The sequence below is a fragment of the Viridibacterium curvum genome (assembly GCF_039544165.1).
In the GTDB taxonomy this organism is placed as follows: domain Bacteria; phylum Pseudomonadota; class Gammaproteobacteria; order Burkholderiales; family Rhodocyclaceae; genus Viridibacterium; species Viridibacterium curvum.
In genome coordinates, this window is sequence record NZ_BAABLD010000005.1 from 1 (window position 1) to 57,671 (window position 57,671).

Annotated in this window: 49 protein-coding genes and 1 pseudogene (1 of these 50 running past the window's edge); 30 read left to right on the plus strand and 20 right to left on the minus strand. The window is 62.4% G+C overall.

Annotated elements, in window-relative coordinates; genetic code table 11:
• The 5 genes from ABEA02_RS04220 to ABEA02_RS04240 all read right to left on the minus strand — a co-directional run.
• Positions 1-2,151 (minus strand): DUF4347 domain-containing protein (locus ABEA02_RS04220; RefSeq protein WP_345531602.1); only part of this gene is annotated, 2,151 nt, incomplete at its 3' end.
• A gap of 18 nt (positions 2,152-2,169) precedes the next feature.
• Positions 2,170-3,054 carry an efflux RND transporter periplasmic adaptor subunit gene (locus ABEA02_RS04225; protein WP_345531603.1) on the minus strand — a complete coding sequence of 295 codons (885 nt, stop codon included), beginning with the start codon at positions 3,052-3,054 and terminating at the stop codon, positions 2,170-2,172.
• 20 nt (positions 3,055-3,074) lie between these two features.
• Positions 3,075-5,039 (minus strand): preprotein translocase subunit SecA, encoded by a 1,965-nt coding sequence (locus ABEA02_RS04230; protein WP_345531604.1) that lies wholly within the window; start codon positions 5,037-5,039, stop codon positions 3,075-3,077.
• A gap of 2 nt (positions 5,040-5,041) precedes the next feature.
• The gene (locus tag ABEA02_RS04235; protein WP_345531605.1) at positions 5,042-7,219 is read right to left on the minus strand and encodes an efflux RND transporter periplasmic adaptor subunit; all 2,178 of its coding nucleotides are present in this window, start codon (positions 7,217-7,219) and stop codon (positions 5,042-5,044) included.
• A 12-nt stretch (positions 7,220-7,231) separates the two neighbouring features.
• Positions 7,232-8,656 (minus strand): GAF domain-containing protein, encoded by a 1,425-nt coding sequence (locus ABEA02_RS04240; RefSeq protein ID WP_345531606.1) that lies wholly within the window; start codon positions 8,654-8,656, stop codon positions 7,232-7,234.
• Between the two features lie 351 nt (positions 8,657-9,007).
• Here ABEA02_RS04240 and ABEA02_RS04245 point away from each other — a divergent pair, with 351 nt between their 5' ends.
• The 4 genes from ABEA02_RS04245 to ABEA02_RS04260 are packed head-to-tail and all read left to right on the plus strand — an operon-like array spanning position 9,008 to position 14,047.
• Positions 9,008-9,946: a sugar kinase gene (locus ABEA02_RS04245; protein ID WP_345531607.1), complete on the plus strand. Its 939-nt coding sequence runs from the start codon at positions 9,008-9,010 to the stop codon at positions 9,944-9,946.
• Between the two features lie 59 nt (positions 9,947-10,005).
• Complete coding sequence (locus ABEA02_RS04250; protein ID WP_345531608.1) at positions 10,006-10,974, plus strand: hypothetical protein; 969 nt, start codon at positions 10,006-10,008, stop codon at positions 10,972-10,974.
• Positions 10,975-10,998: 24 nt separating this feature from the next.
• Complete coding sequence (locus ABEA02_RS04255; protein WP_345531609.1) at positions 10,999-12,495, plus strand: tagaturonate reductase; 1,497 nt, start codon at positions 10,999-11,001, stop codon at positions 12,493-12,495.
• Positions 12,496-12,532: 37 nt separating this feature from the next.
• Complete coding sequence (locus ABEA02_RS04260) at positions 12,533-14,047, plus strand: UxaA family hydrolase (protein ID WP_345531610.1); 1,515 nt, start codon at positions 12,533-12,535, stop codon at positions 14,045-14,047.
• Positions 14,048-14,083: 36 nt separating this feature from the next.
• Here the strand turns inward: ABEA02_RS04260 and ABEA02_RS04265 are convergent, their stop codons facing one another.
• The 3 genes from ABEA02_RS04265 to ABEA02_RS04275 all read right to left on the minus strand — a co-directional run bounded on the left by ABEA02_RS04265 (position 14,084) and on the right by ABEA02_RS04275 (position 17,146).
• Positions 14,084-14,437: a hypothetical protein gene (locus ABEA02_RS04265; protein WP_345531611.1), complete on the minus strand. Its 354-nt coding sequence runs from the start codon at positions 14,435-14,437 to the stop codon at positions 14,084-14,086.
• Positions 14,438-14,746: 309 nt separating this feature from the next.
• Entirely contained in the window at positions 14,747-16,390 is a 1,644-nt protein-coding gene (locus ABEA02_RS04270) for an electron transfer flavoprotein-ubiquinone oxidoreductase (RefSeq protein WP_345531612.1), read from the minus strand.
• Positions 16,391-16,504: 114 nt separating this feature from the next.
• Positions 16,505-17,146, minus strand: a complete 642-nt coding sequence (locus tag ABEA02_RS04275) for an arylesterase (protein WP_425584662.1) — start codon at positions 17,144-17,146, stop codon at positions 16,505-16,507.
• Between ABEA02_RS04275 and ABEA02_RS04280 the strand changes: the two genes are divergently transcribed.
• Entirely contained in the window at positions 17,145-17,828 is a 684-nt protein-coding gene (locus ABEA02_RS04280; protein ID WP_345531613.1) for an ABC transporter ATP-binding protein, read from the plus strand. The two genes, ABEA02_RS04275 and ABEA02_RS04280, sit on opposite strands and share 2 nt — an antisense overlap.
• On the opposite strand, the gene ABEA02_RS04285 is transcribed toward ABEA02_RS04280, so the two are convergent.
• The 4 genes from ABEA02_RS04285 to ABEA02_RS04300 form a co-directional block, all read right to left on the minus strand.
• Positions 17,825-18,520 carry a fumarylacetoacetate hydrolase family protein gene (locus ABEA02_RS04285; RefSeq protein WP_345531614.1) on the minus strand — a complete coding sequence of 232 codons (696 nt, stop codon included), beginning with the start codon at positions 18,518-18,520 and terminating at the stop codon, positions 17,825-17,827. The genes ABEA02_RS04280 and ABEA02_RS04285 overlap by 4 nt on opposite strands.
• Before the next feature lie 11 nt (positions 18,521-18,531).
• Entirely contained in the window at positions 18,532-19,458 is a 927-nt protein-coding gene (locus tag ABEA02_RS04290) for a hypothetical protein (RefSeq protein ID WP_345531615.1), read from the minus strand.
• Positions 19,459-19,481: 23 nt separating this feature from the next.
• Complete coding sequence (locus ABEA02_RS04295) at positions 19,482-20,057, minus strand: LemA family protein (protein ID WP_345531616.1); 576 nt, start codon at positions 20,055-20,057, stop codon at positions 19,482-19,484.
• Positions 20,058-20,156: 99 nt separating this feature from the next.
• Positions 20,157-21,077: an HDOD domain-containing protein gene (locus ABEA02_RS04300; RefSeq protein ID WP_345531617.1), complete on the minus strand. Its 921-nt coding sequence runs from the start codon at positions 21,075-21,077 to the stop codon at positions 20,157-20,159.
• A gap of 247 nt (positions 21,078-21,324) precedes the next feature.
• On the opposite strand from ABEA02_RS04300, the gene ABEA02_RS04305 reads away from it, so the two are divergent.
• Both ABEA02_RS04305 and ABEA02_RS04310 read left to right on the plus strand, forming a co-directional pair.
• On the plus strand, positions 21,325-22,314 hold the full coding sequence (locus tag ABEA02_RS04305; RefSeq protein ID WP_345531618.1) for an oxidoreductase: 990 nt from the start codon (positions 21,325-21,327) through the stop codon (positions 22,312-22,314).
• Positions 22,315-22,355: 41 nt separating this feature from the next.
• Entirely contained in the window at positions 22,356-23,492 is a 1,137-nt protein-coding gene (locus ABEA02_RS04310) for a diguanylate cyclase (RefSeq protein ID WP_345531619.1), read from the plus strand.
• A 95-nt stretch (positions 23,493-23,587) separates the two neighbouring features.
• Here the strand turns inward: ABEA02_RS04310 and ABEA02_RS04315 are convergent, their stop codons facing one another.
• From ABEA02_RS04315 to ABEA02_RS20150, 3 genes and pseudogenes are all read right to left on the minus strand, one after another.
• A complete protein-coding gene (locus ABEA02_RS04315) occupies positions 23,588-24,268 on the minus strand; it encodes a PEP-CTERM sorting domain-containing protein (protein ID WP_345531620.1) in 681 nt (226 codons plus the stop codon).
• Positions 24,269-24,533: 265 nt separating this feature from the next.
• A complete protein-coding gene (locus ABEA02_RS04320; protein WP_345531621.1) occupies positions 24,534-25,286 on the minus strand; it encodes an RCC1 domain-containing protein in 753 nt (250 codons plus the stop codon).
• 180 nt (positions 25,287-25,466) lie between these two features.
• A pseudogene (locus ABEA02_RS20150) lies at positions 25,467-25,634 on the minus strand (hypothetical protein); the annotation flags it as partial.
• Between the two features lie 85 nt (positions 25,635-25,719).
• Between ABEA02_RS20150 and ABEA02_RS04325 the strand changes: the two are divergent.
• The 20 genes from ABEA02_RS04325 (at position 25,720) to ABEA02_RS04420 (ending at position 50,008) form a co-directional block, all read left to right on the plus strand.
• Complete coding sequence (locus tag ABEA02_RS04325) at positions 25,720-26,166, plus strand: hypothetical protein (protein ID WP_345531622.1); 447 nt, start codon at positions 25,720-25,722, stop codon at positions 26,164-26,166.
• Between the two features lie 311 nt (positions 26,167-26,477).
• On the plus strand, positions 26,478-27,095 hold the full coding sequence (locus ABEA02_RS04330) for an XrtA/PEP-CTERM system exopolysaccharide export protein (RefSeq protein WP_345531623.1): 618 nt from the start codon (positions 26,478-26,480) through the stop codon (positions 27,093-27,095).
• A 42-nt stretch (positions 27,096-27,137) separates the two neighbouring features.
• A complete protein-coding gene (locus ABEA02_RS04335; RefSeq protein ID WP_345531624.1) occupies positions 27,138-28,676 on the plus strand; it encodes an XrtA system polysaccharide chain length determinant in 1,539 nt (512 codons plus the stop codon).
• Positions 28,677-28,685: 9 nt separating this feature from the next.
• Complete coding sequence (locus tag ABEA02_RS04340) at positions 28,686-29,648, plus strand: XrtA-associated tyrosine autokinase (RefSeq protein WP_345531625.1); 963 nt, start codon at positions 28,686-28,688, stop codon at positions 29,646-29,648.
• Positions 29,638-31,194 carry a TIGR03016 family PEP-CTERM system-associated outer membrane protein gene (locus ABEA02_RS04345; RefSeq protein ID WP_345531626.1) on the plus strand — a complete coding sequence of 519 codons (1,557 nt, stop codon included), beginning with the start codon at positions 29,638-29,640 and terminating at the stop codon, positions 31,192-31,194. Before ABEA02_RS04340 ends, ABEA02_RS04345 begins: the two co-directional genes overlap by 11 nt.
• 53 nt (positions 31,195-31,247) lie before the next feature.
• On the plus strand, positions 31,248-32,384 hold the full coding sequence (locus ABEA02_RS04350; protein WP_345531627.1) for an XrtA/PEP-CTERM system-associated ATPase: 1,137 nt from the start codon (positions 31,248-31,250) through the stop codon (positions 32,382-32,384).
• A gap of 6 nt (positions 32,385-32,390) precedes the next feature.
• Positions 32,391-33,254, plus strand: a complete 864-nt coding sequence (locus ABEA02_RS04355; protein ID WP_345531628.1) for an XrtA system polysaccharide deacetylase — start codon at positions 32,391-32,393, stop codon at positions 33,252-33,254.
• A gap of 11 nt (positions 33,255-33,265) precedes the next feature.
• On the plus strand, positions 33,266-34,315 hold the full coding sequence (locus tag ABEA02_RS04360) for a FemAB family XrtA/PEP-CTERM system-associated protein (protein WP_345531629.1): 1,050 nt from the start codon (positions 33,266-33,268) through the stop codon (positions 34,313-34,315).
• 3 nt (positions 34,316-34,318) lie between these two features.
• Complete coding sequence (locus ABEA02_RS04365; protein WP_345531630.1) at positions 34,319-35,545, plus strand: TIGR03087 family PEP-CTERM/XrtA system glycosyltransferase; 1,227 nt, start codon at positions 34,319-34,321, stop codon at positions 35,543-35,545.
• Complete coding sequence (xrtA, locus tag ABEA02_RS04370) at positions 35,542-37,074, plus strand: exosortase A (protein WP_345531631.1); 1,533 nt, start codon at positions 35,542-35,544, stop codon at positions 37,072-37,074. Before ABEA02_RS04365 ends, xrtA begins: the two co-directional genes overlap by 4 nt.
• Positions 37,075-37,085: 11 nt before the next feature.
• Positions 37,086-38,972, plus strand: a complete 1,887-nt coding sequence (locus ABEA02_RS04375; RefSeq protein ID WP_345531632.1) for an XrtA/PEP-CTERM system amidotransferase — start codon at positions 37,086-37,088, stop codon at positions 38,970-38,972.
• Positions 38,969-40,111 (plus strand): TIGR03088 family PEP-CTERM/XrtA system glycosyltransferase, encoded by a 1,143-nt coding sequence (locus ABEA02_RS04380; RefSeq protein ID WP_345531633.1) that lies wholly within the window; start codon positions 38,969-38,971, stop codon positions 40,109-40,111. The genes ABEA02_RS04375 and ABEA02_RS04380 overlap by 4 nt, the downstream gene beginning before the upstream one ends.
• Before the next feature lie 30 nt (positions 40,112-40,141).
• Positions 40,142-41,827, plus strand: a complete 1,686-nt coding sequence (locus ABEA02_RS04385; RefSeq protein WP_345531634.1) for a hypothetical protein — start codon at positions 40,142-40,144, stop codon at positions 41,825-41,827.
• Between the two features lie 20 nt (positions 41,828-41,847).
• Positions 41,848-43,164: a nucleotide sugar dehydrogenase gene (locus tag ABEA02_RS04390; protein ID WP_345531635.1), complete on the plus strand. Its 1,317-nt coding sequence runs from the start codon at positions 41,848-41,850 to the stop codon at positions 43,162-43,164.
• Positions 43,161-44,387 (plus strand): glycosyltransferase, encoded by a 1,227-nt coding sequence (locus ABEA02_RS04395; RefSeq protein ID WP_345531636.1) that lies wholly within the window; start codon positions 43,161-43,163, stop codon positions 44,385-44,387. Before ABEA02_RS04390 ends, ABEA02_RS04395 begins: the two co-directional genes overlap by 4 nt.
• Before the next feature lie 5 nt (positions 44,388-44,392).
• Positions 44,393-45,577, plus strand: coding sequence for a glycosyltransferase family 4 protein (locus ABEA02_RS04400; RefSeq protein ID WP_345531637.1), 1,185 nt, complete (start codon positions 44,393-44,395; stop codon positions 45,575-45,577).
• A gap of 19 nt (positions 45,578-45,596) precedes the next feature.
• Positions 45,597-45,755, plus strand: a complete 159-nt coding sequence (locus ABEA02_RS04405; protein ID WP_345531638.1) for a hypothetical protein — start codon at positions 45,597-45,599, stop codon at positions 45,753-45,755.
• Complete coding sequence (locus ABEA02_RS04410; RefSeq protein ID WP_345531639.1) at positions 45,748-47,052, plus strand: putative O-glycosylation ligase, exosortase A system-associated; 1,305 nt, start codon at positions 45,748-45,750, stop codon at positions 47,050-47,052. The genes ABEA02_RS04405 and ABEA02_RS04410 overlap by 8 nt, the downstream gene beginning before the upstream one ends.
• Complete coding sequence (locus tag ABEA02_RS04415; protein WP_345531640.1) at positions 47,049-49,058, plus strand: glycosyltransferase; 2,010 nt, start codon at positions 47,049-47,051, stop codon at positions 49,056-49,058. The genes ABEA02_RS04410 and ABEA02_RS04415 overlap by 4 nt, the downstream gene beginning before the upstream one ends.
• Entirely contained in the window at positions 49,055-50,008 is a 954-nt protein-coding gene (locus ABEA02_RS04420; RefSeq protein WP_345531641.1) for a polysaccharide deacetylase family protein, read from the plus strand. The genes ABEA02_RS04415 and ABEA02_RS04420 overlap by 4 nt, the downstream gene beginning before the upstream one ends.
• 3 nt (positions 50,009-50,011) lie before the next feature.
• On the opposite strand, the gene ABEA02_RS04425 is transcribed toward ABEA02_RS04420, so the two are convergent.
• From ABEA02_RS04425 to ABEA02_RS04445, 5 genes are all read right to left on the minus strand, one after another.
• The gene (locus ABEA02_RS04425; RefSeq protein WP_345531642.1) at positions 50,012-51,064 is read right to left on the minus strand and encodes a GNAT family N-acetyltransferase; all 1,053 of its coding nucleotides are present in this window, start codon (positions 51,062-51,064) and stop codon (positions 50,012-50,014) included.
• A complete protein-coding gene (locus ABEA02_RS04430) occupies positions 51,061-52,494 on the minus strand; it encodes an oligosaccharide flippase family protein (RefSeq protein ID WP_345531643.1) in 1,434 nt (477 codons plus the stop codon). Before ABEA02_RS04430 ends, ABEA02_RS04425 begins: the two co-directional genes overlap by 4 nt.
• Before the next feature lie 67 nt (positions 52,495-52,561).
• The gene (locus ABEA02_RS04435; RefSeq protein ID WP_345531645.1) at positions 52,562-53,797 is read right to left on the minus strand and encodes a pyridoxal-dependent decarboxylase, exosortase A system-associated; all 1,236 of its coding nucleotides are present in this window, start codon (positions 53,795-53,797) and stop codon (positions 52,562-52,564) included.
• Positions 53,794-55,356: an acyl-CoA ligase (AMP-forming), exosortase A system-associated gene (locus ABEA02_RS04440; protein WP_345531646.1), complete on the minus strand. Its 1,563-nt coding sequence runs from the start codon at positions 55,354-55,356 to the stop codon at positions 53,794-53,796. The genes ABEA02_RS04435 and ABEA02_RS04440 overlap by 4 nt, the downstream gene beginning before the upstream one ends.
• Positions 55,353-56,324 (minus strand): GNAT family N-acetyltransferase, encoded by a 972-nt coding sequence (locus ABEA02_RS04445; RefSeq protein WP_345531647.1) that lies wholly within the window; start codon positions 56,322-56,324, stop codon positions 55,353-55,355. The genes ABEA02_RS04440 and ABEA02_RS04445 overlap by 4 nt, the downstream gene beginning before the upstream one ends.
• Positions 56,325-56,455: 131 nt before the next feature.
• Between ABEA02_RS04445 and ABEA02_RS04450 the strand changes: the two genes are divergently transcribed.
• The 3 genes in view from ABEA02_RS04450 to ABEA02_RS04460 are tightly spaced (at most 9 nt apart) and all read left to right on the plus strand, a layout consistent with a single transcriptional unit that may run on beyond the window.
• Positions 56,456-56,704, plus strand: coding sequence for an acyl carrier protein (locus tag ABEA02_RS04450; RefSeq protein WP_345531648.1), 249 nt, complete (start codon positions 56,456-56,458; stop codon positions 56,702-56,704).
• A gap of 9 nt (positions 56,705-56,713) precedes the next feature.
• Entirely contained in the window at positions 56,714-57,553 is an 840-nt protein-coding gene (locus tag ABEA02_RS04455; RefSeq protein WP_345531649.1) for an alpha/beta hydrolase family protein, read from the plus strand.
• Positions 57,550-57,671 carry the 5' portion of a hydrolase 1, exosortase A system-associated gene (locus ABEA02_RS04460; RefSeq protein WP_345531650.1) on the plus strand. It continues 718 nt past the right edge of the window, so 122 of the gene's 840 nt are visible here — the first part of the coding sequence; the start codon lies at positions 57,550-57,552; its stop codon lies beyond the right edge, outside the window. Before ABEA02_RS04455 ends, ABEA02_RS04460 begins: the two co-directional genes overlap by 4 nt.

The window sequence follows — 57,671 nt, forward strand, 5'->3', positions numbered from 1 at the left end:
GATGTTGCGTGTGTTGCTGCCCGTCGTCGAACCATCATTGACCGTGAAGGTGACGGTGCGTGTGCTGGTGCTCGGGTTGTCCGAGGTGTTCTGGTAGGTGATGGAGCGCAGCGCGGTCTGGTAGTTGGCGACGGTCGTTGTGCCGCTGAGTGTCAGTACGCCGGTGGTGGCGTTCCACGAACCCGTGATGCCCAGCTGGTTGGTGAAGGCCAGCACGTCCTGCGATGAGCTGTAGTTGCTGCTGATCGTGATCGTCGCGCCGGTCATGTTGGTGGTGTCGGCGTCGGTGATCGTTAGCGCGCTGTCGATGACTGTCGCTGCGGCGTTCTCGGTGTAGCTCAGCGTGGTGCCAGTCGTCGTGACGACCGGCGCGTCGTTGACGGCAGCGACACTGATGTTGCGTGTCGCGGTGTCTGTGGCGGTACCGTCACTGACCGTGAAGGTGACGGTGCGCGTGCTGGTGCTGGGGTTGTCCGAGGTGTTCTGATAGGTGACAGAGCGCAAAGCCGTCTGATAGTTGGCGACAGTGGCTGAGCCGCTCAGCGTGAGCGTGCCGGTCCCCGAGTTCCATGAGCCGGTAATGCCGTTCTGGTTGGTAAAGGCCAGCACATCCTGCGCGGAGCTGTAGTTGCCGGATATCTGGATCGTGGCACTGCTCAGCGTGGTGTTGTCGGCGTCGGTGACGGTCAGGCCGGTGTCAATCGCGGTGGCCGCAGCGTTTTCGGTATAGCTGAGCGTCGTGCCGGTCGTGGTCAGGACCGGCGCCACATTGGGCGCCGCCTTGAGCGACACGCCAGTTGCAGCCCATTCGCTGCTGGTAATGGTCCAGCTCATGGTGACCGAGGCCGCGCCGGCTTCGGTGCTGCTGCCACCCCATGCGTCCGCCGATGCCGTGCCGTTGCGTAGTGACCACAGTTGAGTCTGCCCGGCGCCGACGGTTGACGTCGTGTTCTGGCGCGATGCGACAACGTCGATGACCAGTTCGCCGGTCGCGGATGACACGGCGAGGCTGGCCGTGCCGCTGCTGCCATCAGCGGTGGCCACGGTGCCGAAGGTGGTGGTCTGGTTTACGTTGAAGAAGCTCGATGCACCGGCGACGAATTCGTGCGTTGTGGGCAGGGTGACGACAACGTTGGCCGTGCCCGCCGTGGGGCTTTTCAGGTACCACAGCTCCGCCGTCACAACGCCAAGGGCATCAGTGACCGAGCTGAGCTTGGTGAGCGCGACACCACCATAGGTGACTGACGAGGCGCCTGCGTTGTAGCGCAGCGAGACTTCGACGATGAGGATGCCGTTGGAACCGCTGCCTACAGTGTGTGCGAAGCTCAGGCTCGTGGAGCCAAGCGTGGAAGTAGCGGCCGAGCTGACGGCGTCTTGCACGATGGCGAGTGTACCGTTCCAGTTTTGCTGGGTCGCTGCATCGACAACGACAGCCGTTTCGATGGCGCCGTGACGGTATTCCAGGGTCCAGTCACCGCCTTGTGTCGCGTTGCCGGTGAGGTCGTCACTGGCGGCGATATCGGCACCGGTCAGTGCGGCAAGCTGGTCGGCGAGCGCGACGCCAGCGTCGTTGGCGGTGAGGTTACAGCCGTACAGCAGGATATCGGCCTCGCTGTTGAGGGCGTTGCTCCAGCCGCTGATTTCTGCCGAGCGCGCCTGCAGGCTGGCGGCGTCGAGACGGGTGCTGCCGAGCTGTAGCGCCCCGGCCGTGCCGTGGGTGATGAAGTGCAGGGCGGAGAGATCGGTGCGGCCCTGTAGCGCGGCGCTGACGCGCGCGATGCCGTCTTCGCCCGGGTTGAGCGTAACGACTTCTATGTCGGGGCGAGTTTCCTGCAGGTTGCCCAGCAGTTGCTGCCAGTTTTCGACCGAGGTGTCGACGAAGACGATCTCTGCGATGCGGTTCTGTTGCTGCGTGGTATCGGCGGTGGCTGCGGCATGGTTGTCGACAATGCGGACTTCGGCACTATCGGTTTCGAGCAGGCCTGGTGCGATGTCGGCAGAGTAAAGAAGACGGGCTTCAACCTCCTGAATGACGGCGCGGCGGACAATGGGGGAGGCGGGGTTGAGAGGGACGGCCGGGCGCGCAGGCTGGGGGCTCAGGAGCTTCCCGACAGCCTGTTTGAAGCGCGTACCGAAATCCCGATATCCCATTCCTCTTCCGTCATGCGATCAGTTGAATGCCACCTTGCAGCGCAGCCCTGACGGCACATTGCCCGGGTTGGGCATTTCGAGCCGGACGCGGAAGGTGTTGCTCGCTGCGTCGATGACCGGATCGACAAGCACTACCGCGGCCGGGCTTTCCTTCAGGCCGGCCAGTTCCGGCAGCACCTTGACCAACTGGCCGGGGCGAATGCTGTTGAACCGGTTGGCCGGTGCAACGACTTCCACGCGCAGCGGGTCGATCTGCACGATCTTGAGTATGGGCTTCTGTTCGACACGTTCGCCTGCCGACAGGTAACGATCCACCACGACGCCGTTGATGGGCGAGGAAATAGTGCGCAGTCCGAGCTGGGCTCTGGCCACTTCGACGTCCTGTTTGGCCGTAATGCGCATCTCCTGCGCCTGGGCGTACTTCATGGCCGCGACTTTGGCTTCGGATTCCGCCTGGTCGAGCGCCTGTGGTGAGATGAATTGCTTTTCGTAGAGCTCGCGCGCGCGCTCGGCCTTCTTCTGGGCGAACTCGTAAGCGGATTTCGCTGCAGCGACTTCAGCACGGTTTTCGTAGCGCTGCGAGGCTGCAGCGAGGGAGGCACGCTCGACCTCATCGGTCAGCTGGGCGACAGCCTGGCCTTTCTTGACGCGGTCACCGCGTTCCACCAGCACCTTGCCCAGCACGCCGGTGACCGGCGTACCGACTTCGGCTTCGGCCGAGGGCATGAGCAGGCAGCCCAGCAGATCCTCGCGCGCAGGGCGGCTGGCTGGGCGTTCCGCAGCGGGGGCGCTGGCGGCCTGGACGGGAGTGGCCTGTACGGTGAACAACGTAAGGGATGCAATGAGGGAGGGCAGGGGGCTCAGGCGCAAGGTTCGGTGCAGGGCTCGGTGCAGTGTGGTCATCATCAGGCTCATTGAGAACGCTATTCCGCAGGGCGGCCGAACAGCAGCTGCTGGCGTGCTGTTTCGTCCTGGCTGCGCAAGCGACGACGCGCCTTGCGGGCGCGTGCGTCTTCACGGGATTGCGTCAACCCGGCAAGGGCTCTCGCAACGGGTAACGGCAGTTGGCCGCGGGAATTGAGGATTGCGCCGAGAAGCCGACGGACGGCAGCAGGAATGGTTCTGCCCAGCAGCCCTTCATCGAGTGACAGGCAGGTCTCCGCACTGCCGCGTTGCCCCTGGCGGCCGGCGCGGCCATGCAGCTGGCGGTCGATGCGGCGCGAGCTGTTGTGCTGGCAGGAAATGACGTGCAGACCGCCCAGCGCGGCGACGGCGGTGTCGATGTGGATGTCGGTGCCGCGGCCGGCCATGTTGGTGGTGACGGTGATTGCGCCAGCGTGGCCGGCGCGCGAGACGAGTTCGGCTTCTTCGCGATCCTGGCGGGCGTTGAGCACGCGGTGCGGCAAGCCCCGGGCGGCCAGCAGACGGCTCAGCAGCTCCGAATCGCGGACCGAGTCGGTGCCGATCAGTACCGGTTGGCCCGTTGCGTGATGTTCAATGATTGCGTCAATGACATGCTGCCAGCGCGCTTCACGTCGGGCATAGATGACAGGTGGCGTGACGCGCAGCTGGGTGGGCTTGTGCGGGGGGATGACCACCACGGACAGGCCGTAGACCTCCAGCAATTCGCGACGCGCTTCACGCAGCGTGCCGCTGAGGCCGCCGATGCGGTGGTAGCGCGGGAAGAAGCGCTGGAAAGTGATCTGCGACAGCACGCGGGTAGCGGGTGTCGGCTTGCAGCCTTCAAGAATTTCCACCATCTGCTGCAGGCCCTTCGACCACGCGCGACCTTCGGCAACGCGACCACTATTGGGGTCGACGATGTGTACCTTGTCGTCGCGCACGATGTAGTGTTCATCGCGACGGTAGCGGTGCAGGGCGGTGAGGGCCAGCGTGACAAGCTCGCGGCGGTACATGGGGACGGACCACAGGGCGGCGTCATTGGCATCCGCCATGGTGTCGACGATGGCTTCACCGGCAGGCAGCAGCTGACAGCCGTGCGCCGCGGAAGCGAAGTGCTGTCCAGTTTGCAGCTCGCGTGCGATCTGCAGTGCCAGCTGGCACAGGGCGATCTGCTGCGGGTCGGCACAGGACTCCGAGAGGATGAAGGGCGTCATGGCCTCATCGATCAGCACGCTGTCGGCTTCGTCGATGACGGCCATGCACAGGCCGCGCAGGACACGTGTCGAGGTTCCCGCGTCAGTCTCTGCCGTGGTTGGCGATGGCGACAAGCGATCACGCAGGTAGTCGAAGACCAGTTCCTTGGCACTGCAGTACGTGACATTCGCGGCGTAGGCTTCGATGCGTTCATCGCGCTTGTGGGTGGCGCCAACCGATGACACGCGCAGCCCCAGCAGGCGATAGAGCGGACGTAGCTGGTCTGCGTCGCGTGCGGCGAGGTAGTCGTTCGAGGTGATGACATGCACCGGCACGCCGGCCAGCGCAGCCGTGGCCGCTGCCAGCGCCGTCGCGAGCGTCTTGCCCTCGCCGGTGGGCATCTCTGCCAGCTGGCCACGCAGCACGGCGAGTGCGGCCATGATCTGGTTGTCGCGCAAGTTGTGGCCGGTCACGGCACGCACGCAGACCAGCACGCCGGCCATGCAGCGCAGGGCGGCATCGGATTCGAGGCCGTCACGCCCCAGTTCCGCACGCGCGATGTTGATGGCCTGCCGCAATTGCATGCCTGGCATGGGGGGCATCGCGGCGAGGTGTTTGCGCACGCGGGCAAGGTCGCGTGCCAGCGTACGTTGGCGACTGTGTAGCGACAGTGCCGTGTTTTCGAAACGCGCCCGCAGTGAGGCCAGCAGCGGTGGCAACGCAGGGGATGACGTGCTCTCAGGGTAAGGACCGAACAGCGGGCCGGGGAGAGCGAGGACAGGCTGGCGCATGATCAGGGCAGGCTGCCTGGAAGCGATGCGGGCATGTCACCCGGGTGAGCGCCGAGCTGTTTGACGAACAGCTGGCGGAAACGCCGCGAGAACTGCATGGCGATGGTTTCGGGCGGATGGTCGAAACGCACCCAGGCGCGACTGCCGATGCGCTGCAGGTGCTCGCCGGGAACTTCGACGTCGACGAGGAAGAAGGATTCGAGCGTGCGCAGGCCTTCCTGGTCGGCCGGGTCGGTCACCATGCGGCCGCCCCCACGGTCGCCGAGCACGATGCTGGGCAGCTGGAAGCTTGCCGCCGGCGTGTGCTTGACCAGACGTGCGGTGAGCTCCTTGTCGCGTGCTTCGGCCATGCGCACTTCGACGCCGCGCACGTCTTGTCGCAGCTGCTCGATCTCGGTCTGCTCAAGTGCGGTGCGGATCACCACGCGATCTGGCGAGACGACGTGTGCGACCTGCGCGCCCCGGGCCAGGAAGCGGCCCGGCAGGTCTTCCGGGCGCAGAATGGCGAGACGGCCGTCTGCCGGGCTGCGGACGACGAGCCGCTCGATGCGCTCGTCAAGCTCCTGCAGGCGCTCGTCCAGTTTGCCGAGTTCTTCGCGCAAGGCGACTGCGGTGCCGGGTTCGTTGATGAGGGCGCCACTGAAGGCGATCTGCAGGCTGTTGCGACGCGTCTCCATCTGGATGCGCTCGGCCTCCAGCTCGCGATTGCTGAGGCGCAGGAGTGCCTGCCCCGTCTTGACGGTATCGCCTTCGCGCACCATCACTTCGTCGACGAAGCCTTCGGTGTCGGCACGCACGACAGCGTCATCCGGCACCCACACGACACCTTCAGCATGGGTACGCGATGGCAGGGGCAGAACGCCGATTACGCCGATGAGGGCCACCAGCATTGCGGCGAAACCGAGCAGGGCGCGTGGCCGGTGCGCTTCGATGCGCGGATTGGAAAGCACCAGTTGCGTGAGGCCGACCAGTGGCCGGATCAGGTAGCGCCACAGCAGCCAGGCGGCCATTGCACAGCCCAGCAGCAATTGCTTGCTGAGCAGCCAGAAAAGCATGCCCGCGTACAGAACGATGCGCCAGATGAAGGCGGCGATGCCATAGCTCACCAGCAGGCCACGTTGCGTGTCGGTGCCCGGAGGCCTGCCCAGCCCTGTGTTGCCGAGAATCCAGCGTTCGCCGAGATAGCGTAGCCAGGCATCGGAGCGGGCCGCGAGTCCCGGTACTTCGAGCCAGTCAGTGAGCACGTAGTAGCCGTCGTAACGCATCAGCGGATTGGCATTGACCAGCACGGTCGACAGGCCCCCTATGGCCATGCAGGCAAACGCAATGTCGCGCACCCAGCCGTCGGCAACCAGCAGCCAGACGCACAGTGCGAGAAAGGCGATGCTGGTCTCGGCAATCACACCCATGGCGCTGACCAGCATGCGCTGGTACTTGTCGGGGAAGGCCGAGGCCGCCGAGGCATCGACGTAGGGTACGGGCGTCAGCAGAAACAGCGTGGCGCCAACTTCATGCACCTCGCCTTGCCAGTGCCGGATGGCGAGTGCGTGCGCCAGCTCGTGGATGAACTTGATGACGGGATAGAGCAGCCAGACAAGCAGCAGGTTGCGGGGTGACAAGCCGTTCACGCTGGCGAAGTTGCTCAGGTCTGCAGCGTTGACGCTGGCGAGCGTAATGCCGATCAGCATGGCAAGAGCCCACAGCCACAGCATGTAGCGATGGAACAGGCTTTTGATCAACGGCATCAATGCGTCCAGCAGTGGGGTGGGGTCAAACAAGGCGACGCGCAGCGCCATGGGGTTGAGCGGATTGCTGGCGCGACGACGACGGTCAGCGACGTCGAAGATTCCGCCGAGGTCGGGCGAGTACTCACTCTGGATCATGCCTGCCGAACTGAGCTCGGACAGGATGGCGAGCACCTCGGTCTGGGAGGGGGCCTCGGTACCCATCTGGCGGACGAGGCCGTCCCAGATCTGTTGCACGGACTGACGTCCGTCGAGGCGTCCGACGACCTGGTAGCCCAGCGAATTGACGCGGAACTGGCGCGCGCCGGTGCTGCTGGTGACGACGTACCATTGCTCGCCGCGGAACACCTGCCGGCGGACCTGCGCGGTGCTGACCAGGCGCGGGTGCAGCTGCGCAGCGCGGTACCAGTAGGGGCTGAAAAGGGATTCGGCCATCGGCGTGCTCCCTCAGCCGGCGATCCGCCACAGCTGGAAGCGCAGCCACTCAAGCAGGCGTCCGCCGAGCTGCTGCGCCAATGGCTGCGGCTTGAGGTCAATACGCACCACCCCCTCCAGGCCGGGGCGAAGTCCGGGCATTCCGTTCTCAAGCAAAGCCTGGACTTCGAAAACGTTGTGCCCTTCGACGAAGCGCGCCAGCGGTGTAATGCGTTCGATCTTCACGTTGAGCTTTTCGTAGGGCATTGCCGACAGCGTCAGGCGTCCGCGCATGCCGGATTGAATGGCCTGGATATCCCGGTCCTCGATCTGCAGCACGATGCGGAAACCATCATTGGGGGCCAGCGTCATTAGCGTATCGCCGCGCTTGATGGGGGCTCCGATCTGCTGCTGCAAATCGCCCTGGATGACCAGGCCATCGAAGGGCGCTGTGATCTGCGTGCGCGACAGCTGTTCTTCTATGAGATCGAGCTGGGCGCTGGTTTCGTCAACACGCGCCTGGGCCACGACCATGCGGGCGCGGTCCTGGCGTGCGAAAGCGTCCGCATGTTCGCTGCGGAAGCGGGCAAGTTCGCTCTCCAGCTTGCGTTGCTGGGTGCGCAATTCCTGGTCGGCAAGCTGGAGCAGGGGCTGGCCCATGGTCACCGAGTCGCCAGGGCGCACGAAGACTTCCTTGATGAAGCTGTCGATCGGTACGGTGACGCTGCGCTGGATCAGGCCTTCGAGTCGCGCAGGGGCCGTAACGTTGGCGGGCACTGGAACCAGGCTGAGACTACCGAGGGTCAACAGCAGGGTGAAAGCGATGGCCTTGGTCTTATAGTGGCCGCGCGAGACGAGGTTGCGCAGCGTGCCGAACAGGTCCCGCTTCAAGCGTGCCCAGGCCGAATCCTGGCTGCGCTGTTTGAGAAACAGCACCGCGCCAACGCTGATGGCCAGGGTCTCGAGGGACTGGATGTCAGTGTTCGGCCAGAGGCGTTTGTGCTCGCGGATCAGGGTCAGGGCGCCGACCACCCGTTGTTCGGCAATCAGGGGCAAGGTCAGCACCGACTCACCGATACCTGCGCTGGCCAGATCGGCGTGCATCAGCGTAATGCGGGGCGGATCGTCTTCTTCGGGCGGAAAGCGCAAGGTAGCGGCCTGGTCTACGGTTTCGTCCATGGCCGCAGCGACCAGGCGTGACAGGCGCAACTCGCTGCGCAGATCGGCTACGCCGGACCAGGCAGCCAGACGGCAGCTGCTGCCGTGCAGCATGCCGATGATCACGTGATCGCATTCGTAGCTGCGCGCGATTTCACTGGCAACAGCCGTCGCCGCCACTGCGAAGCTTTGCTGCGCCAGCGCCAGACGAACGAAATCCAGCGTCGGCGGACGCTCAGGCTTGCGCTGTGGCGGTTCACTGCTGACGATGGAAAGGCTGCTTACAGGGTTCGGCTTCATCCGCGTTTCGACAATTCATGTTCTTGTGCAGGGTGCCGCAGCACGAGTCGCCATTCCGCTGTCCCGGACGGATGCCCGGGAAGTCTCCGGGCGAGCGACACGTATCACTTTCGTGCTAGACCATTCTACACTTCGGCAATCGAATCAACGGCACACGCATGTGTTTGATTTAGAGTGATTTTCGAATAAATACGATAGATGTGACAAAATTGTTGGCGCATACCGGCAAGGCACACATTTTTGCGGACTGACGCGCTTACGCGAGTCGGTAATTTGCCCAAACCGGGGTTGCGCGACCGCCCTCAGTGGCATCATCCCGGGTTCCCCCCTCCTCCTAAGCTCGAATAACGCATGAATTCCCAATGTCGAATCGCCCTGTTCGGCGAGTGCATGATCGAATTGCGCGGCCAGATGTTTGGCACGATGCAGCAGAATTTTGGTGGCGACACCCTCAATACTGCGGTCTACCTGGCCCGTCTGGGGGCTGACGGAGGCGTCAAGGTTTCCTACGCGACCCAGCTGGGGCGTGACGCCTACAGCGAGGCCATGATCGAGGCCTGGCGCAAGGAAGGCATCGATACGCGCATGGTGCGTACCGAGGAAGGCAAGATGCCCGGCCTCTACACCATCCAGGTCGATGACCAGGGCGAGCGTACCTTCTACTACTGGCGCGACATGAGCGCCGCCAAGGACTACTTTGTGGACAACCCTAGTCCGCTTGAAGCCCACATCGACGAACTCGACGCGTTGTACTACAGCGGAATCAGCCTCGCCGTGCTGCCCGAGTCAGGCCGTGAGCGCCTGTTCGCGATCATCGAGAAGCTGCGCGCACGCGGCGGCAAGGTTTTCTTCGACAACAACTTCCGCCGTCGCCTGTGGGCCAACGACCCGGACGTGACGCACTGGTTCGACCGCGCCTTTGCCAATGCCGACATGGCCATGATCACGCTCGAAGACAATGCCGCCCTCTATGGTCTCGACGAAGAGTCTGCACTGAGCCACGCCTTCTCGCTGAGCTGCGATGAAGTCGTCATCAAGCGTGGTGTGGACCCGACCATGGTGCGCGTACGTGGCTTCGACCCGGTGATGGTTCCCACCTTCAAGGTTGACAAGGTCGTCGACACCACCGGAGCAGGCGACTCGTTTGCCGGCGGTTACCTGGCGGCACGCCTGCAAGGTCAGACCCCCGAAGTTGCTGCCCGTTCGGGCAACAAGATCGCCTCGATCGTCGTGCAACATCCCGGCGCAATCATTCCGCGCGAAAACATGCCGGTGTTCTTCTTTGGTTGATCAGAAGTGCTGTGGCGGGACTTTTCGGCGATGGTTATTGACAACATTGAGGGAAGAAAATGAAAAAAAACTGGGGTCGAATGCTCCTGGCAGCATTGCTGCTGGGTTCGGGTTTGAACAGTCAGATGGCCGGAGCACTTGAGTTCAAGGTGCAGGGCGACATGCTGAGTGTGTCGGGGAATTACGCTTACGGGGACAAAGATAAGTTGCGCACGGCCTTGGCTGACGGCACCGTCAAGTATGTGGTTCTGTATTCTCCCAACGGGGGCTGGACTGACGGCAAAAGCCTGTATGAAGTAATCAGTGCAGCGAATGTCACGACGGTCGCCTTTGGGCACTGCAGTTCAATTTTGTGCGGCATGACATTCTTGGGCGGAACAGAGCGCCGCTTGGCGTACTCCGAGCGCGGCGCCGTCCATTCGGTTGGCTTGGCGGTTGCCGTTGGAAATGCGGTCATTGAAGGCGATGTTGGCGTCACCCTGGATATGACTATGGCGTGGTGGCGCGACCATACCAAACTGAGTACGGGTTTTCTGGCCCGGAATTCCGGTGATACCGGGCTCTTTGGACGGATCATGTTCTTTCCTCCCAATGTCTCTCCCACCATCGGGCGGGTATTGCGGTGCAAGTCACGCCTGTCAGTTGATTGGTGTGATCAGCTGTCTGGTGTCGATGCGCTAACTGGGGGCATCCTGACCAGTGACGAGCCGTTCAAGGACAGCCGTTTGCCCGACGTGCAGGACTTGAAAACTTTGCCGGTGGCGACCAGGTTCGCGGCATTGCGCGACGATCCACCACTTGATTTCTTGTCAGATGAGTGCCAATCCGAGTATCGGACATTTCTGAAGACGGACAAACCGCGTGCTTTCGCCGTGAACAACGACGGAACATGTTTCGCAACTCATTCGCTGTTTTATCGCCCCTACTCGGACGCCCTGAGCCGTTGCAAGGCCAAGAGTAAGGACAAGACTAATTGCGTGTTTTACGCAGTGGATGATCAGGTTGTTTTTCCCGTGGCGAAGAAGTAAGTCCACTACCGACAGGAGTCAGCATTGGCTGTATTGAACAGGGAAGTATTGGGGCTGCGTTCTGGCGCTGCTGGTGAGACGAGCGGCAGCGCTGTACGTGTCCTGCAAATCGGCGACGGCAATTTCCTGCGCGCCTTCGCCGACTGGATGTTCGATCTGGCCAATGAGGCCGGCGTCACGAATCTGCGTGTCACGCTGAGCGCCGCCCGCGGGCCCGGCGTGATTCCGCAGCTTGCTGCGCAGGATGGTTTGTTCACGGTTATCTCGCGTGGTGTGCTGGATGGTGCGGCGGTCGATCAGCGTCACGTTGTGCGCTGCGTTGACGAGGTCATCGATCCCTCGACGAACTGGACTGCAATGCTGGCCTGTGCGGTGAAGCCGGAGCTGCGTTTCGTTGTCTCCAACACGACCGAGGCCGGCATTGCCTACGTCGAGGAAGAGCTGGTGCACGACATCGTGCCGAAGAGCTTCCCGGCCAAACTGGCAGTCTTGCTGTGGTCGCGTTACCAGAAGCTCGGGCCGGCTGCGCGTGGTCTGATCGTGCTGCCCTGCGAGTTGCTGGAGCAGAACGGAGCCAAGCTGCGTCGCTATGTGCTGCAACACGCGACGGACTGGTCTCTGCCACCGGAATTCCTCGCCTGGGTGGAGCAGCAGAATCACTTCCTGAACACGCTCGTTGACCGCATCGTGCCGGGCTTTCCGTCAGCGGATGCCGAAGCATTGCAGGCGCAGCTTGGCTACAGCGACGCCATGATGGTGGCGGCCGAGCCATTCCACCTGTGGGTCATCGAAGGGCCTGCGGCGCTGGAGGCCGAGCTGCCGTTGGCGAAAGCCGGGCTCAAGGTGCTGTGGACGGACGATCTGCAGCCTTTCCGTGGCAGCAAGGTGCGCGTGCTCAATGGCGCGCATACGGCCAGCGCGTTGGCCGCTTTCGGTGCCGGCATCGACACGGTCAAGGGCATGATGGACGACGCCTTGTTCGCGCGCTATCTGAACACCTTGGTGTTCGACGAGATCGTCCCCTTTGTGCCGCTGGCCGAAGATGAGCGCAAGCGTTACGCAGCAAGCATCCTGGAGCGCTTCGAGAATCCGCACATCCGCCACGAACTGATCTCGATCTCGCTGAACTCGGTGTCGAAGTGGCAAGTGCGTGTGCTGCCGACGGTCAAAGACCATGTGCGCAGCAGTGGCAAGGCACCGCGCCTGCTGGCGTTCTCGCTGGCTGCGCTGCTGGCCTTTTATCACGGCAAGCTGGACGCCACGGGCACTTATGCCGGCGAGCGCAACGGTCAGCCGTACCCGATCAAAGACAACGCCGAAGTGCTGACCATCATGGCCGAAGCCTGGCGGAACTGGCAGCCAGGCGGCGATGTCGGACCACTGGTGAAAGACCTGCTTGGTGATGCGCGTCTGTGGGGTGAAGATCTCAGTGTTCTGGGGGATCTCGCTGCACAAGTCACGGCTGCGCTGGGCCGTATCAAGGCCGAGGGCGTGCGCGCTGCGCTGACCGGTTTGTTGTAACAGGCGCCCGGTCAGGGCTGTCTGCAAGGAGTCAAGAATGTCCAAATCTGCTGCCATCCGTCTGCATGAAAATGACGACGTGATCATTGCCACCCAGCAACTCATGCCAGGCAACACGCTGGCCGAGTTCGACGTCGTAGTGGCCGATCTCGTGCCACCCGGTCACAAGATCGCGACCCGCGCGATCAAGGCCGGCGAGCCGGTACGCCGTTACAACCAGATCATCGGTTTCGCGAAAGCCGACATCGGAGCTGGCAAGCACATCCACGTGCATAACCTGGGCATGGGTGAGTTCGAGCGCGATCTCGCTATCGGCCAGGACAAGCACGACACGCCGCCCGCTGCGCAGCCGGCGACTTTCATGGGCTACAAGCGCCGTAACGGCAAGGTCGGTACGCGCAATTACATTGCCATCATCGCTTCTGTGAACTGTTCGGCGACGGTGGTGCGCAACATTGCCAACCACTTCACGCCACAGCGTCTGGCCGAGTATCCCAACATCGACGGCGTCATCGCTCTGGTGCATCAGACGGGTTGCGGCATGAACAGCGCGGGTGAGGGCATGCAGATCCTGCGTCGCACGCTCAATGGTTACGCCGTGCATGCCAATGTGGCTGGTGCGGTGTTCGTCGGTCTCGGCTGCGAGGTGGCACAGGTCGGGCCGATGGTCGCCGAGCTGGGCAGCATGGAGCCCGGCATGTTGCAGACGCTCAATATCCAGGACCTGGGGGGCACCTCGAAAGCCATCGAACGCGGTATCGAGCAGGTCACTGCGATGTTGCCGGCTGTGAATGCCTACAAGCGCGAACCGGTGCCAGTCAGCAACTTGATCGTTGGTCTCAATTGTGGTGGGTCGGACGGTTACTCCGGCATCACGGCGAATCCGGCGCTTGGTGGCGCGGTAGACATGCTCGTTGCACATGGCGCGACCGCCATCCTGTCGGAGACTCCCGAGATCTACGGCGCTGAGCACTTGCTGACGCGTCGTGCTTCAAGCAAGGATGTCGCTGACAAGTTGCTGGCGCGCCTCGCCTGGTGGAAGGACTATACCGCCCGCAACGGTGGCGAAATGGACAACAATCCCTCCGTGGGCAACAAGGCGGGCGGGCTGACGACCATTCTCGAAAAATCTCTCGGCGCTGTGGCCAAGGGCGGCACGACCAATCTCAACGCCGTGTACGAATACGCTGAGCTGGTGACTGCCAAGGGCTTCGTGTACATGGATACGCCGGGTTACGACCCGGTGTCGGCGACGGGACAGGCCGCGGGCGGTGCGCAAGTCATCTGCTTCACGACCGGGCGCGGTTCTGCCTTCGGCTGCGCGGGTGTGCCGACGATCAAGTTCGCCACCAACAACGTGCTGTGGAACCGCCAGCGTGACGACATGGATGTGAATACCGGCGACATGCTGGACGGCGTGACCATGCAGGAAGTCAGCCAGCGCATCTTCGACGCCATCATCCGCCACGCCTCGGGTGAGAAGACGCGCAGCGAAGCGCTGGGCTACGGGCAGGATGAGTTCCTGCCCTGGCATGTCGGCGCTGTGATGTAAGTCCATGCGGGAGGCGGCGCCTCCCGCTGTCGGGCCTCAGGGCGCGCCGACCACGTGCAGGCCGACGATGGGTGCTTGCATCGCAGGGGCTGTGCGGGATTGACCCCAGCCCAGTCGCGACAGCAACTGCAAGACGATCTGATTGGCCTGGTGCCGCGACAGTGTGTCCGGCAGGCTCAGCGCATCTGGCCCTACGATTTCACGGAAGGCTGTCGCCCGGCCGCCTTGTGTGGTGTAGAGGTAGAGGCCGCGACCCTGCCGGTCGGTGCCGATCATGCCGTCACCACTCCCGCTGCTGCTGCCCTGAACCCAGAAGGTCCAGCGAGGCAACTTCCCGTCGCGGCAGTGGCTGGTTGCTTCAATGAAAAACCCTGCTTGCTGCATGTCCATGTCTTCTCATCGTTGTTTCCAACGATCCCTCCTTTGGTGGCGTTTGTCCGTTCGACGCATTCCACAGTGACTCGGGTCACTTGCGTTGCGTGAAACCATCCTTGCATCAATCGCCGACGAAAGGCAGTCAGAACAACTAATTCAGCGAGAGGTTTGTCACGCTCGCGACAGGGCTTTCGTGGCAGACAGGGCAAGCCCTGAGAGAAGGAAATCACGCTGTGGGAACCCGGTCACAGCGAAAGTAGAACGATCGGTTGAAGTGGGCCGGGCGGATCTGGAGGGGTGTTTGAAATCGCCCTGGCCCGCCACTCACATCTCGTTATAGATCGGTCCCTCGCCGCCCTGCGGCGCCACCCAGGTGATGTTCTGGGTCGGATCCTTGATGTCGCAGCTCTTGCAGTGCACGCAGTTCTGCGCGTTGATCTGCAGGCGCGGTGTGGCCGGCTCGCCGTCGCGCACGATTTCATAGACGCCAGCCGGGCAATAGCGTTGCTCGGGCGCGGCGTACTCCTCGTAGTTGATGCCGATGGGCACGGCCGGATTGCGCAACTGCAGGTGGCAGGGCTGGTCTTCGGCGTGGTTGGTGTTGGACAGGAAAACCGAGGACAGGCGATCGAAAGTCAGCACGCCGTCGGGCTTGGGGTAGTCGATGCGCTTGTAGTGCGAGGCCGGCTTGAGCTTGAGGTGGTCGGCCTGGTTGCGCAGTGTCCAGGGCGCCTTGCCGCCGAACAGTTTCTGTTCGATACCGAAGGCCAGCGTGCCCAGCCACAGGCCTTTGCTCATCCAGGGCTTGAAGTTGCGCGTGCTGTGCAGCTCGCTTTGCAGCCAGCTGGAACGTACGAGGGCCGGGTAGTCGCTGAGTTCGTCCTGACGACGCTCAGCACTCAGCGCCGCAAACGCGGCTTCAGCGGCCAGCATGCCGGACTTGATTGCCGTGTGCGTACCTTTGATGCGTGCGGCATGCAGAAAGCCGGCGTTGTCCCCGATCAGCGCGCCGCCGGGGAAGGTGAGCTTGGGCAGCGATTGCAACCCGCCCGCCGTCAGCGCGCGTGCGCCGTAGGCCAGACGCTTGCCGCCTTCGAGATGCGTGCGCACCACCGGGTGCGTCTTGTATCGCTGCATTTCTTCGAATGCCGACAGCCAGGGGTTGCTGTAGCCCAATCCCAGCACGAAGCCGACGGCCACACGGTTCTCGCCGTAGTGGTACAGAAAGCTGCCGCCATAGGTACTCTGGTTCAGCGGCCAGCCTGCTGTGTGCATCAGGAGGCCTGGCTGATGTTTCTCTTTGGGAATTTCCCACAGTTCCTTTATGCCCAGACCGTAGGTTTGCGGGTCGACACCTTCGCGCAGCTTGAAGCGCTCTTCCAGAGAACGGCCCAATTGCCCGCGACAGCCTTCGGCGAACAGCGTGTACTTCGCCAGCAAGGCCATGCCGGGCTGGAAGTTAGGTCCTTCGCTGCCATCGTGCAGGCGCCCCATATCTCCGGTGGCGACACCGATTACGCGACCCGCGTCGTCGTAGAGCACTTCGCTGCCGGCGAAACCGGGGTAGATTTCGACCCCCAGTGCTTCGGCTTGCGTACCGAGCCAGCGCACCAGCTGGCCGAGGCTGCCAATGTAGTTACCGTGGTTGCGTAGCGCCGGCAGCATCGCGAAGTCGGGCACCTGGAAGCTGCCGGTTTTCGTGAGAAACATGAAGCGGTCTTCGGTGACTGCCGTAGTCAGGGGTGCGCCATCAGCCTGCCAGTTCGGCAGCAGCTCGGCGAGTGCCTTGGGGTCGATGACCGCACCGGACAGGATGTGCGCGCCCAGCTCGCTGCCTTTCTCGATGAGGCACACGGAGAGTTCGCGGCCGGCGTCGTTGGCGAGTTGCTTGAGGCGGATCGCTGCGGCGAGCCCGGAAGGGCCGCCGCCTACGATCAGCACATCGAATTCCATGGATTCACGTTCCATTATTTTTCCTGGCGTTTTGGTCTGGCTTGGTCAGGGCCGGATATTGCGACGGGATGAGGCGTTTGTGGAGTCGGCTATGGGTTAGGTGTCCATAACCGCCCATGTGAGGCGCCGCTATTTGAGCAAGGGCTTGAGGGCGGGCCAGACGATGTCGAGAATCATCGGCTGCGCTTCGGCCGTGGGGTGCAGGCCGTCGGCCTGGATCAGCTCGCGTCTTGTCGCAATCCCGTCCAGCAGGAAAGGCACGAGCGCGATCTTGTGGGTTTTCGCCAGATCCGCAAAGCTCGCGTGGAACTTCTGTGTATACGCTTGTCCGAGGTTGGGCGGCATGCGCATGCCCAGCAGCAGCACTTTGGCTCTCGATGCCTTGGCGGCGCTGATCATGGCATCAAGGTTTTCATTCATGGCTTTCAAGGACAGACCACGCAGGCCGTCGTTGGCGCCGAGTTCGAGAATCACGATTTCGGGTCTGGTGCGGGCCAATTCCGCAGTAAAGCGTGAGCGCCCGCCCGCGGTGGTTTCACCGCTGATGCTGGCGTTGTGTACGGTGTGCCGGTAGCCTTCGCGCTGCAGTTTTGCGCCCAGCAGTGTTGGCCAGGCTTTCTGCTGGTCGATCCCGTAACCGGCCGACAAACTGTCGCCCATCACGAGGATGCCAGCGGCATGGGCCGTGGCGCAGCAGAGCAGTGCCGCCAGCAGTGTTGCGCAGCGTCGGAGAAAGGCGCTGCGCCAGATCAAAGGGAAACCGTGCAACATGAATCGTGAGATCTCCGTGGTATTGCAAGCAGAACAGATCGACAAGACCGTGGCACTTGCCGATGGCGGTACGCTGACCATCCTGCATGACCTGAGCCTGTCGGTGCAGGCGGGCGAGACTATTGCCGTGCTGGGCGCTTCCGGGTCCGGGAAGTCTACACTGCTTGCCTTGCTCGCCGGGCTGGACGTACCGAGCTCCGGTCGTGTCCTGCTGATGGGCCAGGACCTGTTCGCCCTGGATGAAGATGCACGGGCCGGCTTGCGCGGCAAGTCCATGGGCTTTGTGTTCCAGTCCTTCCAGCTGCTGCCGGCACTGACGGCGGAAGAGAATGTGATGATGCCGCTGGAGCTGGCTGGGCGTTCCGCAGCACGTGAGACGGCACAGCGCTGGTTGCGGCGTGTAGGCCTCGGCGAGCGCCTGCATCACTATCCCAAGCATCTATCCGGTGGCGAACAGCAGCGCGTTGCGCTGGCGCGCGCCTTTGCCATGCAGCCGGCCCTGTTGCTCGCCGACGAGCCAACCGGCAACCTCGATGCCGCAACCGGCAAGCAGATCATCGAGCTGATGTTCGAGCTCAATCGCGAAGCCGGTACGACATTGATTCTTGTCACGCACGACGAACTGCTGGCAGCGGCCTGTGGCCGCCAGATCCGGCTGCGGAACGGACGTGCAGTTTCCTAGGCTTGCGGGCCGATGCGTGTGGTAAGCGTGCCGAGTCCGGCGATCTCGCCGACCAATACATCACCCGGTTGAACCGGCCCGACACCGGCAGGTGTGCCGGTCAGGATCAGGTCGCCGGCCGCCAGTTCGAACTGCTGCGACAGCGTGGCAATGATGGCGGGCACATTCCAGATCATTTGTTCGAGCGTTGCGTCCTGCCTTGTCTGGCCGTTCACCGTCAGGTGGATGCGACCTGTGGCGACGTGGCCGACATCTTTCGCAAGATGCAGCGGGCCGCAGGGGCAGGAGTGGTCGAAGCCCTTGGCAACATCCCATGGCTTGCCCTTGTCGGCGAGTGCGCGTTGCAGGTCGCGGCGTGTCATGTCCAGAGCCACGGCATACCCGGCAACGTGGCTCAGCGCTTCGCTTTCCGCAATGCGGATGCCACCGGAATGCAGACCTACGGCAAGCTCCAGCTCGAAGTGATAGTTCTGCGTAGCGAGTGCATAGGGAATGGTCTCGCCGTCCTGCACGATGGCGTCACGCGGCTTGGTGAAGAACACCGGCGGCTCCTTCTCGTCGTTGCCCAGCTCGCGGATATGGTCGAGGTAGTTGCGGCCCACGCAGTAGATGCGGCGCACGGGGAAGCGGCGCGTATCGCCCGCGATGGGCAGGCTCACGGTGGCGGGGGGCGAGACAAGATAGTCGGACATGGTGGTTTCCTTCAGAACAGCCCCCGGTTGATAAAGCCGGTCCGGGCGAGAGCGGCGAGGCCTGCACAGGCCAGCAGGAACAGGGCCGTGTGCAGACCGCACCAGGCTCTGTGGGGAAAATTGAGGCGCCAGGGTTTGACGGCGGAGACGATATACGGGCGGGAGCCTGTTGGCTTGCGCACGACGTGCACACTGGCGGCCTGATCCGCTTCGATGCGCTCACGTCGTGCTTCTTGCTGGGCCGCTGCGCGGGCCTGCTCCCATTCTGTCTCGCACAGTTCGCCGTCACCATTGGTGTCGAAGCGTCGCAGAAGTTCAGGGCGGTCCAGCTTCCAGTCGGCGAGGATGTCGCGCACGGCTTCGCGTTCGCTGCGCGTCAGGCTCTCGCCGTGCAGGGTCCGGAAGTCGCCGAGGACGAACAGGGTTTCGCGATCCAGCAGGCACCATTGCGTGACGCGCTGGTCGCCGCGGATTTCGCAGTCCCGATGTGCAGGATGGAGTTCGGCCCCGGCCGGGTCGATGGCACAGGTTCCAGTGTCATCTTCCAGCAGGAAGCAGGCCTCGCTTTCTTCGTCGGATACTTCATGCCAGTTGTCATCGCGGCGCTCTTCGATAAGCACGCGATACCAGAGCACGGGCAAGCCGTTGTAGGGCGACAGCAAGGGCAGGCCGCTTAAAGGGCGACCTTGTCCGCGCAGGGCTACAAAGCCTTGTGCGGCGCTGGCAACGCGCGAGACAGGCGTGTCACCGATCTGTCTCAGTATGTAAAGGGCACGCAGCCAGCCAATGGCGCTCGATAGACCCAGCGCCAGTGCTGCCAGCCAGGCCGATGCGCCAGCGGGCTTCCAGCCAGCCAGCGCGATGCAGGCGATCTGGAAACACAGCAACAAGGCATGGAAGCGCAGGCGGTTGCCCGGCGCAAGGCGAATCGTGAGCACGTGCAGCGTGGCGGGGCGAGAGATCAGCCCTTGAACAGGGCTGCGATGTCTACGTCGCTCTTTTCGTGGCTGGCGAACTCCAGCAGACCGGCGCTCTGAAAGCCGAAGATGCGCGCAATGACCAGGTCAGGGAACTGTTCGATGCGCACGTTGAAAATGTTCACCGACTCGTTATAGAGCTCACGCCGGTCCGCGATGCCGTTTTCCAGCGTGGTGATGCGCGCTTGCAGTTGAAGGAAGTTTTCATTGGCCTTGAGGTCCGGGTAGGCCTCCGCCACCGCGAACAGACGTCCGAGGCCGGCGCGCAGCGCGCCCTCGGCTTCTCCCAGTGCGCCGATGTCCTGCTTGCTGCTGGCGGCTTGCACCTGGTTGCGCGCAGCAATCACGCGCTCCAGCGTTGCAGCTTCGAAGTCGCGGTACTGACGGCAGACCTCGACGAGCTTGGGCAGTTCGTCGTGGCGTTGCTTGAGCAATACGTCGATGTTGGCCCAGGCCTTGGCCACTGCGTGCTTGAGCTGGACCAGCGCGTTGTAGACAAAGACGCCATACAGCACGACCAGGACAATGACGCCAAGAAACACGGCTGCACGAGTACTCATCACGATGCTCCAGCAAAAGTGTGCGGTGAACGGTGTGTGGCGGAGCTGCCACCTGACCGACTTGCGATGAAGTGTAAGGCCAATCACGAGCGCGGCGGGTCAGGTGCGGGGATCGGGCAGCGGGATGAAGTCAGGAGCGGGGGACGCGGCTGCTTGTTGTTGCGGCGCAGGAGGCGACGTAACAGGGCGTACCGTCAGCGCATCCTTTGGCACGTCGAGGCGGTGCAGCAACTGTTCGTGGCCCATGTGGATCAGGTCACCGATGGCGGTGAAGTCGTCGGGCAGGGCCGGATCGTTCCAGCCATTCGCTGAATGGCGGGCAAGGTTGTTGGCCAGCACGACGTTGCGCACACGGGGGTTGTTGGCGTGGTCGTCGTCCATCAGGGTAATCAGTAGCTCAGGCAGTCTCCAGGCCTTGACGAGGGCCAGCTGAAGGTCGTGCATGGTGACGCCGAGGACAGCTTGTTGTGCTTTGGCGCTACGTAATCCCGGCGTACGTTTCTGTTCCGCTTTGATGCGCAGCATCAGGGCCGGGGCAAAGCTCCAGCACAAGACTTCGGCCGCGTCGTGCAGCAAGGCGCCGACGGTGACCTCGTCGACATCCAGATCGTGACGGATGATGGCCCAGTCACGTGCCCAGTGCGATGCGTTACGCGCGCGATTGATGACTTTGATGACACCCAGCAGAGCCTGGGGATGAGCCTGAAGCTTGTCTTCGACGCAAGGCAGGTTGGAAAACTTGCGAAAGAACGGGGTGATGCCCAGCATCATGATGGCCCGCTCGATGGTCGTGATGTCGTGATTCTGTGCGCTGCGCCGCGTCGCTTCGATATGGACAAGCACGCGCAGGGTCATCAGTGGATCCTGCAGCACGACAGCTGCCACCTGACGGCCGCTCACGCTGTCTTCGTTCGCCGCAAGCTCCGATAAGGCGCGCACGGTTTTGCGCAGCACCGGTAATTCGGTCTGACTAAAGTAGGCGATGTAGCTGTCGATACTTTGAAGCGGAGCTTCGATCATGGTGCGGCAATGTCCGGACACGACAATCTCTTCTACGGCCCAATTAGCCTTGAGCTTGAGCCCCGCCTGATCTGGATTGCGGTGAAGCCCCTGCACAGCAGCGCGTCGTCACCTGGCAGGCCCTGACTGTTGCCAGAACAGCACTTCAGGTTCTGGGTTGCGGCGCCGCAAGTCCGAAAACCTGATTCTTGCCCGAAAGGGTATGTCTATAATCCTGCGCAACCTCGGAATTCGAGCCGGAGTCGGAGTGAAGTCATTCAAGGCGTTTCTCGTGGAGCAGGACGGTGCAGCCGTCAGAGGTCGCTTCGTTGAACTCGACGAAACCAGACTGGATGCTGGCGACGTGCTGATTCGCGTTACCTGCTCAAGTGTCAATTACAAGGACGCCCTTGCCGCGACAGGCCAGGGCCGCATCATCAAACGTTTCCCCTGCGTTGGTGGCATCGATCTGGCCGGTGAAGTGGTCAGCAGCGCTGCCCCGCGCTTCCGCCCCGGCGATCGGGTGCTTGCCACCAGTTACGACCTGGGGGTCGCTCACCACGGCGGCTATTCTGAATATGCCCTTGTGCCGGGAGGCTGGGTCATGCCCTTGCCTGCGGGGCTGAGCGATTTCCAGAGCATGGCGCTTGGTACCGCCGGGCTGACCGCTGCCATGGCCATCAACCGCATGGAGGACAACGGACTCAAACCCGAGAATGGTCCCGTGCTGGTTTCAGGTGCCACGGGGGGCGTCGGCTCTCTCGCTATCGACATGCTTGCGGGTCGTGGATACGAGGTTGTCGCGCTGACCGGCAAGCCGGAGCAGAGCGAATGGTTGTGCAGACTTGGGGCATCTCGTGTCATGCTGCGCAGCGAACTGCCCAGGGAAATACGCCCGCTCGACAAAGGGCTCTGGGCAGGCGCCATCGACAATCTCGGTGGCGAGGTTCTGAGCTGGATCATCAGCAGCAGCAAACCGGGTGGTGTAATTGCCAGCATCGGTCTGGCTGGGGGAACGGATCTTCATACTACGGTCATGCCTTTCGTGTTACGTGGCGTATCGTTGATGGGGATAGACTCAGGTTATGCTGGCTTTGCTGTCCGGGAACGCGCCTGGTCGCGTCTGGCGGCGGATCTGCGCCCCCGGTGCTTGGATACGATTGCGCTGGAAGAACCGTTTGAAAACCTGCCACGGATCTTTGACCGGCTGTTGGCCGGACAGGGACATGGGCGGGTAGTAGTGCGGATCAGTCACTGAAGTAGAGGCGTCTTGAAAATGCCTGCAGGAGAGGACAAGCAATGACCGAAGTGGCCGCACAGTTGCCGCGCATCCTCATCGTGGACGACTCGCGCATGGTTCGCGCGTCGCTCATCAAGCAGATCCGCGACAAGTTCGACGTCCGTGAAGAGGTCGATGGCGAAGCCGGCTGGCAATCGCTGCTGCTCGACCCGACTATCGAAGTCGTGATTTCGGATATCGGCATGCCACGCCTCGATGGTTTTGGCCTGCTGCAAAGGATTCGTGGTTCTCGTCTGGCACGGGTGAATAGCCTGCCCGTGCTGATCATTTCGGGCGAAGACGAGAACGAAGCCCGCATGCGCGCTCAGGAACTGGGCGCCACTGACTTCATTACCAAAGGCACGCCGCGCGTTGAGCTGCTGGCGCGTCTCGAAGCCTTGGCCAAATTGGCTCAGACCCGCCGCGAACTTGAGCAAAGTCGCGAGCAACTCGTGCGCCGCAATCGTGGTGATGTCAGTGTGATGGTCATAGAGGTCGATCACTATGATCGCCTGTGCGAAACCTACGGTCACAGCGTCGGCCAACTGGTTCACCGCAAGCTTTCCAAGCTGCTGTCAGCCAAGGTCCGTAAGGAAGATACGATTGCTCATCTGGCCGAAGGTCAGTTCGCGGTGATCTCACCCTCAGCCGATCTCGACGCCTGCGGTGCCTTTGCCTTGCGGCTGCGCCGGGCGATCGAAACCATCGTCATGACTTACAAGGAGCATCGCATCCGCGTGAGTCTGACCGTCGGCCTGGCAAGCGCGCATGGTGACGCCTCCGTGTCGCTGGAGCATCTGTTGCAGACGGCTGCGGCTCGCGTCGCTGACGGCCGCAAATTGGGTGGTAACCGCGTGGTGTCGGAGTCTGGTGAGGTTACGACCGAAAACGTCGGGCGCTTCAGTCGTCTGGCCGTCAGCGTCGACCACGCCCTGACCCAGATTCGCACAGGCAGCGGTGACGAGGCGCGCAAGCGTCTGCGCGAACTGACCCAGACCCTGATGCCTTTGCTGGAGATGATGGAGGCCGAATTCCATCTCGGCATCCCGCTGCTGGAGCTGAGTGAAAAGGCCCAGATTACCAACATCGATATGCATACCGCTGCTTCAACCAGCACGGTTGGATCGCGAACTGTCTGGCGTACTGGCGCGGGTTGAACCCCAGCCGGACCGGCTGGCTGAGTTGCTGCAACCGGTGCTACAAAAACAAAAAAGGACCCGAAGGTCCTTTTTTGTTTGGGTCGAAACCTAGATCAGGCTTGACGACGGCGCAGAGCACCCAGACCCAGCAGGCTCAGACCAACCAGAGCCAGCGATGCGGGTTCAGGGATGTCGGCGCTATCAACCGACAGGTCCAGACCGGCGCTGCCGGTGATGACCATCTCCAGAGCGGTGATCGAGGTCAGGTCAGCGGCGCCCAGCAGGTTGCTGAAATTCACGCCGTATTGACCAATGGCGTCACCGTGGAAGGTGTAGGACGACACGGCTGCGCCGGTGTAAGCCTTCAGGGTGATGTCGAAGCCGCTGGCCAGATCCAGGAAGGTCACGTTCACGATGAATGTGTTGCCGTAGCTGGTCAGGTCAAGGCCGCCGAGGCTGGAAGCGCCCAGACCGCCGTCCCAGCGAACGGTGCCGACGCTCGTCACGCCGGGTTCGTTGCCGTATTGCAGCTTGCCGGCAGCAACCTTGATCGTGGCGTTGGTATCAGGATCGCCACCGGTCTTGTCGATGATGAGCTCGCGGTACCCGCCGAGTGCTTCCGCGGCTGCGACTTCGTTGCTGACGGCGGTGAAGTCCGAGACGCTATCGTAGATTGCTGTTGCGGGGGTGTTGCCTTGGGGGGTCGTGAAAGAGTCGATCACGAGCACGGCGTTGGCATTGAAGCTCATTGCGGTAACAGCTGCGGCGCCGAGCAGTTTCAGAGTGGTCTTCATCGAATTGCTCCTGGTTGATTTGACTTTGGGATTCTGGCGACCCGTTTCCGGATCAGCTGGACGACTAGAAGCTAGATGTGTGCCAGTGTTTTAAATCCATGCAAAATCAATGGTTTGATCTAATTTTTGCGGCTGCGGACAGTCTGTTGCTCAGGGCGGTGTAAAAAAAGTCGACCCCCTCAAGTGTTGTTGCGCTGACCAGCAAGAAAAAAGCCTCTACGGAGTAGAGGCTTTGCCGAGGTTTGTGTGTCGATGAATCGCAGGGTCAGGGAGCAAACACAGCACCTGCGGACGTACTGGTCGGAGTCAGCCTTTCCACGGTCGAGTTATCGCCAATCTGGCCGTAGCCGTTGGCTCCCCAGCACTTCACGTCACCGCTGCTTAGCATTGCGCAGGCGTGGGTATTGCCTGCCATGACCGAAATGACGTTGCTGAGTCCGGGGTTGTAGGGAGTTTTGACTGGCCCGGTCTTTGTGCCATTGCCGATCTGACCATATGTGTTGTCGCCCCAGCAACGCACCGTGCCGTCGTTCAGCAGGGCGCAGTTGAACGTGCTGCCGCTACTGAGTTGTACCGCGCCGGAGATGCCGTCTACGAGTGTTGCCCCGGTCTGCGCTGACCAAGTTGGCCATGGCGATGTCGTTGTCGTGCCAAGCGCGCCACTAGAGTTGTCGCCCCAGCAGTAGATCTTGCCATCGGCGAGCAGGGCGCAGGCATGGTAAAGACCTGCGCTGACTGCGACAGCACCACTCAGTGTCGCTGTGGTTGATTTGCTAGGCTGGATTTTGACCGTAACAGGAGTGCTGCTGCTGGCTGGCGAGCCATCAGCTGGAACGGGAGGGGTACTGGCGACTGTATTGCCAGTGCCCAACTGGTTCAGTGAATTGCTGCCCCAGCAGATCACGGTGGAGTCCGACTTGACGGCGCACACGTGACCCACAACGCCACCACCGCCACTGCCGCCGCTGCCGGCAGCCACTCGCGTGACGCTACTGACTCCTGTGACGACCGAGGGCACTGAGTAGTTGCCTAGCGGGGTTGTTCCCCAGCAATAGACCTCTCCCGCAACGCCGGCTACGGCGCAGTTGAATCCGGAGGCGGATGCTAGCGCTGTGACACCAGACAAGGTGCTTACTTGTGTCGGCGGGACTTTGGGTGTGTTGATTGAGCCATTACCAATGGAGCCACCGCTATTGCTGACGCCCCAGCACCAGACGTTCCCGCTATTGGTCAGGGCGCAGGTGCGGACCAGCCCAGCAGTGAGGGCCACTATGCCGGTGGGTGCGTTGTCAGCAGCTGTAGGGACAGACTTGTCCGCAGGGGTGGTAATGCCCAGTTGCCCGACGACCCCTTGGCCCCAGCACATCGGGGTGAGTCCGGTACGTAAGGCACAGGTGTGTCCGCCGGATGCGACTGCATCAACCGAAAGTGCCAGCCATTGGCGAGTGGCCGTGGCAGCAGCGCTCGACAAAGACGAGCTGGTGCTTGAAGCGACCGAGCTTGAGGCGAGGCTGCTTGAGGAGCTGCTGGATGCCGTACTCGACGCAACGCTGCTGCTGGAGGAGGCTGTGCTGCTCGCGACCGAGCTTGAGGTACTTGCGGCTGAACTGCTTGAAGAGGCGGCCACCGACGAACTGGACGAGGAGGATGCGACAGAGCTGCTGCTGGATGAGCTGCTGGCGGCTGAGCCCCCGCCGCCTCCCGTGCTGGATGTGGAGCCTGCTGCGCCGGTGCCTACGGCGACGCCACCACCGCCACCGCCTCCCCCACAGGCAGTGAGTACAGCGCCGAAAGCCAGGATCAGTCCGAGGCGGGACAGAGTGTTGGCAGATTGCATATCGATCTCTCTTGCTTTTGTAAGTGCCCGGATTGTGGCAGTGCGTTTTGAAAGTCGCTAGGGGCGTTCTGGCCTCCATGGCGGGGTTTTCGACGTACGGGGGAGGTTTTTACGGACAAAAGGGTGGTCGCTGCCATTGGGAAGGCTGGTTCCGGCACGGCGCTGTGGCCCATCCGGGCACCGTTTGGCACGGGACATGCAGCTACAATGCGCGCTCACCGCCCTTTATGTTGCAGCGTGGCATTTTTCCGCTTTCGGAGGGCGCTCTCTGGGTACCATGCCTTGGCTGTGGTGCCCGATGGCCGGGCTTCTGCGCGCGGCAGATCCTGTTTCATCGCGTTTCCATCCTGAATTGCTTGCTGGAGGTTGATCATGTTTCGCACATTGAATCTGATGCGCATTCCGGGGGCGCTGCTCATCGCAGTGGCTCTGGTTGTCGCAGGTTGCAGCGGGCTGCCGCAGGCTCCGGCCGTCGCCTCGTCGGCGGATTACAACTATGTCATCGGGCCTGGTGACTCACTCAACATCGTTGTCTGGCGCAATCCGGAACTGTCGATGAACGTGCCGGTGCGTCCGGATGGTCGCATTACGACGCCGCTGGTGGAGGACCTGCAGGCGAGTGGCAAGAGCGCCAAGGCGCTGGCTCGCGATATCGAGAAGCAGTTGTCCAATTACATCCGTGATCCGGTCGTGACCGTGATCGTGACCAGCTTCGTGGGGGCTTACAGCGAGCAGATCCGCGTCGTCGGTGAGGCATCGAAGCCGCAGGTGTTGTCGTATCGCCAGAACATGACCTTGCTCGACGTGATGATCGCTGTAGGTGGCCTGACGCAGTTCGCGGACGGCAACAACGCGACCATCCTGCGTACGGCAGAAGGCAACAAGCAGTACCGCGTACGTCTGAAGGATTTGCTCAAGCGTGGCGATGTGTCTGCCAACGTCGAAGTGAAGCCGGGTGATGTGCTGGTGATTCCTGAGAGCTGGTTCTGACCGCCGGGCTACATGCCTTCGCTGGTACTGCGAGAGATCTGAATGGATGAGTTGATCAGAAAGCTGGTGGGTTTCGCCCGGGGCGCATGGCGTTACCGCTGGTGGGGCATGTTGCTGGCCTGGGTGGCAGGCATCGCGGGTGCTGTCGGTGTGTATCTGTTGCCAGACAAATATGAGGCATCGGCACGGATCTATGTAGACACGCAATCCGTGCTGGCACCGTTGATGGCAGGGCTGACCGTGCCCAACGACGTGAATCAGCAGGTGACCATGCTGTCGAAGACGCTGATCAGTCGTCCCAACGTCGAGAAGCTGATCCGCATGGCGGACCTGGATCTCAATGCAAAGACCAAGAACCAGCGCGAGGAGCTGGTTGACCGTGTGACCAAGACGCTGAAGATCAGCAGCGTTGGCAAGGACAACCTGTACACGATCTCGTACATGGACGAGAAGCCTGATCGTGCCAAGCGAACGGTGCAGTCGCTGGTGTCGATCTTTATCGAGTCTGGTCTGGGCGACAAGCGCAAGGACACGGAGTCGGCGCGTCGCTTCATCGAAGACCAGATCAAGAATTACGCTGACAAACTGGACGAGGCAGAAACCCGCCTGAAGGAATTCAAGCTCAAGAACCTGGCTTTGCTGGGCGATTCTGCCAAGGACACGATCGGCACGATGCGCGAGATCGGTGATCGTCTGCGTCAGGCACAGCTGGAACTGCGTGAGGCCGAGAACTCGCGCGATGCCATCAAGAAGCAACTGGCCGGTGAGCATCCGGGCGGGGCAAGCAGTGAGCCCGATAAGCCGAGCACGCCGGAGCTGGACAGCCGTATCGACAGCCTGAAGAAGCAACTGGATGACCTTCTGCGCAATTACACCGACAAGCACCCGGATGTGCAGGGCACGCGTCGTGTGCTGGCTGAGCTGGAGCGCCAGCGTGCTGACGAGATCAAGGCAAAAAAGGCGGCGACAACTTCGGTGAGCGGGGTGAATTCGACCAACCCGGTCTATCAGCAGCTGAAGATTTCGCTGACGGATGCCGAGGCGCGCGTGGCGCAGCTGAAGACGCGCGTCGGTGAGTATTCGGCGCGTTCAACTCAGGCGCAGGAACTGATGCGCATGGCGCCGCAGATCGAACAGGAGCTGGCCCAGCTCAATCGTGACTACGAAATTCACAAGAAAGAATATGACCAGCTGGTCGGGCGTCGTGAGTCGGCCAACATTTCCGCCCAGATGGAGTCAGTCGCTGGCGTGGCGGACTTTCGTCTGATTGATCCGCCATCCGTGCCGAGCAAGCCGTCCGCACCAAACCGCATCATGTTGATGCCGGTGGTGGGGTTTCTGGCTTTGCTGGTGGGGCTGGCGCTGTCCATCCTGCTGGATCAGGTGCGCCCGGCGTTTTTCGACAGTCGTGCGCTGCGCGAAACGACAGGGCTGCCCATCCTGGGTTCCGTGTCCGTTACGCCAAGCCCGGATCGCAAGCAGCGCGAGCGTCGCTCGAAATGGTTGTTCATGGGGGCGACGGCATCTTTGCTTTCGCTACATCTCGGTTTGACCGTCGTGATGATCTGGCTGGGCCGTTAGGAGCGTCGAGTGAGTCTGATTGAAAAAGCGGTCGAACGTCTCGACCAACTCAAGCGAGCAGGCGTTACGCCGCCCCCGGATGTAGGTGCTGTGGCCGAAGCGGCTCGCACAGCGCCAGCCGCTGCGCAGCCTGTCGTTGCAGCCCCCGTTCCCCCGGCGGCTCAGCTCCCGCCTGCGCCCGTTGTCGATGCGGACATCGCAAACCGGGCGAGCGCGCAAAGCAAGACTATCTCGATCGATCTCGCGCGGCTTGGCGCCATGGGTATGGTCAGTCCGCTCAACACGCGTTCGATGATCGCTGAGGAATATCGTGTCATCAAACGTCCACTGCTGCGCAATGCGGCAGAGGCCACGAGCGGCGCGCATCGCAATCTCATCATGGTGACCAGCTCGGTGCCGGGCGAGGGCAAGAGCTTCAGCTCGATCAATCTTGCCATCAGCATGGCCATGGAGCTTGACCGGACTGTGCTGCTGGTCGATGCCGACGTGTCGCGCCCCTCGGTGCTCAACCATCTTGGTCTGCCTCCCGCTCCCGGCTTGATGGATGTGCTGCTGTCGACGGATCGTTCCGTTGATTTGCCGGACGTGATGCTGCGTACCAATATCGAGAAACTGAGCATCCTGCCTGCCGGTATGCCGCACCAACGCGCGACGGAGTTCCTCGCCAGCGACGCGATGGTCAAACTGGTTGATGAATTGGCTACCCGGTATCCGGACCGCATCATCGTGTTCGACTCGCCGCCGTTGTTGATGACCACGGAAGCCCGTGTGCTCGCCAATCACATGGGGCAGGTTGTCATTGTTGTCGAAGCAGGGCGCACGACCCAGTCCATGGTGCGCCAGGCCCTCGCAACCATCGAGCAGTGCCCGCTGCGCATGATGCTGCTGAACAAGACGCGGGACATCGGACCCAGCGGCTATTACGGCTATTACTCGCCCTATGGTTACGGTAGCCAAGAGCGTGAGCACTGAGCATCGACGTACTGCACGCGGAGTGCTGGCGCTGGCGATGTTGCTGACGCCGACGGCGCTCGTGCATGCGCAGTGGCGCACCACGACGGGCGTCGATCTTGGCGAAACCTACTCCGACAACGTCAATCGCCAGCCGTCGTCACGCGCGCAGGAGAACTGGGGTACGGAGATCTCGCCCTGGCTGCGTGGCGCCGGACAAAGCGCCCGCCTGAACGGTTCGCTGGACCTGCGGGTACAGAACTGGATCAACTCCAACACGGCCAATCGCAGTGCCCTGCGTGGCCACGCGAGCGGCACCCTCGCGGTCGTCGAAGATCATCTGGATGTCGATGGCGGCGTGAGCCGGGATCGTCAGCAGGTGTCTCAGTTCTCTGCGCCCGACGCAAGCTATGCGACGCCCTCCAACAGCACGGAAGTGACGCGCACCTGGGCGTCGCCGGTGTTGTACACCCGGTTTGGTAACGCGGGCTATGTGGCGGCACGCTATCGCTTCGAGAATGTGGATTCCGAACGCTCCGAGCTCTCCGGACAGAACAGTACGGCAACGCTGGACATCGCCAATGGTGCGGCTTTCGGCCGTCTGGGTTGGGGGTTTTCCGGGCGTCACTACAGCACCACGGCCAAGGCAACGCAGGCGACCAGCAGTGACAGTTACAACGGCAGCCTGACCTATGCGGTAACGCCGGAAATGACCGCCACGCTATTTGGCGGCCAGGAATTCAACGATTACTCCGGTGGGCAGCGGCAGCACACCTGGAACTGGGGCGCCGGCCTGAAATGGCAGCCCACCGAGCGCACCACACTGAATGCGCAAACCACCAAGCGTTTCTTCGGGCGGGGTTTCTCGTATGGTGTCAGTCAGCGCTGGCGGCGTTCGGTGTTTGACTGGAGTTATGAGCGCGACGTGAATTCGTTTTCCAATACGGCTTCGCGCAACGGGCTGATGAAAAACCCTGCCGTGGATACGATCTACAGTGCGGCCTATACCGCTGCGCTGGCTTTGGTGCCGGCCTCCATTACGGACCCCTTCGAGCGTGAAACTTACGCTTTGTTGATTTTGCAAGGGGCGGGCATTCCCGCGCTCTTGCCGAATACCTCGGGTTATCTGTCCAGCCAGACCTACACAGACAAGCGCATGCGCCTCGCCTGGCGCATCGAGGGGCAACGCAACCTTGTCAGCCTGTCGGGCTACACGTCTGACCGCGAGACCCTTACGCAACAGATCCTGACGAGTTCGGCCACCGGGTCCTCCGACGATCTCATCCAGTTCTCACGCGTCAAGCAACGCGGCTGGAGTGTCGATTGGCGTCATGACCTGTCGGCCCGCACCTCGACGAGTCTGCGCTACGGCTACACGGATACCAGCGGTTACGCCAACAACGGCGCGCGGACGACGACCCATGTCTCGATACTGGGTTTGTCCCTCTCGAACAGGCTGGGCGTGAACACGACGGGTGTCCTGAGCGTTACCCGTACGCAATCTCGCGGGGCGGGTGCCGACTATCGCGAGAACGCCATTTCGGCGACGCTCAGTCATCGTTTCTGAGGCGGCCCAAATGAATCCATCCATTCGAATTCTGGTTGTTACGAGGGGCTGCCATGTATGAGTCGTTTTATGGCCTGAGCGGCCGGCCATTCCAGCTCAATCCCGATCCGGCCTTCTATTACGGTAGTCGCGGTCACCGGCGTGCCATGGCCTACCTCGAGTATGGCCTGCACCAGAACGAGGGCTTCATCGTCATCACCGGCGAGGTGGGGGCGGGCAAGACCACCTTGGTGCGCAGCCTCCTGCAGAAGCTGGAGCAGACCAAGGTGGTGGCGGCGCATCTCGTCAGCACGCAGCTTGATGCGGATGACATCCTTCGCCTCGTGGCAGCCTCGTTCGGTATTCCGTCCAAGGGTCTTGAGAAGGCTGATGTGCTGCTGGCTCTGGAGGCCTTCCTGGTCTCGGTGACGGCTTCGGGCAAGCGCGCGCTGCTGATTGTCGACGAAGCGCAGAACCTGACGCCGCACGCGGTAGAAGAGCTGCGCATGCTGTCTAACTTCCAGCTCGAAGACCATGCCCTGCTGCAGAGCTTCCTCGTCGGTCAGCCGGAGTTCCGCGACACCATGCAGAGCCCGCACATGTCGCAGCTGCGCCAGCGCGTCATTGCAACTTATCACCTTGGGCCGATGGATGCCGACGAAACAAAGGCATACATCGAGCACCGTCTCAAGCACGTCAATTGGGCGGGCGATCCGCGCATCGAGCCGTCAGCTTTCGCCATGATCCACAGCTTCACAGGTGGCGTGCCGCGCAAGATCAATACGCTGTGCGACCGGCTGCTGCTGGCAGGCTTTCTGACTGAAAGCCATGTGCTCGCTGAAGCGCAGGTCAACGAAGTGATCCGAGAGATCCGCGAAGAGGCGCCGGAGCGCGAGAGTGCACAACATGCCGTGCCACCCTTGCAGCCCAACCGCAGTGCGCCGTTGCCATCGCATGCGGTTGCGGCTGACGCTTTGGCTGGGCTGGGGCGCATCGACCCGCAGAGTGTACTGGGCGACCCCGGCTTGCTGCGCCTGATGGCCGATGCGGCTGCAGGCTTCCAGGCTTCGCGCCTCGAAGAGCGCGTTGCCAAACTCGAAAATGCTTTCGCAGCGCTTGTCACATTGATGCAGCAAGCTTCGGCCGCCGCGCAGCCACCGTCCAACGTGGCCCCCCTGAAGACCGACAAGCGCGCAGCCAAGGGAGGCTGACCAGTCATGAATCGAATCCAGTTGCCGACCAACGCGCTGTCCATCGACGTCGAAGACTATTTCCAGGTCTCCGCGCTGGCAGGGCAGTTTCCCCGCAGTGGCTGGGAAACCGTTCCCTGCCGTATCGAGCGCAACATGGACCTGATCCTTGCCGTGTTGCACGAGCATGGCGTCAAGGCCACCTTCTTCACGCTGGGCTGGATTGCCGAGCGCTATCCGAAACTCGTGCGCCTCATCGTCATGGAAGGTCATGAGCTCGCCAGCCACGGCTATGGTCATGAGCGCGCCAGCGATCAGACGCGTGGTGCCTTTGCGGCCGATGTGCAGCTCGCCAAGGCCGTTCTGGAAGACATCGGCGGCGTCGAGGTGAAGGGCTATCGCGCGCCGAGCTTCTCGTTCAGCGACAAGAACCCCTGGGCACATGAATGCCTGGCTGCCGCGGGTTACCAGTACAGCTCCAGCGTCTACCCCGTCGTGCACGATCACTACGGCATGCCGGATTCGCCGCGCTTCACCTACCGTCATCCGAGTGGCATCGTCGAGATCCCGGTGACGACGACGCGCTTCATGGGCCGCAACCTGCCAGCGGGCGGCGGCGGCTATTTCCGCTTCCTGCCCTATGCGGCCTCGCGCTGGATGATCCGTCGCGTGAACAAGCAGGACGCCCAGTCGGCGATCTTCTACTTCCATCCCTGGGAGCTGGATCCGGGTCAGCCTCGCGTGCATGACGCACCGGCGAAGTCCCGCTTCCGTCACTACATCAACCTCGACAAGACCGAGGCGCGTCTGCGCCGCCTGCTGACGGACTTCCAGTGGGGCCGCGTCGACGAGGTATTCCTCAACAATCCCGCCTTGGCCCTTGCGGCCTGAGTCTTCTCTCCATGAGCCACAACGAGTCGGCCGGGCTGCACGTCCGCAGCCTGCAAGACAGTGATTGCCCACGCTGGGACGAGTTCGTGCGTGCCTGTCCACAGGCTACGTTCTTTCACCTTTCAGCCTGGGCGCGCCTGATCCGCGACGTCTGGCGCCACCGTTGTCACTACCTGTACGCCGAGCGCGGCGGCGAGATCGTCGCTGTCCTGCCCTTGGTCGAGATCAAGAGCACCTTGTTCGGACACTCACTGAGTTCGCTGCCTTTCGCGGTCTATGGCGGTATTGCGGGCAATGACGCAGAAGCCCGTGCCGCGCTGGAGGCGAAGGCCGATGCGCTGGCGCGCGAGCTGGGGGTGTCGCACCTTGAATACCGCAACATGCAGCCGGTGCATGCCGACTGGCCCCGCCAGGACATCTACGTGATGTTCCGCAAAGAATTGCTGCCTGACGAGGAAGCCAACATGCTGGCCATTCCGCGCAAGCAGCGCGCCATGGTGCGCAAGGGTCTGCAGAATGGCCTGGTGGCAACCATTGACGATGACGTGGATCGCTTCTTTGCTGTCTATGCCGACAATGTGCGCCGTCATGGCACGCCGGCCATGTCAAAGCGCTGGTTCCGTGCGTTGCGTGAGGCCTTCGGCAAGGACTGCGACGTGCTGACGGTGACGGATGCCAATGGCCAGCTGCTGTCGAGCGTGCTGAGCTTTTACTTCCGTGACGAGATCCTGCCGTATTACGCGGGTGACATGCCGGCGGCGCGTGGCCTTGCGGCCAACGACTTCAAGTACTGGGAGCTGATGCGCCACGCACTCGCGCGTGGTTGCAAGGTGTTCGACTACGGTCGCAGCAAGGTCGGCACCGGGCCTTACAGTTTCAAGAAGAACTGGGGCTTCGAGCCGGTGACGATGTCGTACGAGTACGTGCTGTACAAGGGCGACAGCATTCCGCAGAACAACCCGAACAATCCCAAGTTCCGCGCCTTCATTGCCATGTGGCAGCGGCTGCCGCTGGTGGTGGCGAACACGCTGGGGCCGCACATCGTGCGCAACCTTGGTTAAGTCATGAAGCCGCCACTGCTTTACCTCGTCCATCGCATCCCGTTTCCGCCCAACAAGGGCGACAAGCTGCGGTCGTTCAACCTGCTCAAGTTCCTCGCGCAGCATTACGAGGTGCATCTGGGCTGCTTCGTCGATTACGCCGAAGACATGCAGCACGTGCCGGCACTCGACGAGTTCTGCGCGTCTGTGCATGTCGAGCAGATCCAGCCATCATTGGGCAAGCTGCTGTCCATGCGAGGCCTGCTGACGGGCGAGGCCTTGACCTTGCCGTACTACCGCAGCGCGAGCATGGCGAAGTGGGTACGGGATTGCGTGACGCAGCGAAACATCCGCGAAGCTGTAGTGTTCTGCTCGTCGATGGCGCAGTACACCCAGGCGCTGCCGGACCTGCACTGTGTTGTCGACTTCGTGGATGTCGACTCGGCTAAGTGGACGCGTTATGCCCAGGAGCGCAGCGGCCCGATGGCCTGGCTCTACCGGCGCGAGGGAGCACGTCTGGCGGACTTCGAACGCGCGGTAGCGCAGCAGTGCGCGGCCAGCGTACTGGTGTCGGAGGCCGAGGCGGCGCTGTTCCGCGAAGTGGCGCCTGCATCGACGTCGCGCATCCATGCGATTTCGAACGGGGTGAATGCCGAGCTGTACGCACCGTCCAGCGCGCTGGTCTCGCCCTATGCAGCGGACGATTTGCCCGTCGTGTTCACGGGGGCGATGGACTACTGGCCCAACATTGATGCGGTCTGTGCGTTTGCCGATGAAGTTTGGCCCGCCATAGCGGAACGTTGGCCGCGTGCGCGTTTCTGCGTGGTCGGCATGAATCCGTCTGATGCCGTGAAGGCGCTCGCGACACGCGAACGCATCACGGTGACAGGCACTGTGCCCGATGTTCGCCCCTGGCTGCAGCACGCACGCGTGGTGGTCGCACCGCTGCGGATTGCGCGCGGGGTGCAGAACAAGATTCTCGAAGCCATGGCGATGGCCAGGCCTGTCGTGGCTTCGGCGACTTGCGCGGTCGGCGTGGGCGCAGAGCGGGGCGGCGAATTCCTCGTCGCAGACTCGACGCAGGACTGGCTGGACGCCGTCGGCGGCTTGCTGGCGGATGCTGCGGCGGCAGATACCATGGGACAGCGGGCGAGGGCGCGCATCCTCGCGGATTTCAGCTGGGAGGCGCATCTCAAGGCCTTCCTCAAGCTGCTGGCAAAAGATGATGCGGAAACGGGAGTGACGGCATGAGCGCCACCTGGTTGAAGGAGCGGAGCTTGCAACCACGGGTCGCCATTGCTGCGGCTGTTGCAATGGTTGCCATCATCCTGCTGGTGTTCCAGGAGACCGCGCTGGGCGTCTTCCGTATCTGGATGCGCTCGGACACTTTCAATCACTGTTTGCTGGTGGCGCCTGTCAGCATCTGGCTGATGTGGGAGCGTCGACGCGATCTGGTCTCGGCGGGTTTCCGCCCGGCCTTGTTCCCGCTCTTGCCGCTGGCCGGCGCAGCACTGTTGTGGGTGTTCGGTGAAGCGATCAGCGCTGCCGTGGTGTCGCATGCGGCGCTGGTGTTCATGGTGATTGCTGCCATCTGGACCTGCTGGGGGCACCGCGCAAGCTGGCAAGTGCTTTTCCCGCTGTTCTTCCTGGTCTTCGGCATCCCCTTCGGCGATTTCCTCGTGCCGATGTTGATGCACTACACGGCCGAATTCACCGTCGCGCTGCTGCGTTTGACGGGTATCCCCGTCTACCAGGAAGGGCAGAATTTCGTCATTCCGAGCGGGCGCTGGTCTGTGGTGGAGGCCTGCAGCGGCATCCGTTACCTCATTGCATCAATGATGGTCGGCGTGCTGTTTGCGTACCTCAATTACCGCAGCCTGACGCGTCGCCTGCTGTTCGTGGTGGCATCTTTCGTCGTGCCGTTGCTGGCGAACTGGCTGCGTGCCTACATCATCGTGATGATGGGCCATCTCTCCGGCAACAGTCTGGCCGTGGGGGCTGACCACCTCATCTATGGCTGGGTGTTCTTTGGCATCGTCATCGGCTTGCTGTTCTGGGTTGGCAGTTTCTGGCGTGAGGATCATCTGCCACAGGTGCGCCAGCGTGACTGGAGCTGGCGCAGTCCTGGCCGCGTGGTGCTGCCGGCCACCGCCGTTCTGGGCTTGGCGTTGCTGACTGTAGCTGTACCGCGGCCCCTGCTGGCCTGGTTGATGGACGTGCCGGGCGCCGCGGATTATCGCGTTCCCGCGGTCACGGTGCCGGGCTGGAGCCCCGCAGCCCGAACTGACAGTGAATGGAAGGCACACTTCCTCGGTGCGCGCGTCGACGATGTCCAGTCGTTCACAAAGGGCCGCGACAAGGTGTCGGTCCAGCTGGCCTACTACGCGCGCCAGACCGAGGGACGGGAGCTGGTGCAGTACGACAATTACCTCGTTCAGACGGATGATCCCTTGTGGCATCCGATGAACCGCAAGACGATGACCCTGGCACAGGGCGAGCGCACGCTGACTTTCGAGCGCGTCGAACTGACGGGTGCGGGCGGACATATCGTCGTCCTGCGCAGCTACTGGTTGGGCGAAAGCGTCACGCCGTCAGACAAGTTGGCCAAGCTGGATCTGCTGAAGGCTCGATTACTTCGCAGACCGGACGATTCAGCAGGCGTTCTGCTGTGGACTTCAGTGGATAATTCGGCCGCGGATGCCGAGCAGAAGCTCGTCGCCTTCGCCAATGAGAACTGGTCTGCCATCGAGGCTGCGCTGCTGCGTACGCCGGTCAAGTAGAAGAATTCATCATGTGTGGCATTGCCGGACTATTCGATCTGAAGGGGCGCCGAGACCCCGACCGTGCGCTGATTTCGCGCATGAACGACATCCAGTTCCATCGCGGGCCGGACGAAGCGGGCCTGCATCTGGAGCCTGGCGTCGCGCTGGCGCATCGCCGCCTGTCGATCATCGACCTGGCCACGGGGCAACAACCGCTGTTCAACGAGGATCATTCGGTCGTCGTCGTCTTCAATGGCGAGATCTATAACTACCAGGAACTGATTCCCGAGTTGCAGGCGCTGGGGCACGTCTTCCGCACCAAGAGCGACACTGAAGTCATCGTGCACGCCTGGGAGGCCTGGGGCGAGGCGTGTGTCGAGCGCTTCCGCGGCATGTTCGCGTTCGCACTGTGGGACCGCAATCGCGAGACGGTCTTCATGGCGCGTGATCGTCTTGGCGTGAAGCCCATGTTCTATGCCGAGCTGGCAGATGGGTGGCTGGCGTTTGGTTCCGAACTCAAGACGCTGACGCAGTGCGCCGGGCTGGATCGTCGCCTCGACCCGCATGCGGTCGAGGAGTATTTCGCGCTGGGCTACGTGGCCGATCCGCGCAGCATCTACCTCGGGGCGAAGAAATTGCCGGCGGCGCACTCGCTCTGCTGGCGCCGTGGCGAGTCCTTGCCACAGCCGAAGCGTTACTGGGACCTGCACTTCCAGAGCCATCACAGCATCGGCCTGACCGAGGCGATGGAAGAGCTGGACGCGCGCCTGGCTGAATCGATCCGTCTGCGCATGATTGCCGAGGTGCCGCTGGGCGCCTTCCTGTCGGGTGGCGTGGACTCCAGCGTGGTGGTAGCGCACATGGCGCGGCAGTCGGCCGCACCCGTCAACACCTGCTCGATTGCGTTCGACGACCCGGCTTTCAATGAATCCGCTTTCGCGCAGCAGGTTGCAGATCGCTACAAGACGAACCACTTCGTCGAGACTGTCACGAGTGATGACTACGACCTCATCGACACGCTGGCGGCGCTTTACGACGAACCGTACGCGGACAGCTCGGCGATCCCGACCTACCGTGTCTGCCAACTCGCGCGCAAGCACGTCACCGTGGCCTTGTCGGGCGATGGCGGTGACGAGTTCTTCGGCGGTTATCGCCGCTACCGCCTGCACATGATGGAAGAGCGCGCACGCGGCATGTTGCCGCTGTGGCTGCGCCGACCGATGTTCGGCGCGATGGCGCGGCTCTATCCCAAGGCTGACTGGGCGCCGCGCATGTTCCGCGCCAAGACGACCTTCCAGGGCATCGCGCGTGATTCCGTCTCGGCCTACTTCCACAGCATGTCGGTGCTGCGCGACGCTGAGCGCAGCGCGCTCTATAGCGACCGGCTGCGTTCGCAACTCGGCGGTTACCACGCGCAGGAAGCCTTCAACATACATGCCGCACGCGCGCAGACCGATGACCCGCTGGCGCTGATCCAGTACATCGATATCAATACCTGGCTGGTGGGTGACATCAACACCAAGGTCGACCGGGCATCCATGGCACATGCGCTGGAAGTGCGCGAGCCGTTGATGGACCACAAGCTTGTCGAATGGGCTGCGACCCTGCCGCAGAGCCTGCGCATCAAGGGGCAGGAGGGTAAGTACCTGCTCAAGCGCGCAGCCGAACCGCTGTTGCCGCATGACATTCTCTACCGTCCCAAGATGGGCTTTTCGGTGCCGTTGGCGCGCTGGTTCCGTGGGCCGCTGAAGGATCGGGTGCGTTCTGCGCTGACCGGCGAGCGCCTGCTCGACACAGGTTTCTTCGACCACAAGAACCTGCGCAGCATGCTGGAAGCGCATGAGTCGGGCCTGCGCGACTTCAGCGCGCCGATCTGGTCACTGGTGATGTTCGATGCTTTCCTGGGGCTGAAGTGAGTGCTGGGCAGGACAGGAAGCTGGTGGCCCACGTGGTCTACAGCTTCAAGGCGGGGGGGCTCGAGAATGTCATCGTCCAGCTTATCAACCGTCTGCCGACTGATCGTTTTCGCCATGTCGTCATCGCGCTGACCGAATGCAGCGCGGAGTTTGCCCAGCGCGTGACAGTGCCCGGCGTGGAGTTCATCTCGCTGCACAAGCCGCCCGGACAGATATTCCGGCTCTATCCGCGTTTGTGGCGCTTGTTGCGCCAGCAGCGGCCGGCGGTGCTGCACACCTGCAATCTCGCTGCGCTGGAAGTGACACCCGTGGCCTGGGCTGCCGGCGTGCCGCTGCGCGTGCATGCCGAGCATGGCTGGATCGTGGCCGACCCGGATGGCCGCAATCCGCGCTTCCGCTTGCTGCGGCGTGTGTTCAAACCTTTCGTCTCGCATTTCATCGCCGTGTCGCGGCAGTTGCAGGACTATCTGACGGGGCCCATCGGGGTTGCGCCGGGCAGGGTGTCCTTGCTGGCTAACGGCGTGGATACCGATGCTTTCCGCCCGCGCGCGGCTGACGAGGCTTTGCCAGCAGGCTGGCCCTTCGGTCGCGAACACTGGGTGCTGGGCACCGTGGGGCGTCTCGATCCGGTCAAGAACCAGAAACTGCTGCTCGACGCGCTGGCGATGATCCGCGGCGGGAGCACCGAGCTTGGCGCGCGATTGCGGCTGGTGATTGTGGGCGAGGGCGGCGAGCGGGCGGCGCTGGAGGCGCGCATTGCCGAGCTGGGCCTGCAGGAGGTCGTGTGGCTGCCGGGCAGCCGATCCGATGTGGCGCAACTGCTGCGTGCCATGGATTGCTTCGCCTTGCCCTCGATTGCTGAAGGCACCTCCTGCACCCTGCAGGAAGCCATGGCGAGCGGACTGCCAATTATTGCCACTTCGGTGGGCGGCAATCCTGATCTACTCACGCCCGATACCTGCGGGCTGCTGGTGCCGTCAGGTGATGTGGCAGGGCTCGCAGACGCTGTGAGACAAGTCTTCTCTGCTCAGGGTGAGGCGCAGGGCATGCCCGCGAGGGCACGTCAATCTGCACTCAGCCGCCACTCGCTTGCTGGCATGATTGCGGCCTACGAAAAGCTGTTCGACCGCGCGCGCTGAGCCTCCCGGCGCGCCTCCCAAAGTTCTGCAATGACTGTGTCTACCACTCCTGTCGACAAGCTGCCGACGGCTGCGCAATCCGCTGCCGGGCGTTGGCCCGCGTGGCTGGAAGCCGTCGTGGTGGCCCTCGCTGGCGCACTGTTCTTCCGCCTGTTGCTGTCTGACCTGATGGTCGATGACGCACCGGCCTATGTCGAAGCCCTGCATGCCAACCGTTTTGTGTGGGACGTTGCGCACCTGTGGGTGCAGCCGCTGGCGCTGGTCGCTTTCCGTCTGCTGAGCCCGGCGCTGAATGCTGTCCAGCTACTGGAGGCGATGAACGTCACGGCTTGTGCGCTGGCCATGGGCATCTTCTTCCGCACCTTGCGTCTCGCGGGTTTGTCCCTGTCACGCGCACTCGCTGGCGTGGCTTTACTGGCGGTGAGCTTCAACATCGTTTCACTCGGGCCGACGGCGCACATCAAGCTGTTGGTGTTCCCTGCGCTCGCCGCGGCCTTGCACTATGCGGTGCGCTGGGAGTCCGCCCTGCAGGCTGGCAGACCGTCGCTGCGCGATCTCGCGATATCCGGCGCGTGGCTGGGTGTCGGTGCGACCTTGCTGGTCAGCGTTTTGCCGATGGGGCCTTTCATCGCCTTGATGGCACTGTGGGCCGTGCGCCGTCAGGGCGTAGGCTGGCCGGCGGCATGGCGGGCCGGGCTGGCATTTGGTGTGGCCATGGGCATCAGTGGCCTGGTATTCCTGTTGGCGGGTTACCTCACTGCGCTGATGACGGATACGACAGATGCTGGCCTGGTGGCTTTCGTACGCGGCAGCGTGGCCGACAAGGATGCAATGCATGCAGGCTTCTTCGGTTTCGTCGAAGTCCCGGCACGCATCATCTATAGCCTCATTTACAACTTCGCTTTCCTGCCCGATATCGGCTCGCTGGGGCGTGCCGCCATGCACGGCATGGTGCATGACCTGAAACCCTATGCGCCGCGACTGCTGCGCGACGCTCTGGTCGCCGGTGGGACCCTGCTGGCATTGGGGGCGATCCTCTGGTTCAGTGTGCGCACCGTGTTGCAGCGCCGCGGCCACCTGATGCCTTTCGGCTTCCTGCTGGGCGCGGCGGCCTTTGCGGCCTACTGGAATCTCAATGATCCCGAGCACTGGTTCCAGTTCACCCTGCCCATCGTCGTGCTCATCGCACTGAACTGCCCGCGCCGCGTGGCCAGCCTCCTGCTGTTCGTGTGGATGCCCGCGCTGGCGGTTGTGAATCTGGGGCTTTACGGCGTGCACAAGGCACGGTTTGATGTTGCCGCCAACGTGCAGGACGCCAGGGAGAAAATTGGCACCCAGGGTCTTTACGTCGGCTATGCCGGTTACCCGGGTGAGCCGGATTCGAGCGTACTGCCGGTGCCCGGCATGCAGCGTCTGCGCCTCGATACGCTTTTCTACGCATCGCGTGACGCACAGAAGATTCACGCACAGATGACGCAGGCCATTGATACGACGCTGGCGCGCGGCGGCCGCGTGTTCGTGTTCCGCGTGCTGGATGAAGGCGATTGGCGCGGCCCTATCCTGGCCCTGAGCATGAGCGGGCTGTCGCGTACTGAATTGAGCCGGACGCTGCGCGAACGCTATGTCATTGCAGATGAAACCGTCGTGGGCGGTTTCCCGGCGCATGAGATCATTGGCATCAAGCGGGAAGTGGCTCTGGCGCCGCAGCATCCCTGAATTTTCTGGAAGGAACGCAAGTGAAGATATCCGTATTCGGTCTGGGTTACGTGGGCGCTGTGTCCTGTGCATGTCTGCCCGAACTGGGCCACGAAGTGATCGGCGTCGACATCAGCCCGCAGAAGGTCGGCATGATCAATGCGGGTCAGTCGCCAGTCGTCGAAGAGGGCATCAATGAGCTGATCGAGGCCGCGGTCAAGGCCGGCAAGCTGCGTGCGACACATGACGTCGCAGCGGCTATTGCCGGCAGCGAGGTGTCGCTGATCTCGGTGGCGACACCGGCCAATGCCAACTACACGCCCAACCTGTCGGCAGTGGACGCGGTTATCCGTTCGATCGGCGAGGCGGTGCGCAAGAAGGACACGCAACACACCATCGTTATCCGCAGTACCGTGCAACCGGGTACGACTGAAGATCGCATCAAGCCGATTCTCGAAGAAGCCGCCGGTCGCAAGATCGGTGATCGCTTGTCGCTCGTGTTCAATCCGGAGTTCCTGCGCGAAGGTTCGTCGGTCAAGGACTTTCACCAGCCGCCGCAGACCGTCATCGGCAGCCTCGACGAACAAGGCTATGCCGTGATGGAAAAGATGTACGACGGTCTGCCCGGCATTTTCGTGCGTACCTCGTGCAAGGTCGCTGAGTCGGTGAAGTACCTGTGCAACGTCTTCCACGCGATGAAGATCGTTTTCGCCAACGAGGCGGGCTCGGTGCTGAAGTCCTGCGGTCTTGACGGCCGCGAGGTCATGAAGATCTTCTGCCAGGACACGCAGCTCAATATTTCGCCGGCCTACCTGCGCCCTGGTTTTGCTTTTGGTGGCTCATGTCTGCCCAAGGAAGTGAAGGGGTTCTTCACGCTGGCGCGCGAGCACGATGTGCCTATCCCCGCACTGTCCGCCCTGCTCGACAGCAACGAGGCGCACATCGATCGCGCCTTCAGCATGATCGCCAAGAACGGCCGCAAGAAGGTTGCGTTGTTCGGTCTGGCCTTCAAGCCGGGCACTGACGATATGCGCGACTCGCCACTGGTGGTGCTGGCCGAGCGCCTGCTGGGCAAGGGCTTCGACATCTCGATCTACGACAACTTCGTCAAGATCAGCCGCCTGCTCGGCAAGAACAAGGAGTTCATTGAGCGCGAGATTCCGCACCTCGACCGGCTGCTGGGCGAGACGCCGGAAGCGGTGCTGGCTGACGCTGAAGTCATCGTCATTGGCCACGCCGACGCGGCGGCACGCCAGGCCATCATCGCGCATGCTGCCGGCCGCCGCATCGTCGACCTCTCCGGCTATGCCGACATCCGTACGGCACCGGCAGCAGAGTACGAGGGTATCTGCTGGTGAGCAAACCGAAGCTTGCTTTCGTTTCGCCTGTCTTCCTTTATCCCACCGACGCCGGCGGCAAGATCCGCACAACCAACATCCTGCGCGGTCTGAAGGGCGGTGCTTTTGACATCACGCTGCTGAGCCCGGCGAGTGAGGCACAGAAGTCGCAGTGGGGCGATGCGCTGGCACAGGTCTGCGACCGTTTCCTCGGTTGGCAGCCAGTTGCAGAGAGGCCGCGCTGGCAGCGTGTGTTTGATCTGTTCGGTGATCTGCCCGTCAACGTCGCCAACGACAATACGGCCCCTGCACGTGCATGCGTGGCACAGACCCTGGCGCGCGAGAAGTTCGATGTCGTGGTGTTCGACTTCGTGCACGCTGCCGTGCTGAAGCCTGCGCAGCTCAGTGCGGCAACGGTGTGTTTCACCCACAACGTCGAGGCCGAGATATTCGGACGCCATGCGCAGACGGCCAGCAATCCACTGATGCGTCGCGTGTGGGCGTCGCAGTATGCAAAGATGCAGCGCTTCGAGCGCGAAGCCCTGTCGGCTTTTACCTCTGTCATCGCGGTGTCGGAACGTGATGCGGCTTTCTTTCGCAAGGATTACGCCTTGCCCGACGTCGCCGATATCCCGACCGGTGTGGATCTCGATTTCTTCAGCTGGGCACTGCCGCCCGCTGTTGACGAGGGCAGTCCGCCGACCGTGGTATTCACCGGGTCAATGAACTGGGATGCCAATATCGATGGCGTCACGCACTTCCTCGATGACGTCTGGCCCTTGGTGCTGCGCGAGATGCCGCAGGCCCGATTCGTTGTTGTCGGCCGCAATGCACCGGCCTCACTCATTGAGCGCGGACAGAAACTCAGCGGTGTCAGCTTCACTGGCTTCGTCGATGACGTGCGCCCATACGCTCACGCCGCGCATGCTTTCGTGATTCCGCTGCGTGTTGGCGGAGGTACGCGTATCAAAGCGTTTGAGGCCATGGCGATGGGTTGCCCTGTCGTGTCGACGGCCATCGGTATTGAAGGCCTCGACGTGACACCTGATGAGCACTACCTGCTGCGCGATGCGCCGCAGGATCAGGCCAATGCCGTGCTGGCATTGCTGCGCGATGCAGACCTGCGCGAACGCATCTCGCGTCAGGCTCGCCAGTGTGTCGAAGATCGGTACGGTCATCGAGTCGCGGCCGATGTGTTCGAGAAAATCTGCCTGAGCGCGCTGACCAAGCGTCGTAGTGTCTGAGCAACATGACCAGGATCCGCACCCTGCTGTTCTCGACGCTCTACCCGAGTAGCGTGCGGCCGAGTCACGGCATCTTCGTCGAGACGCGTTTGCGCGAGCTGCTTGCCAGTGGCGAAGTCGAGACGCAAGTCGTCGCGCCAGTGCCGTGGTTTCCATCGACGGCGCCGCGGTTCGGCGACTGGGCGAAGATGGCCAGTACGCCGCGCGTGGAAACCCACAACGGCATCGCGGTGCATCACCCACGTTACTTTTTGCCACCCAAAGTGGGCATGAATATTGCGCCATGGACGCTGGCCTGGGGCGCACGGGCCACGGTGGCGAAGCTGATTCGCGACGGTTTCGATTTCGATCTCATTGATGCGCATTACTACTACCCGGACGGTGTGGCGGCAGCGATGCTGGCGCGCTGGTTCAACAAGCCTTTCGTTGTCACCGCGCGCGGTACTGATCTGAACCTGATTCCGCAGCACGCCTGGCCGCGTCGTCTGATCAAACAGACGGCAGAAGCCGCAGCGGGCTCCATCGGCGTGTGTGGCGCCCTGATGGATGTGCTGCGCGACATGGGCGTCGACAATTCCAGGCTGCATGTGCTGCGCAATGGCGTGGACCTGCAGCGCTTTGTGCCCGAAGATCGCCAGGCCGCGCGCGCGAAGCTGGGCTTGCAGCAGGAGGGCCGTCTGCTGGTCTCTGTCGGGCATCTCATTGAACGCAAAGGTCACGACATTGCCATCGCGGCGCTACCGTTCTTGCCTTCTGACGTACGCCTGGCGATCGTCGGTGACGGTGTCGAACGTGAGCGACTGGCCACTCAGGCACAGCAACTGGGAGTCACGCATCGCGTGCACTTCGCCGGCTCGCGTCCGCAGACCGAACTCAAGTGGTGGTACAGCGCTGCCGACGCGCTGACGCTGTGCTCCAGCCGCGAAGGCTGGGCCAACGTGCTGCTGGAGGCCATGGCTTGCGGTACGCCGGTGATTGCGACGAACATCTGGGGAACCCCGGAAGTCGTATCCGATCCCAGCGCAGGCGAGTTGATGCACGAACGCAGCCCGGTTGGCCTGTTGCGAGCCTTCGAGCAGCTGATGGGGCGCGAGACTCACAGGGCGACGGTGCGTCGTTACGCCGAGGGCTTCTCCTGGCAGGCGACGACTAGCGGGCAACTGGCTCTTTTCAGGAAAGCGAGGGTCTGAGGCGATGGAAGCAATCATCATGCTTGCAGACATCCTGTGCATGCTGGCCTTGTGCTTCAGCCTTGTCCGCATTGCACGCGGGCGTGCGCAGGATCTGGGGATCTTCAAGTACAAGCTGGAAGAAGGTAAACAGCCTGCGCCTGAAGAGGCCGCTCGCAAGGAGCGTGAGCGTGCGTGACCTGGTCATGGCCGTGGCGATGCTGGGGTTTGTGTACCTGGCATTTTCCAGCAGCCTGGTGGCTTATCTGTTGTGGGGGTGGACGGCCTTTGTGGCCATCAACTTCTACCTGTACGGCTTCATGGCCAGCTTCCAGTTCAACATGCTCTTCGCAGTGGTCAGTCTGGCGATGCTGGCCTTGTCGAAAGATCCCGACAAACAGCCATTCTCTCCGAACCGGGTGAGCATCCTGTTCATGCTCTTTGCAGTGCAGGCCACGCTGACCTTTGTGTTCGCGCTGGAAGGCAGCATCCAGTCCTACTTCTTCTGGACCCTGATTCTCAAGGTGCTTCTGTTCGGCATCCTGATGCCGATGATCATCACGACGCGCGTCCGGATCTACGCCATGGTGGTGACGCTGACCCTTGGCCTGGCAATGCACGGTGTGGTCGAGGGGGGCAAGTTCATCAATTCCGGCGGGGGACACCACGTGATCGGTCTCCCCAAGTTCGGCGACAACAATCACTTTGCCTTGCTTGTCGTGATGGGCATGCCCTTGCTGATCTACATGTTCCAGCACTCCGTCAGCAAGCTGGTCAAGCTCGGTACCGTGTTCGGACTGATTTTTTCGGTGGCGGCGGTTATCGGCACCCATTCTCGAGGCGGTTTGCTGTCGATGATGCTGGCTGGCGGCTGGTTGGTGTGGAGCAGCCGGCGCAAAGCGGTCGGCATTGCTGCGCTGATTGCGGGGGCAGTCATCATTGTCGCGACGGCGCCAGAATCCTGGTCCGAACGCATGAACACCATCAAGACGGCGGAAGAGGATTCGTCGTTCATGGGGCGCGTGGAGGCCTGGAAGGTCAGCACGGCGATTGCATTGGCCCGCCCACTGACGGGGGGCGGCTTCCACGGTGTTGAGCACCGTTCGGTCTGGGTGGAGTACCGCGACGCGCCGAGTTTGCTGTCGGGTGTCGAGACGCCTTACACGCTTGCCGGGCGGGCAGCGCACAGCGCTTACTTCGAAGTCTTGGGGGATACCGGATTTGTGGGTTTGCTCCTTTTCCTGATCATTCTGCTCATGCCATTTCTGGCGCGTAACGAAATACGCCGCCTCAGCAAGGCGTATGGGCCCGGCTTGATATGGGCGTCTGATCTGGCAGATACGCTATCTGCCGTGATGTTCGCTTATGTGGTCGGAGCTGCAGCTTTGAGCGTGGCCTATTTCGAAGCCTTGTATGCCATCGTGATGTTGATGGAGACCCTGCGGCAGTATGTACTGAGAACAGTTGCCGCAGGGCCGTCCGGAGGTGCGTTATGAGGGTTCTGCAGTCGGCATTGAGCAGCATTTTCGGTGGCGGTGCGGATGGTGCATTGTCCGTACTGTCCTTTCATCGCATTCCCGTCACGAAGTCGCCGCACATGCAGCAGGAGTTCGATCTCGAAGAGTTCGAACGCATCCTTGATGTGCTGGAAGAGGAGTGCCGGGTATTGCCGCTGGACGAAGCGCTGGACGCCTTGAGTCGCGGTGTATTGCCTGACAGGGCAGTAGCGCTGACGTTGGATGATGGCTACGCAGATTGGCGTGAGGGTGTTGTTCCTGCCTTGTACCAGCGTGGTCTGCCCGCGACTTTCTTCATCGCCTGTGGTCAGCTGTCGGGGCAGTTGCTGTGGTACGAGCGTTTCCGCACGGCAATATCCGTTAGCGACAACCTGGATGCACTGAAGCGTGTGTTCGGTGATCTCAAGGTCGATGATGTCTGGAAGCTGCCGGCGCATGACCGGCCGTTTGCCCTGGAGCGCGTGATCAAGTACGTGCCATCGACGCAGCGCGAAGAGATTCTCGCGGCACTCGAAGCCCTGGTTGGCGTGCCTCAACCAGAGCAGTCGGTATTCCTTTCTGAAGCGGATGTGCGCGCGTTTGCATCCATGGGTTTCAGCATTGGCGCTCACACATTCACCCATCCCATTCTGTCACGCTGTCAGCTGAGCGAGGCGCGTGACGAGATCGCGGGTAGCAAGGAATACCTTGAGGGGGTGATCAAGGGGAAGGTGTCCGGCTTCGCCTATCCGAATGGCAAGCCGCTACAGGATTTTGACGCTTCGCATGTCGAGCTCGTGCGTCAGGCAGGTTATCGCTATGCCGTGAGTACAGAGCGAGGGGTCGCGACGCGTCACAGTGCAAGATTCGCAATCCCGCGCTTCGGGCCATGGAGCAGCGGTAAAGTCTCACTTCTCAGGCATCTGGCAATGAATCGATTTGAAAAGGGCGGGGCGAATGCGGGGGCATATGGCGAGGCCTTGCGGGAGTCTGCCGAGCCCGTGCTCTCGGAGCCGTCCGTGGCGGCCCATGTGGCGCGAGCGGTGACGAGTGCGCCGACGGTGTCCGTGGTGATTCCCGTCTATAACTGCTTCGACCTGCTCGGTGAGGCCATCGACAGCGTGCTGGCACAGCAGCCACTGCCCATGGAAATCATCGTCGTGAACGATGGGTCGAGCGATGGCGATTACCAGGAGTTCGCGCGCCGTTACCCGCTGGTGCGCGTGATCGATAAACCCAATTCCGGCGTGTCTGCCTCACGGAACCTGGCAGTGCGCGAAGCGCGTGGGGATTTGATCGCTTTCCTTGACGCCGATGATGTGTGGCTGCCAGGCAAGCTGGCTGCACAGTTGAAAGCCTTCGAGGACAGACCGGACGCGGGCGTTGTGTTCGGGCGTTTCGAGAAATGGTTCGCCGATTCGGCGGGCAACTTCAAACCATGGCGTGAGTTCGGTGCAGTGCCGGACGATGCGGGTATCGAACCGGAGCGTTCGGGCTGGTTGTTTGGCAAGTTGATGATGGGCCTGCTGGTCGGCATGAATACGGCCGTGGTTCGGCGCGACCTGTTGCTGGCTTCTGGCGGCTTCGATGAGAAGCGCAAGATCGGCGAAGACTACGAGCTCTGGTTGCGTCTGTCGCGTGAGACGCCGATGTTGTCGATTCGCAACGTTGTCGCGCTGTATCGCATGCGCGCCGGCAGCGCCATGCATGGTCTGCGTGACAAGAATGAACTTGCGGCATTGCTGGAAGAGATCCGGGAGCGCTGGGGCTTGGAGGGCCCGCATTTTTCCGGCGTGACGGACTCGGCGTTCCGCAAGCGTCTGGCGCAGGTGCACTTTGAACATGGCTACAACCACGTGTGGCGTGGTGCACGTCGCGTCGCGCACCAGTCCTTTGTTGCAGCGTTGGGTAACGCACCACGGAATTCGCGCGCACGCTTGTACGCAGTGCTGACGCGTACACCGCTGACGACCGCGATGATCCGCTGGGTAGCGAGGCGGTCATGAAAGCCGTCGTGAGATGGATGGTCTGGCAGTCTGGCTTGCTGACGCTGTATCACCGCATGCGCAACCGGCGCAGCCTGACGATTGCGCAGTTCCATCGTGTCCTGCCTGCAGGGTCTGAAGAGTGGAAGCACAGCGAACAGGAGTACGCCCTGACGCGTGAAGAGTTCGATCTGTGTCTGCACTTCTTCCGCAGGCATTACAACGTTGTTTCGTTGTCGCAAGTGCTCGCAGCAAGCCAGGGTAAGGGGCGTTTGCCCGACAGGGCGTTGCTGATCAGTTTTGACGATGGCTGGCGCGACAACTGCATGCATGCAGAGCCCTTGCTGCGGCAACATGGCATGCGCGCCACGATGTTCGTCAATGTCGAGGCCATGCAACAGACTGACAGGCGCTGGTGGCAGGACGCGCTGGTCGAGATTTTTGCGGGAGGCCGTGCTGCCCAAGCCTTGCCGCAACTCGGTGAGGCGCCACGCTTCTACGATGCCATCGTGCATATGCTGGAAACGCCGCTGGACGAGCGTCTGGCAAAGCTGCAGGGGGCATTGCGTTACACGCCGACCGAGCGGCAGATGCTGACGCCGTCAGAGTTGGCGCGGATGGATAAGCAGGTGTGGGATATCGGTTCGCATGCGCGCACGCACGCACCGCTGACGCTTCTCGCTGATCCGCGCGAAGAGTTGGGTAGTGCGGCTGCGCAAATTGCCAACTGGATCGGGCAGGCCGTGGGGTGTATCGCTTTTCCGCACGGGCGCTACTCGGCAGAGATTGTCGGACAATGTCATGCCGAGGGTCTGGCCGTCATGTCCAGTGACGCGCGTCTGAATCACGCAGATGCTTTGCCGCGAGTGATGGGACGTATCAACATCGACCCCAGTGTCGTCGGACACAGCAGGTCTGTAGCGACACGTGAGCTGGCGTACACCTTGATGCGCCGCGATTTTCAGGCATGAGGCTCAGGCTTGAGGTTTGGCACTCTTCAGCGATTGCAAGCGCCAGCGCAACGAGTTGAGTGCACGATCCATCATTGCCGACGGCGTCGTGCGCGAATAATAGCCACGCAGATAGACGTGTTCTTCATTCGCAAAGTCGCGTTTTGCCTGCGTGTCGCCTTCGCCTCGGTCTACGCAGCGAATCCCCAGTGAAGGCGCATGGCGCAGCGTTTCCCATAGCAGCAGGCGACCTGGCGAGTAGCTGTGCAGATCTGGCGTGTAGACGGGGAACCAGTACGAAAGCGTGTCATGACATTGCAGCCCGAAGTGCGCAGCAATGCGCTGGTCGCCGCAATAGAGCGCGGTCAGTCGCGGCATGCAGCGCGGGTCGGATTGTGCCGCGAGGTGCTTCAGCAGTTGTGCGTCGCGCCTGCGTGAGAACGGGTGATTGCGTTGCGCGGTGCGTTGGTACTGCGCCACCTTCAGGTCAATGAGCCAGTCCAGCGTTCCACTGTCGACCGATTCGACAGCGAAGCGCAAGGGGCCGTGATCGCGTTCGAGCTTGTTGCGTCGACGCTCGGTGTCCGCCGCGAATTTTTTGTCGCGCTTGAACAGGGCTTCGATGAAGTCTTCGCCTTCGGCCGCGCGGATTCGCAGACCACGTGCGGGCTGGTCGCCCTGAAGACCGTAGCGATCTTGGGAACTGTCCAGGTGCGTAAAGAGCAGGCTGTTGAGTCCGCAGGCGCGTAGCAAGGCTTCGGGAGTGATACGGAACCCCGGTGAGGCAATCAATCCGAAATAGTCGGCGAAACTGCCGCCCGCGGGCTGCGCGCTGCCGAGCAGACGCGCTTGCAAGCCGTCGAGTTCGAACGGCATGAAAGCCTGAGCCTGGCCTTTTGCGTCCCGGAAGACGCAGACGCGAACCGGTGTCTCGCGAGTCCGTGCGCAGGCCTGCACATAGCTGCGGGAGAGGAAGGCGTTACGCGCGGGCGCATCGTCAAGCAGGGCGTCCCAGCGTGCGGCGAGCTCGCCTTCCAGATCCTGAGCGGGCACAACGGTTGACGTCAGCATACTCATTGGCGGCGGATCTTCTTGTAGATGAGTGCGACCTCCTGCTGCAGCGGATGCTTGAGCACGAAGACCGATCCGACCCAGGTGGCGCTCATGATGAGGGCGGTGGCGATCAGTCGTAGCCAGGAGTTCATGTCAGTCATGAGCAGATCGATGCCGTGGCACACCACTGCACAAGCTGCGGTGACTGCAAGCGTCGGGATCATGGCGCGCGCAAAGGTGGTCAGCGGGACCTGGAACTTGAGGCGCCACACGGCAAGCATGAGCGGAAGGACGAGCAGATCGCCGAGCACGAAGGCCTGCACGAAAGCAGTCATGTCTGCTGCGCCCGAAGCGATGGCAATGACTGATTTGAAGATGATGGTCGCGCCCATGGTCCATACTGACAGGATAGGGCGCCCGATGGCGATCAAGCCATTGGAGGTCTGGCTGAAGGGCAGGCGTGTTGCGGCCGAGATGCACAGCAGGGAAACGAGGGGCAGGCAGGCGAGCCACTTGTCTCCGTAGAGCACGGCCACCATGTCATGCGCGAAGACTGCCGTGACCCATAGTATCGGCCAGGCCAGACCGCTGATGTAGACGGCGATACGGATCATGTCGGCCGCTATGCTCGCATTCTCGCGATGGCTGGAGGCCAATGCCGGCAGCGCCGAGTTGTTCACTGCGGGCATGATGACTTGCGAGAAGAGCTCGACAAGGCCGTTGGCGCGGCTGTAGAGGCCGACGGAGCGCGCGTCGGTGCCGCGGGCCAGGAAGGTGTCGGCAAGCGCGTTGTGGATATTGGTAAGCAGATTGCTGATTGCCGACACGCCACCAAAGCGCACAATGGCTCCACAGCCTTTCAGCGAAGGCAGCCAGGGCTGCCATTTGGGGCGGAAGTATGAGTAGGCCAGGCCGCCCGCGATGATGTTGATGAAGTTTGCCCATGCCATGCTCATGTGGCCAAAGCCGCTCGCGGCGAGTGCAATGCAGGAGCCTGCGTAGACAAGGGCGCTGAACATCGTGACGGCAGCGAGCTTGCCGCCTTCCATTTCGCGGCGGAGCAGGGATTGCGTGACGGAGCCGAGCGGAATGAAGAAGAAGCCCAGCGCGAGCACCTGGATGATCTGTTCGACTTGAGGGTGACCATAGAAGCGACTGACCGGACCCGAGAGCAACAGCATGGTGATTGCGATGGCTGACGAGCAGGCGATCAGCACGCCGCTTGCGGAGCGTACTTTCTCGGCGGTCAGGTCTGGTTCGCGCAACAGGTACGAGACCACACCGAAGTCACGGAAGGTGTGCATGACGCCGACGAACACGGCGGTCATCGAGAACAGGCCGATTTCGCCCGGTTCAAGCAGGCGGGCGAGAACCAGCCCTGACAGGAAGTTGATGACCGTGGCGGCGTTCGAGCCAGCCATGACGGCGAGGACTGAGCGACGGACATTGCTCATGACAGGGGTGTCGCAGTCTGCACGGTCAGGTTTTGTTCGATGAGTTCGGGTGAAAGGGGCGGCTTCTTCAAACCAGCACTTCCGGAATGCCCGGGTGCGACAGGAAGGCTGCCGGGCTGGCTGTCAGGCCATAGGCGCCGGACTGCAGCACTACCAGCAGGTCGCCGATCTCTGCCTCGGGCAATTCAAGATCGTTGCCGAGGATGTCCAGCGGTGTGCACAGCGGGCCGACGGCATTGTATCGGCCGGATGTGACGGTATCGGCCTTGTTGCCCAGAAGAGCCGGGTAATTCTTGCGGATGACCTGGCCGAAGTTGCCACTCGCGGCGAGGTGGTGGTGCAGGCCACCGTCAGTGATCAGGTAGGTGGTGCCACGCGAGACCTTGATGTCCTGCACACGGCAGACATAGACACCGGCTTCAGCGACGAGGTAGCGCCCCAGCTCCAGCACCAGTCGTGCCGTCGGGTGGTCTTGTGCGAGCTGTGCGTCGAGCGCATGCAGATGCTGACCGATCGGAGTAATGTCGAGGCGCGCTTCGCCGGGGAAGTAGGGCACGCCGAAACCGCCGCCGAGATTGAGACTGCGCAGCGGTGCCGGAGCGTTAGCCGCAAGGCGCATGGCGAGCGCGAAGCTCTTGGCCTGCGCTTCGATAATGGCGTCGGCAATCAGGTTCTGGCTGCCGGCGAAGAGGTGGAAGCCTTCGAACTGCAAACCCAGAGAGGCGACCTGTGCGAGTGCTGCCGGGATGCGTTCGGCATCGATGCCGAAAGGCTTGGGGCCGCCGCCCATCTTCATGCCCGAGCTTTTGAGTTCGAAGTCGGGATTGACCCGCAGGGCGACACGCGCGGGCAGGCCCAGCGATTGCGAGGCCTCGGCAATGCGCGTGAGTTCGGTTTCGGATTCGACGTTGAGCAGCACGCCAGCGGCGACGGCCTGGCGAAGTTCGGTGGGGCGCTTGCCGGGGCCTGCAAAGCTGATCTCTGCTGGGGTCATGCCGCTGTCGAGTGCGGCGCGCATCTCGCCAGCGGAGGCGACGTCGAGGCCATCAATGAGGCGCACCATGTGCGCCAACAACGCCGGCATGGGGTTGGCCTTGATGGCGTAGTGCAGGCTGATGCGTGGGGGCAACACCGCTTTCAGAGTTGTGATGCGTGCGCTGATGGCGGCGCGGTCGTAAGCGTAGAACGGTGTCTGGCCGACGCGTTCTGCGAGTTGCGAGACAGGGGTGCCGCCAACGAGCAGTTCTCCATCGCGCACGGGGAATTGCGTCAAGGGAGCGTGCTTGGGGGGCGTTGCGTTCATGCTGGGCTCCCGTTTGAGGGCTGGGCGCTTTGCGCCAGCCGCGCGCGATCGATCTTGCCGTTTGGATTGCGCGGCAGGCTGTCGGTTTGCAGGCGGATATCGGCGGGCAGCATCCATGCCGGCAGTTCGGGGCGTAATGCGGCGAGCAGCGTCTCGGCCGTGAGTGCGGCATCCAGGGCTTGCGCGACGATGCCGATGGTTTGCCCCAGTGCAGGATGTGGCAAGCCGAAGGCTGCGACTTCACGTAGCAGCCCGGTAGCCAGGCAGGCGTCTTCGATTTCGTTGGGGCTCACGCGATAGCCCGAGGTCTTGATCATCTCGTCGCGACGCCCGATGAAGTAGAGAAAGCCCTCGGCATCGCGGCGCACGGTGTCACCCGAGAACACGGCGATCTCTGCGCGTGTCTGGCCTGCGCGCAGTGGCAGGGGCCGGTAGCGCTCGGCGGTTTTCTCAGCGTCGTTCCAGTAGCCCAGGGTGACCAGTGCGCCACGTTGCACGAGCTCCCCCGGTTCATTGGCGTCACACTCGCCGCCATCCTCCCGGAGTACCGTGACTTCGGCATTCGGAATGGCCTTGCCGATGGAGTCGGGGCGACGGTCCACTTCTTCAGGCGGCAGGTAGGTGGCGCGAAAGGCTTCGGTGAGACCGTACATGAGGAAGGGCTTGGCCGCTGGCGCACGCTGGCGCAGCGCAGCGAGCGTCTCGCGCGGCATTCGGCCACCGGTGCTGGCGAAGTAGCGTAGCGGTGCGACCGTATCGGTTGGCCAGTCGAGGGCGGCGAGCTGGGTCCACAATGGTGGCACTGCGGTGAGTCCGGTGATCTGGTCACGCGCCATCGCCCGCAGCACATCGCGCGGCAAGAGGTAGTTGAGCAGGCTGACACTGGCACCGACGCTGAAGGCCGTCGTGAGCTGCGAGAAACCTGCGTCGAAGGAGAGCGGTAGTGCGGCGAGCAAGCGGTCTTCGGCGTGGTTGCCGAGGTAGCTGGCTACGCTGTGTGCGCCGACGACGAGGTTGCGATGCGAGACCATCACGCCCTTGGGACGACCCGTACTGCCCGATGTGTAAAAGATGCAGGCAAGGTCTTCGTCGATGACGCGTTGGGCTCGGGTGGAAGACTCGGCGTAACGCGCTTGCCACGCTGCGGCGTGCTCACCGTCGACAATCAGGGTGTCACGCAACGCCGGGCAGCCCGCCAGCAGGGGCTGCAGCAAGGGCAGGCGCGCGCTGGTGGTGATGAGAAGGCTGACACTGCAGTCCTGAAGGATGTGGGCGACCTGCGCGGGCTTGAGTTGCGGATTTACGGGCACGAAGACGCCGCCTGCGCGACTGGCGGCGAAGGCGCTGACGACGAACTCCTGGCGCTTTTCCATCCAGATGGCAACCCGTTCGCCGCGCGCCAGGCCCTGATGCAGCAGGCTCGCTGCGAGACCCTCGACCCTGCCGATCAGGGTGGCATAGTCCAGCCCGTGGCCGTCGTCGCGTAAAGCCGGAGCTGCGGGCATTGCTTCGGCGGTACGAAGAGGCAAGTCGTGCAGCAGGAAGGCGGGTCGGGTCATGCTGTCTTGCCGATTTTTCTCTTCAACCAGCGCGGGGCGAAGTGCCGTAGCGCACGCAGCTTGCCGCTCAGCGAAAGCTGATCAAAGGCCAGTAGCGCGACGAGTTCGCGGTGATGGCTCATCCATTCGGATTTGTAGCTATCGTCGCCGGTCAGGAAGTCAATCTCGCTGACCTGGTCGACCGTCATGACGTGCTCGAACAAGGCCGCGGTCAGCACGGTGCCGACACCCAGCCTGGAAAAGCGGGCATCGTACGCGAGTTTGTAGATTGAGGCCGTCTGATCCTTCACGAACCAGACCTGCGCGGCTGCCGGCTCATCCCGCACATACAGCACAGCCAGGCGCAGGCTGCCTTGCGCAGCTGCCATGTGGCACAGCCCGGGCATGAAAGCCGGATAGGGCTCGGCTTCCTTCCAGCTGGAGGCGTAGACGCGGTTGTAGGCGGCGAGGGCTGCGTCGAGTGTCCGGCCCGCGTCGCGGATGATGTCGATGCGGAAGCCGGGGGTTGCGCGAAGTTTTGTCTGGCAGCGACGCAGGGTGTTGCGCAGACGCGAAGGGCGCTGCGCAAGGTAGTCTGACCAGGACAGGCCCGCACAAGGCAGGTACCAGTTCTTGCTGACCGGTAGCAGGTCCACGCGGAAGTCTTCTGCCACAAGTGCCTGCGAGAGCAGGGCCACGACGGGCGTGTCGCGGCGCATGGGGCGCAGCATGATGCGGGATGGCGCCTCGGCCCTGAGCTGTCGGGCGAAGGCACGCAGGGAGATTTCTGTCGGCTGAGAGCCTTCTTCAAAGCCGAAATCGGGGCTGTAGAAGTTGCTGCAGGATTCCAGCCCTCCGGGTACTCTCAGCAGGTGCATGCGCAGTCCTGCGGCATCCAGGATGTGGTGCGCAGCCCCGCCAGGCAGCCCGGCTTCCTTGAGCAAGGCGAACCAGCTCTTCTGCAGGAAGATGGACGTGGTGGCGGTCATCGACGGAGTCCGTGCGGCATGTCAGGGGTAGGCGGGCAGCGGGCGGCCTATAATACCGGCCTTCTCGGAGGACGTTGTCGCGCAGGGCGTGCAGCGAGTCTCTATTTGCAGTCAGTTGCTGGAGTCTGGGTTTGGATATTCGCAAGGAACTCGCGGTCGTACTTGATGACGTGCTGGGCCTCAAGGGCCGCGCGCAGGGGTTCGTGGACAGCACGCCCCTGCTGGGTGCGCTGCCCGAGCTCGACTCGATGGCCGTGGTGGGCATCATCGCCGGCATTGAGGAGCACTTCGGCGTCTATCTCGCCGACGATGAAATCGACGGTTCCAGCTTCGAGACCTTCGGTAGTCTGCTCAAGCTGGTACAGGACAAGATCGGCTGACGAGCCCAGATGGAACCCTTCTATCTCCCGACACCGGAAGGGCGCATTTACGGACTGCATCTCCCTGCCAATGGCACGCCGCGCGGGGCATTGCTGTGGCTGCCGCCGTTCGCGGAAGAGGCTCACTGCGCCCGCCGCCATCTGGTGGCTGCCGCACGGGAATGTCAGGCAGAGGGTTTTTCCAGCCTGCTGATCGATCCCTTGGGTACGGGAGAGAGTGACGACGATTTCGCCAGCGCGCGCTGGGATGTCTGGTGCCGGCATGTGGGGCTCGCCGCCGGCTGGTTGCGTGAGCGGGTGTCGGCGCCGTTGTGGTTGGCAGGGGTGCGCGCCGGCAATCTGCTGGCGGCCGATGTGGCCGCGCAGGTGATGCCCGCTGGTTTGCTGTGCTGGCAGCCCGCCATGGATGGCAGGACGGTGCTGGATAGCTTCCTGCGGCTCAAACTGGCTTCGACCTGGGCCGCCGACGCGGGCGGAAGTTTTGCCGGCAATGCTGCGAGCATTCTGGCTGATCTGCGCGATGAGCTGGCGGCGGGGCGCAGTGTGGACGTCGCAGGCTTTACGCTTTCTGCAGAGCTGGCCGGCGTGCTGGCATCACGTGGCATGTCCTGGGCTGTCGATTGTGCGCCCCGACTGGCGTGTCTCGAATTCCGCTCCCTTCAGACAGATGGTGTCTTGCCGCCACACTCGCCGGGCTTGGCGCGACAGTGTGACAACTGGCGCTCGCAGGGCGTACAGGTTCTCAGCGAGGTCGTGGCGGCGCCGCAGTTCTGGTTGCAGCACGAGGCGCCGCTGACGCCCGGACTGGGGCGTGCCAGCGCGGCCTTGATCGGGAAGCTGGCCGCATGACGCTGACCACGACTTTCCCCATCGTCTTTTCGCTCGCACAGAAGCATGCGCCGCGGCTGGTGGGCACGGTGCATCCGCCAGCGGGAGGAGCTCGCGGGCCCGGTGTTGTTTTCGTGAC

Coding starts and splice junctions, on each gene's coding strand:
- ABEA02_RS04335 (WP_345531624.1), top strand. CDS start 27,138: ATGGATGAGTTGATCAGAAAGCTGGTGGGTTTCGCCCGGGGCGCATGG.
- ABEA02_RS04315 (WP_345531620.1), bottom strand. CDS start 24,268: ATGAAGACCACTCTGAAACTGCTCGGCGCCGCAGCTGTTACCGCAATG.
- ABEA02_RS04350 (WP_345531627.1), top strand. CDS start 31,248: ATGTATGAGTCGTTTTATGGCCTGAGCGGCCGGCCATTCCAGCTCAAT.
- ABEA02_RS04420 (WP_345531641.1), top strand. CDS start 49,055: ATGAAAGCCGTCGTGAGATGGATGGTCTGGCAGTCTGGCTTGCTGACG.
- ABEA02_RS04295 (WP_345531616.1), bottom strand. CDS start 20,057: ATGAGTACTCGTGCAGCCGTGTTTCTTGGCGTCATTGTCCTGGTCGTG.
- ABEA02_RS04230 (WP_345531604.1), bottom strand. CDS start 5,039: ATGCGCCAGCCTGTCCTCGCTCTCCCCGGCCCGCTGTTCGGTCCTTAC.
- ABEA02_RS04265 (WP_345531611.1), bottom strand. CDS start 14,437: ATGGACATGCAGCAAGCAGGGTTTTTCATTGAAGCAACCAGCCACTGC.
- ABEA02_RS04375 (WP_345531632.1), top strand. CDS start 37,086: ATGTGTGGCATTGCCGGACTATTCGATCTGAAGGGGCGCCGAGACCCC.
- ABEA02_RS04250 (WP_345531608.1), top strand. CDS start 10,006: ATGAAAAAAAACTGGGGTCGAATGCTCCTGGCAGCATTGCTGCTGGGT.
- ABEA02_RS04405 (WP_345531638.1), top strand. CDS start 45,597: ATGCTTGCAGACATCCTGTGCATGCTGGCCTTGTGCTTCAGCCTTGTC.
- ABEA02_RS04270 (WP_345531612.1), bottom strand. CDS start 16,390: ATGGAACGTGAATCCATGGAATTCGATGTGCTGATCGTAGGCGGCGGC.
- ABEA02_RS04435 (WP_345531645.1), bottom strand. CDS start 53,797: ATGAACGCAACGCCCCCCAAGCACGCTCCCTTGACGCAATTCCCCGTG.
- xrtA (WP_345531631.1), top strand. CDS start 35,542: ATGAGCGCCACCTGGTTGAAGGAGCGGAGCTTGCAACCACGGGTCGCC.
- ABEA02_RS04260 (WP_345531610.1), top strand. CDS start 12,533: ATGTCCAAATCTGCTGCCATCCGTCTGCATGAAAATGACGACGTGATC.
- ABEA02_RS04440 (WP_345531646.1), bottom strand. CDS start 55,356: ATGACCCGACCCGCCTTCCTGCTGCACGACTTGCCTCTTCGTACCGCC.
- ABEA02_RS04445 (WP_345531647.1), bottom strand. CDS start 56,324: ATGACCGCCACCACGTCCATCTTCCTGCAGAAGAGCTGGTTCGCCTTG.
- ABEA02_RS04365 (WP_345531630.1), top strand. CDS start 34,319: ATGAAGCCGCCACTGCTTTACCTCGTCCATCGCATCCCGTTTCCGCCC.
- ABEA02_RS04355 (WP_345531628.1), top strand. CDS start 32,391: ATGAATCGAATCCAGTTGCCGACCAACGCGCTGTCCATCGACGTCGAA.
- ABEA02_RS04400 (WP_345531637.1), top strand. CDS start 44,393: ATGACCAGGATCCGCACCCTGCTGTTCTCGACGCTCTACCCGAGTAGC.
- ABEA02_RS04285 (WP_345531614.1), bottom strand. CDS start 18,520: ATGTCCGACTATCTTGTCTCGCCCCCCGCCACCGTGAGCCTGCCCATC.
- ABEA02_RS04245 (WP_345531607.1), top strand. CDS start 9,008: ATGAATTCCCAATGTCGAATCGCCCTGTTCGGCGAGTGCATGATCGAA.
- ABEA02_RS04310 (WP_345531619.1), top strand. CDS start 22,356: ATGACCGAAGTGGCCGCACAGTTGCCGCGCATCCTCATCGTGGACGAC.
- ABEA02_RS04275 (WP_425584662.1), bottom strand. CDS start 17,146: ATGTTGCACGGTTTCCCTTTGATCTGGCGCAGCGCCTTTCTCCGACGC.
- ABEA02_RS04430 (WP_345531643.1), bottom strand. CDS start 52,494: ATGAGCAATGTCCGTCGCTCAGTCCTCGCCGTCATGGCTGGCTCGAAC.
- ABEA02_RS04330 (WP_345531623.1), top strand. CDS start 26,478: ATGTTTCGCACATTGAATCTGATGCGCATTCCGGGGGCGCTGCTCATC.
- ABEA02_RS04415 (WP_345531640.1), top strand. CDS start 47,049: ATGAGGGTTCTGCAGTCGGCATTGAGCAGCATTTTCGGTGGCGGTGCG.
- ABEA02_RS04225 (WP_345531603.1), bottom strand. CDS start 3,054: ATGACCACACTGCACCGAGCCCTGCACCGAACCTTGCGCCTGAGCCCC.
- ABEA02_RS04385 (WP_345531634.1), top strand. CDS start 40,142: ATGACTGTGTCTACCACTCCTGTCGACAAGCTGCCGACGGCTGCGCAA.
- ABEA02_RS04455 (WP_345531649.1), top strand. CDS start 56,714: ATGGAACCCTTCTATCTCCCGACACCGGAAGGGCGCATTTACGGACTG.
- ABEA02_RS04300 (WP_345531617.1), bottom strand. CDS start 21,077: ATGATCGAAGCTCCGCTTCAAAGTATCGACAGCTACATCGCCTACTTT.
- ABEA02_RS04240 (WP_345531606.1), bottom strand. CDS start 8,656: ATGAAGCCGAACCCTGTAAGCAGCCTTTCCATCGTCAGCAGTGAACCG.
- ABEA02_RS04425 (WP_345531642.1), bottom strand. CDS start 51,064: ATGAGTATGCTGACGTCAACCGTTGTGCCCGCTCAGGATCTGGAAGGC.
- ABEA02_RS04235 (WP_345531605.1), bottom strand. CDS start 7,219: ATGGCCGAATCCCTTTTCAGCCCCTACTGGTACCGCGCTGCGCAGCTG.
- ABEA02_RS04280 (WP_345531613.1), top strand. CDS start 17,145: ATGAATCGTGAGATCTCCGTGGTATTGCAAGCAGAACAGATCGACAAG.
- ABEA02_RS04360 (WP_345531629.1), top strand. CDS start 33,266: ATGAGCCACAACGAGTCGGCCGGGCTGCACGTCCGCAGCCTGCAAGAC.